Source organism: Agrobacterium sp. OT33 (assembly GCF_017313365.1).
In the GTDB taxonomy this organism is placed as follows: domain Bacteria; phylum Pseudomonadota; class Alphaproteobacteria; order Rhizobiales; family Rhizobiaceae; genus Agrobacterium; species Agrobacterium rhizogenes_A.
The window spans coordinates 565749-621923 of the sequence record NZ_JAFLMZ010000001.1 but is presented as its reverse complement, the minus strand read 5'-3'; the positions used below and the strand labels follow the sequence as shown (position 1 = coordinate 621923).

Genomic DNA, 56175 nt, shown 5'->3' with positions numbered 1-56175 from the left:
GCAGGCGCCATTGGGGGGCAAGAATGCTGGTTGCCGCAAGCGAGGCGGAAAAGGCGAAGGGTTTCCACGTCCATCTCGAGGATGGCGATATCGCAGCCTTGATGCGGGCTTTGCTTAAAAGCGAGCGCCGTGTGCAGAAACTCGAGCTTTCCGCCGCCACCGTCTGGATCAAGCGCCAGGGTACGGAAACGCTGTCCTGGTGGATAAAGCTGCAGGCCCTTCTCGCAAAGCTGCTTCCTTATACTTTCATGCGCCCATCGCCGCCGCTTGATGGCGCGGGCCTGATGCGCCGGGAACTCGAAACGCTGGAGGCCTTCAGGGCCCGCGGATTCCCCGTTCCGCCCATCATTTATTCCTCGCTGACGGCCGTTGTCCTGGGGGATGTCGGCCCCACCATCATGGAGCGCATGGACGCGATAAAGGCCGTAAAACCGGCGGAACACGACGCCTTGCTCGTGAAATCGGCGGAGGCGCTTGGCGAATTGCATGCGGCAGGTCTCTGCCACGGCCGTCCGCATGTGCGCGACTTCTTTCTCGAAGACGGTCGTGTCGGTTTCATGGATTTCGAGGAGCGTCCTCAGGAGGTCATGCCGCTGGAAACGGCGCAGGCCCGCGATATATGGCTGCTGTTTCTGCAGGTCGCGACACGCGCCTGCGATGCGCCGAAAACCTGTGATGCCGCCTTTTCCCGCTGGCGTGAAAACGCCCCGCCCCGGGCGCTGGAAGAATTGTGCCGCCTGACCGGCATTCTCGGGCGATTTTTACCGCTTGCCCGGTTGATCGGGCGCGTGCGGATGGGTAGTGATCTGCGACGCTTTATCATGGCGACCGACTATCTGATGAATGCTGTGAACCCCGAAGCCGCTGTTAAAAAGACCGGCAAGGCAGGAAAAGATGACTGAACTTGATACCTTGAAATCGCAATTGATGTCGGAGATCGCCGCTGCTGCCGATGAGCCGGCCATCGAAGCCGTGCGCGTTTCCGCGCTGGGCAAGAAGGGCTCGGTTTCGGAGCTTCTGAAGACGCTGGGCAGCATGACGCCGGAAGAGCGCCAGACCCGCGGTGCTGCCATCAACCAGCTCAAGACTGAGATCACCGATCTTATCGGCGAACGCAAGAACGCGCTGAAGGATGCCGCCATCGCCGCTCGCCTGAAGGCGGAAACGGTGGATGTCAGCCTGCCGGTCCGCCAGTCCCCGGCCGAGCGCGGCCGCATTCATCCCATCAGCCAGATCGTCGATGAAATCACCGCCATCTTCGCGGATATGGGTTTCTCGATCGCCGAAGGTCCCGATATCGAGACCGATTATTACAACTTCACGGCGCTGAATTTCCCCGAAGGCCACCCGGCCCGCGAAATGCACGACACCTTCTTCTTCCAGCCGGATGAAAACGGTGAGCGCAAGGTGCTGCGCACGCACACCTCGCCGGTGCAGATCCGCACCATGGAAAGCCAGAAGCCACCGATCCGCATCGTCATTCCCGGCAAGACCTATCGTCAGGATTCCGACGCCACCCATTCGCCGATGTTCCATCAGGTCGAAGGCCTTGTCATCGACAAGAAAGCGCATGTCGGCAATCTGCGCTGGGTGCTGGAAGAGTTCTGCAAGACCTTCTTCGAGGTCGACAGCGTCGTCATGCGCTTCCGCCCCTCCTTCTTCCCCTTCACGGAGCCGAGCTTCGAGGTGGATATCCAGTGCGACCGTTCCGGCCCGATCGTCAAGTTCGGCGAAGGTAACGACTGGATGGAAATTCTCGGCTGCGGCATGGTGCACCCGAACGTGCTGCGCGCCGGCGGGCTGGACCCGGACGAATATCAGGGCTTTGCCTGGGGCATGGGCCTCGACCGCATCGCCATGCTGAAATACGGCATGCCTGATCTGCGCGATTTCTTCAACGCCGATGTCCGCTGGATGAACCATTACGGCTTCCGCCCGCTCGACATGCCGACGCTGTTCGGCGGTTTGAGCGTTTAATCCGGTTAGCCAAGGAGCAAAGACATGAAATTCACTCTTTCCTGGCTGAAAGAGCATCTGGATACCGATGCGACGCTGGACGAGATTTGCGAGCGGCTGACGGCTATTGGCCTTGAAGTTGAGGACGTTGACGACAAGGCGGCCTACAAGCCTTTCGTCATTGCCAAGGTGGTGTCCGCTGAAAAACACCCCGAGGCCGACCGCCTCAAGGTGCTGATGGTCGATGCCGGTGATGGCAAGCCGGTGCAGATCGTCTGCGGTGCGCCGAATGCACGCGCCGGCCTTGTCGGTGCGCTGGCGCGTCCGGGCGTGTATGTCCCGGGTATCGATGTCACCCTTGCTGTCGGCAAAATTCGCGGCGTCGAAAGCCACGGCATGATGTGCTCCGAAAAGGAGCTCAACATTTCCGACGATCATGACGGCATCATCGATCTGCCGCAGGATGCCCCTGTCGGCACGTCCTTTGCCGCCTATGCCGGCCTGGACGATCCGGTCATCGAGATCAACCTGACGCCGAACCGCCCTGACTGCACCTCGATCTACGGCATTGCCCGTGACCTTGCGGCTTCCGGTCTCGGCAAGCTGAAGACAAGGCCTGCGCCGTCCTTCAAGGTGGAAGGCGCTACGCCCGTCGATGTGAAGCTGGAACTGGACGATGCGGCGCTCTGCCCCGGCTTTTCGCTGCGCATCGTGCGTGGCGTGAAGAACGGCCCGAGCCCGAAATGGATGCAGCAGCGTCTGATGGCAATCGGCCTGCGCCCCATCAACGCGCTTGTCGACATCACCAACTACATGACCTTCGATCAGGGCCGGCCGATGCACGTCTTCGACGCCGCCAAGGTCAAGGGCGATCTGACGGTTCGTCGTGCGAAAGAGGGTGAAACCATCCTCGCACTCGATCAGCGGGAATATAAGCTCGGCCCGAACAATGTCGTCATCGCCGATGAAAAGGGCCTAGAGTCCATCGGCGGCGTCATGGGCGGCGAACATTCCGGCTGCGATGACAATACCGTCGACGTGCTGATCGAGTCCGCACTCTGGGATCCGATCAACATCGCCAAGACCGGCCGTTCGCTCGGCATCATCACCGATGCGCGTTATCGTTTCGAGCGCGGCGTTGATCCGGACTATATGGTTCCGGGTCTGGAGCGCACCACCGAACTGGTTCTGGAACTCTGCGGCGGCGTCGCTGGCGAAGCTCGGGTCGTGGGTTATAAGGGCCATCAGCCCAAGGTCGTGGATTTCCCGCTCGCGGAAGTGAAACGCCTGACGGGTCTGGAGGTTTCGGCAGAAGAGAGCCTCACCATTCTCAAAGGCCTCGGTTTCGGTGTCGAGGGAACGGGCGAGCGCGTATCCGTTACCGTCCCGTCCTGGCGTCCTGATGTCGACGGCAAGGCCGATCTGGTGGAAGAAGTCATGCGTATCCACGGCGTCGACAATATCAAGCCGGAACCGCTGGAAAACTTCGGTGCCGTCAATGGTCGTATCCTGACCACATTGCAGATCCGCACGCGTACCGCGCGCCGTGCCCTGGCAAGCCGTGGCATGCTGGAAGCCGTCACGTGGTCCTTCATCCCGGAAGCGCAGGCGAAGCTCTTCGGTGGCGGTTCGCCGGCCCTGAAGCTCGCCAACCCGATTGCGGCCGATATGTCGGACATGCGGCCCTCGTTGCTGCCCGGCCTTTTGACCGCCGCCCAGCGCAATGCCGACAAGGGGCATAGTGATGTGGCGATCTTCGAGGTTTCCGGCACCTATGAGGGCGATACGCCTGAGAAGCAGCGCCGCGTTGCCGGCGGTGTCCACCGTGGCACGGCCTCGCTCGCAGGCAGCGGCCGCATGTGGTCCAATGCAGCCAAGGGCGGCGGCAAGCCGGTGGATGTCTATGATGCCAAGGCCGATGCGCTCTCAGTGCTGGAGGCCTGCGGCCTGCCCATGGCCAATGTGCAGATCGAAGCCGGTGCGCCTTCCTGGTATCACCCCGGCCGTTCCGGCACCATCAAGATGGGCCCGAAGGTCGTGCTCGGTTATTTCGGTGAATTCCATCCAAAGACCCTGTCCGAACTCGATGTCTCCGGCGCCTATTGCGGTTTCGAGATTTATCTCGATGCCATGCAGGAGCCGAAGAAGAAGGCGACCCGTACCAAGCCCGCACTTGAGCTTTCGCCTTTCCAGGCCGTCAAGCGCGACTTCGCCTTCGTGGTCGACAAGTCGGTCGAGGCAGGCGCCATCATCAAGGCTGCGACGAGCGCCGACCGCAAGCTGATCACCGGCGTCAATGTCTTCGATATCTTCGAGGGGGCGTCGCTCGGCGAAAACCGCAAGTCGGTCGCCATCGAAGTGCAAATCCAACCGGTCGACAAGACGCTGACGGATGAGGATTTCGAGGCGCTGACGGCCAAGATCGTCGGCAATGTCGAGAAGTCGACAGGCGGCGTTCTGCGCGCCTGAAAGCCGACGACGGAATGAAAAAAGCCGCGGCGGTTGCCGCGGCTTTTTTTGTTTTTAGCGGTTGGCCATCTGGGACATGCGCGCGGGATATCGTTCCCCCGCAACCTTTGCCGGCGAGAGGAGGGCGCCAAGGCTCGCAACTTCCTCCGCCGTCAGCGAAACATCCGCTGCAGCGACGTTTTTCTCCAGATTGGCAATTTTTGTGGTGCCGGGGATAGGAACGATGAAGTCGCCCTGTGCCAGCACCCAGGCGAGCGCCAGTTGCCCGGCGGTAACGCCCTTTTCAGCCGCCATGTCTTCCAGAAGCTGGATAAGCGCCAGATTGGCGTCGAAGTTTTCGCTTTGGAAGCGCGGCAGGCCGCGACGGAAATCATCGGCGGCGAGGCCGTCGAGTGACTTCAGCGCCCCCGTCAGAGCCCCGCGCCCAAGCGGGCTGAAGGGGACAAAACCAATGCCGAGCTCACGGCAGGTTTCCAGCACGCCGTTTTCCTCCACATCGCGGGTCCACAGCGAATATTCGCTCTGAATGGCGGCAATCGGATGGGTGGCGTGCGCTTTGCGAAGCGTTTCGGCACTGGCTTCGGAAAGGCCGAGATGTTTCACCTTGCCTTGCTTCACCAACTCCGCCATGGCCCCGACTGTCTCTTCGATCGGCACATCGGGATCGACGCGATGCTGGTAAAACAAGTCGATGACATCCACGCCAAGACGTTTGAGCGAGGCTTCGGCGACGGCACGCACATTTTCCGGCCGGCTGTCGGTGCCCACCATCATCTGGCCTGCGGGTTTGCTGCTGTCGATTTTGAAGCCGAACTTGGTGGCGATGACCACCTTGTCGCGATAGGGCTTCAGACCCTTGCCGACAAGAATCTCGTTATTGTAAGGCCCATAAACCTCTGCCGTATCAAAAAAGGTGACGCCGAGTTCGACGGCGCGATGCAGCGTCGCTATTGCGCTGCTTTCATCGCCGGTCGGGCTATAGGCATGGGTCATCCCCATGCAGCCGAGGCCAAGCGCCGAAACGGATAGGTTGTTTCCAAGGGTTCTTTGTTTCATCTGTTCGTCCTTCCATAAGGAACCGCCCGTCATCAGGGCGTGATCAGAAAATAGCGTCTCATGGCGATAAAAATAATCGCTGCAAATCTACTTGGGTTGTTCTATCATTTAGAACAATGAACCGTGTGCAACTCTCCCAGCTGGCCGTCCTCGCCGCCGTTGCCGAAGGCCGCAGCTTCCGCAAGGCTGCGGCTGAACTCGCCATTGCGCCCTCGGCCGTCAGCCATGCCGTCTCGTCACTGGAGGCAAGCCTTGGCCTGCGTCTGCTTCATCGTACCACCCGCAGCGTTTCGCCGACAGAGGAGGGGAGGCGGCTTCTCGAAACACTGGGTCCGGCGCTTGCAGATATCGATGCGGTCATTGAGACGCTTGCCGAACATGGCGGGAGACCGGCCGGCCCCCTGCGCATCACCCTGCCGAGACTGGCCGCCGAGGATCTCATCGTGCCGCGTTTGGGTGAGTTCCTGCGGCTCTATCCCGATATTTCACTCGAAATCTCAACCGACGACCGTTTTGAAGATATTGTCGCAAAGGGTTTCGATGCCGGGCTGCGGCTGGGGGAGCACCTCGATGCGGATATGATTGCGGTGAAAGCCAGCGGCGCATGGCGCGGCGCAATTGTTGGTTCTCCGTCCTATTTTGCAGAAAATCCACCGCCACACGATCCCAGGGATCTTATCCGGCACCGCTGTATTCGCCGCCGTTTCGCCAGTGGTCTTATCTATCGCTGGGAACTGGAGAAGAACGGCAAGCCGCTGGTGGTCGATGTTCAGGGACCTTTGATCCTATCGGACCAAAGCCTCATTCGCCGAGCGGCGATCGACGGGGCAGGGCTCGCCTTCGTTTTCGAGCAGCGCGTCGAGGATGATATCAGGGAGGGCAGGCTCATGCGCGTGCTGGAGGACTGGTGCGCACCCTTTGACGGCTTTTACATCTATTATCCCTCCCGCCGGCAGATGCGGCCGGCGTTGAGGGCTTTCGTGGATTTTTTCCGCTTCCGGGGCTGATCAGAAGGTGAGGCGATAGCGAATATGGCCGTCGCTTTTCACGTAGCTGTCGTAAAGTTTCTGGGCGCGGTGGTTGTCTTCACCCGTATTCCAGTAAAGCCGCGACCAGCCCTTTTCCTTGCAGATGGCGATGAGATCGTCCATCAACGCCCGGCCCGTTCCCTTGCCGCGGATTTCTCCATCGACGAACAAATCCTCCAGATAGCAATCCGGCGTCTTCACCCAGGTGGAATCATGGAAGTGGTGGATGGCGAAACCCGCCATCCTGTCACCCAGCACGGCCACACGCATGGAAACCCGCGATGCGGGATCAAGGATGCGCGCCCATGTATGGTCGGTGACGTCATCGGCAAGCTCGACCTCGTAAAAGGCAAGGTAATCGGTCCAGAGGCGCAGCCATTCCGCCCGGTCAGCCGGCTCAGCGTTACGAATTGCAAGTTCCATCTTATGCGCCCGCCTTGTCGAGAAGGGTCATCATTTCATCGGTCAGTTTCAACTCGACGGCGCGTTTGAAGCTCTCAAGCTGCGAAAGGCTGGTGGCGCTGGCAATCGGCGCGGTTATCGCCTTTTTCCGCAACAGCCACGCCAGCGCGATATCGGCGAGCTTGGCTCCGGTCTGTACCGCCACCGCATCCATCGCCCCCAGAACGGCAAGGCCACGCGTGTTGACATATTCGCCGACGCGATAGCTGCGGGCAACGCCTTCCGTATCGGCCTTGGCGCGGTATTTCCCGGTCAGGAAGCCGGCAGCGAGGCTGTAGTAGTTGATGACGCCAATCTCTTCCTTCACACAGAGATCAGCAAGCGGACCTTCGAAATCCGCGCGGTTGTAGAGATTATATTCCGGCTGCAGCACGTCGTAACGCGGAAGATTGTTTTTCGCAGCCGTATCCAGCGCCTCCTGAAGCTGGCTGGCGGAATAGTTGGAGCAGCCAATGGCGCGGATTTTCCCCTGTTCCTTCAGCTTTGCAAAGGCGGCAAGCGTCTCTTCCAGCGGCACCTCGGCATCCGGCTTGTGGGCGAGATAGAGGTCGATATAGTCGGTCTTCAGCCGTTTCAGCGAAGCATCGACAGCCTCTGCGATCCACTTGGCGCTGAGGCCGGTCTTCTGGCCGCGATTGTCAAAACCGACCTTGGTGACGATCACGGCATCCTCGCGCTTGATGCTCGATTGCTTCAGCCATTTGCCGATGATGGCTTCGGATTCGCCGCCCTCATGCCCATCCACCCAGGCGGAATAGACATCCGCCGTGTCGATGGCGTTGAACCCGGCGTCGAAAAATGCGTCGAGCAGGGCAAAGGAAGTCTTCTCATCCGCTGTCCAGCCGAACACGTTGCCGCCGAAGACGATCGGGGCGATGGAGAGGCCGGTGCGGCCGAGGTTTCGTTTTTCCACGCGAATGCTCCTGTTGCTGACTTTGTGGCAAGGTTAGCAACTGCTCATCCGCATAACCATTCAATTCCTTTGATGGCACTCATCAGGCAACAGACGGAAGCCGGCGAGATCAGCTCCGATAGCCGCGATAGTGGCTGGGCGGAAGGTGATTATGCTGTTGCCACACACGCCGCAAATGCCGGGCAGAGGCAAAACCCGCCCGTTCGGCAATGGACTCCATATCGAGGCGGCTATTGGCGAGAATGTCACGGGCCAAATTGACCCGCATCAGATTGACATAATCGATGACGCTGATGCCGGTATGTTCGCGAAACAGGCGTGACAGATGCCTTTCGCTGAGGGCTGCAATATCGGCCAGGCCTTCAAGTGACCAGTCCTGCGCTGGCTCTGCCATCACCCGGTCCTGCACGCGGTGAATGGCGGGGTGCATGTGGTTACGGCCTGTCAGCCAGGGCGAAATTTGTGGATCGCTGCCGTTGCGCCTGAGATAGACAACCATGGTTTTTGCAATACGCGCTGCAACGGCCGGGGATGTCAGCCGGGAAACCACATGCAGCATGAGATCGATGCCGGTGGAGATGCCCGCGCTTGAGAAGCGGTTTCCGTCCTCGACGAACAGTCGGTTTTCGGCCACCTGGGACAATGGCGCGATGCGTCGCAGCGCCTCGATGCAATCGGCATGCGTCGTGCAGCTTCGTCCGTCGAAAAGTCCGGCCTCACCCGCCAGCAACGCGCCGGAGCAGATGGAAATGACGGTGGTATCGACACGCGCGACGCGGCTCAGCCATGCCGTCAATGCCTGCCGCTCCCGCCGTGTATCCGGTTCGCTCTCGGAACGTGAAGTGCTGCCGGAGATCAAGAGAAAAGCATTTTCCGGAAGTGACGCCGGCAGAGCCTCCAGATCGCAAAGGTCAAGGCCGATCGAGGATTGTTGTCTGTCCCTTGCCGCAATGTAGCGGCAGTCGAAAAAAATGTCGCTTTGCTCGTCATTGGCATAACGGATCACCTGCAGGGGACCGGCAATATCGAGCAACAGCGCGTGCGGCGGCACAAGCGTATAAAACGGAATGATGCGTGTGCCGCCTTTATCCATCAGGCTGCTTCTTTCAAGGTTGCAAGCGCGTCGTTCACCGTGGCGATGCGTGCGAAGCGCCCCGCCAGCACCAGCTCGGTTCGTTTGCGGATATCGTCGGCGCTGAACACCGTGCCGGAGGCATGTGTCATCGGAAAGGTCAGCGTCGCCTCGGTGACGTAATCGACGCTGTAGCCGAGATCGGAAGCGTGCCGGGTGGTCGTTTCGCAGCATTGTTCAGTGCGGATGCCGGAGACGATCAACCGGTTGATACCTTTCTGCGTCAGCCAGATTTCAAGGCCGGTGCCGGCAAAAGCCGAATGACGGTTCTTGTGGAAGGTCACATCGGGCGCGATTTTCACACCCTCCAGCGCACGGACATAGCCGCTGTCTTTCGAGAAGGCGTTGTCGCCATCGACATGGAAGATTTGGACGACTGGGATCCCCGCGGCTTTGGCGCCGTCGATCAATGCCTGCTGTTTCTCCAGATAGGCGGCGAGCCCGCTTTCCTCGAAATAAGGGGTATGCCGAAACGATTCCTGAACGTCGATGACGAGCAGCGCGGTGTGAGAAGAGGACATTTCATGTTTCTCCGTTGGGGTTACTGATAGCATAATTGGCCTTTACACGTCTCGATAAAAGCAACCAGGCCGACAAAGGAAGGACATATCCAGCCATGCTTTATACTGATCGGACTTTGCCGGCTTGCCACACGGTGCCGGGATGCTAAGTTTCCGAAGAAATGGCAGAGTGGGAGAACGAAATGCTGCGCTTCGGAATAATCTCAACGGCGAAGATCGCTCAGGATCACGTCATTCCGGCAATACAGGATGCGCAAAACTGTGTGGTCAACGCCATCGCCAGCCGCGATCACGCCAAAGCGCGTGCAGTGGCCGAGCGTTTTTCCGTGCTGCATGCCTTCGGTTCCTATGAGGAGATGCTGGCATCGGATGTGGTCGATGCGGTCTATATCCCGCTTCCCACCTCCCAACATGTGGAATGGACCATCAAGGCCGCAGATACCGGCAAGCATGTTCTGTGCGAAAAGCCGATTGCGCTGAAAGCGGAAGAGATCGATACGCTTATCGCCGCACGCGACCGCAACGGCGTTATTGTGTCCGAGGCTTTCATGGTCACCTATGCGCCGGTCTGGGCCAAGGTGAAGGAGTTGCTGGGATCGGGCGCCATCGGCACGCTGAAACATGTGCAGGGCGCTTTCAGCTATTTCAATCGCGATCCCGGCAACATGCGCAATATTCCCGAACTGGGCGGCGGCGCCCTGCCGGATATCGGCGTCTACCCAACCATCGTGACCCGTTTTGCCACCGGCGCGGAGCCGAAGCGCGTGCAGGCCACAGTTGAGCGCGACAGGGAATTCGGTACGGATATCTATTCCAGCGTCAGGGCTGATTTCGGCGATTTCGAACTGAGCTTTTATCTGTCGACCCAGCTTGCGGCCCGTCAGCTCATGGTCTTCCACGGCACGGATGGTTACATCGAGGTCAAATCCCCTTTCAACGCCAATCGCTGGGGTGCGGAAGAGATCGAGCTGACCAATCAGGCCCATAACCAGTCGCAAATCTTCCGGTTTCAGGATAGCCGTCAATACAAGCTGGAGGCGGAGGCTTTTGCCCGGGCGGCAAAGGGCGAGGGCGAAGTCGTCACGCTGGAAAGCTCGCGGAAGAACCAGCTTTTTATCGACGCTATCTATCGGGCAGCTGAAAAGGACGGTTGGGAAACGGTTTAATCCCGGTCCAACTGCTGTTTTTGCAGCCGTCGGTAGCCGTAAAGCGCCAGCAGCAATGCCGCGAATGCTGAAAAGGCGAGCGGGATAAGCGGCTGGACCAGCGGGTTGCGCCACTGCAGCAGCATAAACAGCCCGACGCCGACGATGCGGGAGGTGAGCGTCACGGCATTCACGAGAAAAACGCTCAATGTGGCGGTTGCACCGCTGTTGGAGCGGTTCAGCCGCCAGCTCGTCGCAACGCCTGCCGCCGCACCGGGCAATCGGGCGGCCAGCGGATCGACACCGAGATAGAAAATGAGCAGGCAGGTGACGACAAGGTCAGCGGCCAATCCGCAAATCTCGGTCAACGCGAAGTGCGGAAGTCTCAAGGCCGTGAGCTTTTAAAGCGTCGGCTGCGTGGAGCGCGGGCGTTGCAGCACGAGAAGGCCGATGACGACACCGACGACGCCGAAATTATAGCCGGCGAGCGCCAGAAGCAGCGACATCAGCGGTACGGCGGTGGAAGAAAGCGCCATCGCGACCCCGTAAGCACCGATAATCATCATGCAGATGAAAACGATGCCGAAGACAGAACGCAATGCGACTGCGGTTACGCCGAGCACTGTGGCGGTAAGAAAAATCACGGATGCCGCCTCCTCTTTGGTTGCCGGGTCTGGGACAAGACCTAGCCTCTTCTTCCCTAACGAACCCTTGTTTTCCCCTCCAGTTCCTATTTTCCCAACTCGTTAGTTGAGGATATGGTTTCATCGACGTTAAAATCGGGCTGGCGAGCGCCGGCATTTCCGAATCGACGGCTTTTGGTTACAAACGGGCATGAGCGATATCTTCTCCCACGCCGCATTGAGCAATCTTGCCGAGTTCTCGGTGTCCGAACTGTCGGGTTCCATTAAGCGCACGGTGGAGACGGCTTTCGAGCAGGTGCGGGTGCGCGGCGAAATTTCCGGCTATCGCGGCCCGCATTCATCCGGCCACGCCTATTTCTCGCTGAAGGATGATCGCGCCCGCATCGATGCGGTGATCTGGAAGGGCACGTTTTCGCGGCTGAAGTTCCGCCCGGAGGAGGGCATGGAAGTCATCGCGACGGGCAAGGTCACCACCTTTCCCGGCTCCTCGAAATACCAGATCGTCATTGAAAGCCTCGAGCCGGCCGGTGCCGGCGCACTGATGGCGCTTTTGGAAGACCGCCGCCGGCGTCTGGCGGCGGAAGGGCTGTTCGATGCGGCCCGCAAGCGCCGCCTGCCGTTCATGCCGCATGTCATCGGCGTCGTTACTTCACCCACCGGCGCTGTCATTCGTGATATTCTTCACCGCATTTCGGATCGTTTTCCCGTCCATGTCGTCGTCTGGCCGGTCAAGGTGCAGGGCGAAGGCTCGGGCGAGGAAGTGGCGAACGCCATTCGCGGTTTCAACGCGCTTCGGCCCGGTGGTGAGATCGCCCGCCCGGATGTGCTGATTGTTGCCCGTGGTGGCGGCAGTCTGGAGGACCTCTGGAGCTTCAATGACGAAATCGTCGTGCGCGCCGCGGCTGAAAGTGAAATTCCGCTGATTTCCGCCGTCGGACACGAGACGGATACGACATTGATCGACTATGCCGCCGATGTGCGCGCACCGACGCCCACGGGAGCGGCTGAGATGGCCGTGCCGGTGCGCGCGGAACTGGAAGCGCAGCTTTCCGGCCTTGCTGCCCGTCTTTCCGGCTCGGTGTCACGGCAGATGGACAATCGCCGCCAGGGCTTGCGGGCGCTGGTGCGGGCGCTGCCGTCGCTCGACCAGCTTCTGGCCCTGCCGCGCCGCCGTTTTGACGAGGCCGCAAGCGGTCTCGGTCGTGGGCTGGAATTGACCACGCTGAACAAGCGCCGCGCCTTTGAGCGCTCCGCTTCGGGGCTTCGGCCGGAAACTCTTCTGAACGGTCTCAAACACCACAGGCAGAGGATCACCGAGCGTATGCACCGGGCCGAGACCCTGGTGGAACGCCGGCTCTTGCAGGGCAAAGGCCGCGTCGATGCCTTCGATTCCGCGTTGCGTTCGCTGCCAGCCCGCCTGCTTGGCCAGCTGGAGCGGCAGAAGGAACGCGTCGTCACCGCCGCGCGCCGGGCCGATACCGCCGTCCTGCATCGCATGGCGCAGAACCGCGCCGGCCTTGCCGCCCACAATCGCATCCTGCAATCGCTCTCTTATAAGAACGTGCTGAACCGCGGTTATGCCGTGATCCGTGATGAAGAGAACCGGCCGCTGACCCGTGCCGCGGCCATTGCCTCCGGCGCTGTCGTGTCTATGGAATTTGCCGACGGTCGCGTCTCCGCCATCACAACGGGAGAGGGGACGTCACCGCCGGATGCCGCCGCTGCACAAAAAAAGAAGCCGGCGAAACCGGCTTCTTCAGGCCCCGGCAATCAAGGCAGTTTGTTTTGATCAGATCGATGCCGCATCCGAAAAACGGCGGCTGACGGTGAAGGTCTTTTCGATATCCGGATGCAGCTCCATGCCAAGGCCGGCACCCGGCGGCACGGTGATCATGCCGTTTTTCACTTCAGGCAAAGCGGTCACCAGATCGCGATACCAGGTCTTGTAGAAGGCGCGCACGCTTTCCTGCACCAGCGCATTTGGCGCATTGAGCGACAGATGCGTGGAGGCGCAGAGCACCACCGGCCCGGTGCAATCATGTGGCGCGACGGGCAAATGCCAGGCCTCCGCCATGGAAGCGATTTTGCGTGCTTCCGAAAGCCCGCCGCACCAGCTGATATCAAGCATCACCACACCGGCAGCACCGGTTTCCAGCAGGTCGCGGAAGGCCCAGCGGGAACCCAGTGTTTCCGATGCGGAAATTGGTGCCGGCGAAACGGCGGCATACCGCGTCAGGCTGGAAAGGCTGTCCATCTTGATCGGGTCCTCATGCCAGAAGGTCTGGTATGGCGTGAGCGCCTTGGCGATCTGCATGGCGGGCAGAAGCTGCCACATGGAGTGAAACTCCACCATGATATCCATCTTGTCGCCGACCGCCTTGCGGATTTTTTCGAACGGCTCGAGCGCGCTTTTCAGGTCCGGCATCGAGATATATTGTCCGCGCGTCTTCTCCGCCGCCGCATCGAAAGGCCAGATCTTCATGGCCGTGATACCGTCTTCCAGCAGCGAATGGGCAAGCTCGTCCGCCCGGTGCAGGAAGCCGTTCAGATCGTCATAATCCCTGCCGTCGGCCATGCCGTAATTCGCCGTCTGCTGGCCGGTCGCCTTCTTGATATATTCCGTGCCTGCGCAGGTATTGTAGGTGCGGATTTCCCTGCGGCTGAAACCGCCGAGAAGCTGGGCGATGGGCTGGTTGGTGGCCTTGCCGAAAATATCCCAGAGCGCGATATCGAAGGCGGAATTGCCGCGCACTTCCGCACCCGACGAGCGGAAGCCGAGATAACCGACAAGGTCCTGAGCCAGAAGATCGATCTGCAACGGATCGCGGCCGATGACGCGAGGTGCGATATATTCATGCACATAGGTTTCAACCGTCTCCGCGCCGAAGAAGGTTTCGCCCAGCCCGGTAATACCCTCATCCGTGTGGACCAGAACCCAGAGCAGGTTTGCCCGTTCCGCCACGCGGACGGTCTCGAGTTTCGTGATTTTCATGAAGTTTCTCCTCCGGAGGCAGTCAGTCTTACGTCTGGGATCGTGTTGAAAAAATCAGGCGATGCCGGCGGCCAGAAGCGCATGCACGCTTTCATCGAAATGCCGTGCCATCAGCGTTGAGGCGGTTTGCGGGTCGCCTGCGGCAATGGCCTGTCCGATTGCGATGTGAAGCGTGACCGTGGCGCTGCGCTGTGCATCGGACGTGCGGCTTTTCCAGCCGATCGGCCATGTCTGGCGTGTTACATTCTGGAAGGCGCCGAGAATGAGCTCGAAAACAGCATTCTTGGAAGCTCTGGCGATGGCGAGATGAAACGCCAGATCATGTTCCATGACCTTGTCGTTGTCGCCGAAGTCCCGCTCCATGCTGTTGGCGTGGTCGAGAATGACGAGCGCCTCCGCATCCGTTCGCCTGAGCGCCGCGAGCGTCACGGTTCTGACCTCGATGGTGCGGCGTACGTCATAGATCTGCTGGATGTTGATCTGTTCGGTGTGGATGCCGTGCTCGAACATCAGCGACATCGCGCCATGATCCAGGGTCGCCACCGTGGCGCGCTTGCCGGCGCTGACGTCGATCAGCCGCATGGCTGACAGCGACCGGAAAGCCTCGCGAACGACGGTGCGCGAAACGCCGAGTTGCTGCGACAGCGAAAGCTCGCTGGGCAGCTTCGCACCGGGCGCAAGCTCGTTTTCGCGAATATGGCGGGTGATCGCACCGATCGTGCTGCTGACGAGGCCGGATTCATGCGAAATGGCGTTATACATTTTTCCTCCAACCTGTAGTACAGGTTTATAGAAAAGTGCTTACAGGATTTTTTGCGCCGAAACAAGCGCCATCTCGTGAGGTGATTGCGAGTTTGCCGGTTCGCAAACCTACTCTTCGAATTCCTTCAAAAACCGCTTCAGCAGCCGGTTCAGCACCTCACGCTCCTCTTCGCTGAGATGGGCGACCAGACGATGCTGGTTCTCGACGTGTGCGCCTACCGCTTCCTCGACAATGGTGAGGCCGCTTTTCGTCAGTGAGATCAGGACGCTGCGCCGGTCCTGCGGATTGTGAACGCGCTCCACCAGCCCCGCTTTTTCGAGCTGGTCGATCCGGTTGGTCATGGTGCCGGAGCTCACCATGGTCATGGCCAGCAGATCGCCGGGGGAAAGCCGGTAGGGCGGGCCGGAGCGCCGCAATGTCGCCAATACATCGAAAGCGGAGGAAGAAAGCCCGTGCTTCAGCAGCACCGCCTCCACCTCGCGGCCAAGATGTGTGCTGAGCCGGCTCAGGCGTCCGAGCAGGCCCATGGGGCCGACATCGAGATCGGGCCGCTCCTTGCGCCATTGCGCGAGAATTTGATCGACATGGTCCAGCGGTTCTTTGCTCATCACCAAGGCATAACAATTGATATCTTGACGTCAAGATAAAATCGACTAGTCTGGATTTATCTTGATATAGAGATTCTTGAAATGAAGAAAAATACCACCTATGCCACCGATGTGCTGGTGACCGCGCTTGCTCCCGCCATATGGGGAACCACCTATTTCGTCACGACGGAATTCCTGCCGCAGGGCTACCCTCTGCATGTCGCCATGCTGCGCGCATTGCCGGCCGGCATCCTGCTGATGCTTCTCGTCCGGAAGCTGCCGCAAGGCATCTGGTGGCCGCGCAGCTTCATTCTCGGCGCGCTGAATTTTTCGTTCTTCTGGGCGATGCTTTTCGTGTCGGCTTATCGGTTGCCGGGCGGTGTGGCGGCCACGGTGGGTGCGGTGCAACCCCTCATCGTCATTGGCCTGTCCCGGCTGTTTCTGGCCGCGCCCGTCAGGCCGCTTGCCATCGCCGCCGGTCTGCTGGGCATTGCGGGCGTCGCGCTTCTGGTGCTGACGCCCGGAGCGGCGCTGGATGGTATAGGTGTTGCCGCAGGCCTTGCCGGTGCCGTCTCCATGGCTTTCGGAACGGTGTTGACCCGCAAATGGCGACCGCCGGTCTCCAATCTCACCTTCACCGCCTGGCAATTGACGGCGGGCGGCATTCTGCTCCTGCCGGTTGCCTTTGTTCTGGAACCGGCCCTGCCAACACCAACCGCCGCCAATATCCTCGGCATGGCCTATCTCGGCCTTATCGGTGCGGCGCTGACCTATCTTCTGTGGTTTCGCGGGCTTGCCCGCATAGAGCCTTCGGCTGCGGCATCGCTCGGTTTTCTAAGCCCTGTCGTTGCAACTCTTCTGGGCTGGCTGGCGCTCGGCCAAAGCCTCACGCCAGCGCAGATCGCCGGGTTTGTTGCGGTGCTTTTCAGCATCTGGCTCAGTCAGCGCAGCCAGTTGCCGAGGTAAGCGCCCTCAGGCCCATTCGCCCTTGCGCATGACCGGAACCGTGGAGCCATCCGGCTTCACGCCATCAATATCCACCTTGTCGGAACCGATCATCCAGTCGATATGGATGAGGCTGGAATTGCCGCCCTGCGCCTTGATCTGATCCTGCGACAGCGAAGCACCGTCGAGGAAACATTTCGAATAGCATTGGCCAAGCGCGATGTGGCACGAGGCGTTTTCGTCAAACAGCGTGTTGTAGAACAGGATACCGCTTGCCGAGATCGGCGAGGAATGCGGCACCAGCGCCACTTCGCCGAGACGCCGCGCGCCTTCATCGGTGTCGAGCACCTTGTTCAGCACCGCCTCGCCCTTCGAAGCCTTGGCTTCGACGATCCGGCCACCTTCGAATTTCACCCGGATATCATCGATCAGCGTTCCCTGATGCGACAGCGGCTTGGTGCTGGAAACGTAACCATCCACGCGCAGCGCATGCGGCGTGGTGAATACTTCTTCGGTCGGAATATTCGGGTTGCAGGTTACGCCGTTCTTGGCGGTGGAAGCGCCGCCATGCCATTCATGGCCATCCGCCAGCCCGATCCTTACATCCGTGCCGGGGCCGGTGAAGTGCAGCGATGCGAAGCGCTCGCCATTCAGCCATGCCGAGCGCTTAGCGAGATTGGCGTTATGCTCTGCCCAGGCCGCCACCGGGTCGGCCAGGTCCACCCGCGAGGCGGCGAAGATGGCGTCCGCGAGCTTGCGGACCGCTTCGTCCTCGGAGACACCGGGGAAGACCTGCTTAGCCCAGGACGGGTTCGGATAGGAAATGATGTTCCAGTTGATGTCGAAATTGGAAATCTTCTCCAGCGCCGGCTTGTAGGCGGTGGAATTGGCCTTGTTGGCCCGCGCTACCTTGGCCGGGTCCTGCTCGGCCAGCAACATGGGGTTATCGCCGGCAATCGCCAACCGCGCCGCGCCGTTGGCATAGGCCTTCGCCATGCCTTCATAAAGCCAGTCGGAAGCCCGGTCGAAATTCGCGTCGCTGGCGTGGCGGTAGCGGGAAAGCGTGGTTTCCTCGTCGGAATAGAAGGTGGTGACCAAGCCGCCGCCGGCCATATAAGCGTGTTTGGTCAAAAGCCGCACCAGCGGCAGCGCCGCCAGCGGTGCAGTGATCACCAAATCCTGATCCTTCTGCAATTGCAGGCCGACCTTGACGGCGACTTCGGCCAGTTTTTCGAGTTTGACGGGATCGATGGGGGAAACGGTCATGATCTGCCTTCGTCTATTTCAATCGGAGCCGCCGACCATAGCCCATTCTTTTCGAAAGCCAAATGCTTTCAGGGCCGTCCGGGGCGCTCAATCAGCGATCAGCGACGCGACGGTGGCCTTCAGCGCCGTCTGGGCATCGCGGGGTGAAAGCCTCACCTGCAGGCCACGCTGCCCGCCATTCATGTAGACATGGTCATGCGCCATGGACCCGGCCTCGATGGCCGTCGGCACCTGCTTTTTCTGCCCGAAAGGGCTGATGCCGCCGACATGGTAACCGGTGGCCCGCTCCGCATCGGCAGGCTTCATCATGCTGGCGGATTTGCCTCCGAAGGCGGCGGCAAGCTTCTTCATGCTCACCTCACGGTCGGAAGGGACAACGACGCAGACCGGTTTGCCGTCCAGTTCCGCCATCAGCGTTTTCAGCACCAGATGCGGCGGTTCCCCAATCGCCTCGGCCGCCTGCAGGCCGATGCGGTCGGCATTAGGGTCGTAGTCGTAGGTAATGGTGGTGAAGGCAATGCCGGCCTTGGTCAGCATTTGTGTGGCGCGGGTCGTTTTGGACATGGCGGCTGCGTTCAGGCAAAAAGCGTCTGGTAGGTTTCCGGTTTGAAACCGACGGTTATCTTGCCCTTCGCCTCCAGCACGGGGCGCTTGATCATGGAGGGCTGCTCCAGCATCAATCCGATGGCTTTCTCACGGGTAAGATCGGCCTTCTGGCCATCGTCGAGTTTCTTGAAGGTGGTGCCGGCCCGGTTGAGAACCGTTTCCCAGCCTGCGGCATCGCACCATGTTTCCAGATGGGCGCGGTCGATGCCGGCGGTCTTGTAGTCATGGAAAGAATAATCGACGCCATTGGTGTCCAGCCAGCTTTTGGCCTTCTTCATCGTGTCGCAGTTCTTGATGCCGTAAATGGTGATCGTCATGCTGCCAGCCTCTTTGTCTTCAAGCTCTCCGGCATAACAAAATATCCGCCTTATTCAACCCGCCCGCTGAAGTGCTCTGCGCCGTTTGAGAGGTGCGGAGCCTGAGCCATGCAAAATCGCATGAGCTGATATCCAAACGAGCGCGAGCAAAGCTGCATGGCTTCCCTGCTACATCATGAGTTGTAGAACAGGGCGGAAATGCCCATTATCTGGGCATCAAAGATGGAGAGAAAAATGCGTCAGGTTGCAAAGACATCGCGTAACTTCTTCGGTGAAACTTTCGCCGTTCTCGGTGCAGCGCTCTCGGTTTCGGCCGCTGTTCGCGCACATCGCAAGCCCGCCCGCGCCGATCTCGAAGCCCTCGGCATCGACGGTAAGGCTTTCGACAAGGTACAGCTCTAAGCTGGTATCGTTTGTAGCGAGGCGAGATCGCCTCGCTTGCGCCCGGGATTGAAATCCGCATCGGTTTTCGACGGGCGCGGTGGATGTATGGATGGCGCGAAAGCGTCCCCTGTTCACACGGAAAGGTTCCCGCATCGCTCTTTAGCGGCGGATGCGGAATAGTTTCGGCACGGAATGCCATGCCATCAAGGGCGCAGGTTATTGCGCTGTTGCCCTTTGTTTCGGTCGCTTCGACGGACCGATCACTTTTCCCGGCAAATACAGCTGACTCTCGGGCTGCTCGTAGCGGTCCGCCTTCGCTGAAAGCGCGAAGCGCCCCAGAGACTCGTGTCGCGTCTCACCATTATGGCTGAAGATGAGTTCGAAACTGCCAGCCAGCCAGCTATATGGTTTTCCTGTCGGCATCGGTTCGATTTTGCCGCAGCCATAAATCATGGTGAGATGTGGCGTAAGCGACGGTGCCGCGACGCAGGGAAGGTTTGCCCGCCGGAGCGTCCGCTGAAATATCTTCGACAGGGCGTTTATCTCCGGCATGGCACGGCTGCTTCGCAGCACCAGACTGTTGCGGTTGCCGAAAAGCGATGTTCCATCGAACGTGACCGGAACGGGTCGCGCCTTGATTTCCCCAAGTGCTGCCTTCAGCCTGCCTGTCAGGGCATGTGGCACTGTTTCAAAACATCCGATACAGAGCAGGGTGATGTGCAGAAGCTCCGGCGGATAGGCCGCGCGCTTCGTCCGTCCTTGCGCATGGTGCGACGCATCGGCAAAGATTCTCTCCGCAAGCGCTGCTGGCGGTTTCAGCACGATCAGAATCTTGCTGCTGAAGCGCGGACTGGATCGGCGTATTCTGTGCGGCCCCAGCCCCTCAAGGAAAAGCTGCTTTAAAGCTCCTTCATCCGCCAACTCGAAACCCACGACGATGCTCCACGGCCTTTGCCAAGGTCGCGATATTATCACCGCCAGTAAAAAATAAAAGAACAAAAGAAGAACATAAACTGCTCGCTTTTACCATACGCCGGGGAACAGCCAATAGCGTCTTTCTCGCGCGTAATCGGCGTAACCGGGCAATTCCGCCTGAAGCAGCCGGTCTTCCAGACCGGTGCGCAGGATCAGCAGCGCGATGGCCAGGACAGCGGGAAACAGGGCCACCCAGGAGGCCAATGCGAGCGGTATGCCGGTAAACATGGCGATCGCTGCTGTGTAACCGGGATGGCGCACGATGCCATACGGTCCCGAGGTGATCACGTGTTGTTCGCGCTCGGTCTGGATACGGACACCCGGCTCGAAAAACGGATTGACCGCCTGAGCCCAGGCCGTGACGGCGATGCCGCCGACAAGCAGGATATAACCGACCGCGATGACCCAGGGCGGCATGATGGACCATTCCATCCGGGCGGCATCAAATGTCGCAACCGGAATTTCAGCGGCAAAAGCCAGCAGGATTGCGGTGACGAGGATCAGGTCCCATCTTTTGGTGCCGGGCTGAAACCGGCTGCGGGCGCGAAAGATGACCGGGTTTAAACGAGCCAGCACCAGCGCGGAAAGGCTGAAGGCTGCGACGAGAACTGCAATGAATATCCATCCGGGAAGCCAGTCCATGCGGCCCGCCGGCAGGAAGACGAGTGCGATCAGGCCAAGCGGCAGGCCGAAGCTGTAGAGGATTGCGACGGTGCGCGACATGGGTTGCGGATCAGCATCGGAAGCCATCGATGTGCTCTTCTCAATGTTTCCGGCAGGCGGACCAAATCCGCGTCTGTCGGGCTGCATTGTACCCGTCCAAAGTGGAACCGGGGATCAGAACTCCGTGAGAGACAGATGAAATTCTGTCGAAAAAGGCCGAAAAGTCAAATATGCGAGCGCCGCTTGGCCGCGATGACGGTGCGAATATCCGCAAAAATTGGATGGCGGCGGCTGCTCTGCGACCTTGTTATTGGCCCCCAGCGATCACCAAACCGCATCCGCACCGCATCGCCGACGTTGTTTCGATACCGCTTTTGGGCAGCAGAGATAACCGCCAGGCGCGGCAGGTTGACAATCTACCTACTAGTTGGTAGGTAATGAGTATGAAAAATCCACAGACCAAGGCTGATGATATTCTTCGTTGCGCGCGCACCCTGATTATCAGGGGCGGCTATAACAGTTTCAGCTACGCGGATATTTCCAGCGTTGTCGGCATTCGCAATGCGAGCATTCACCACCATTTCCCCAGCAAATCGGATCTGGTCCGCAAACTGGTCGAGCAATACAGGCAGGAGGCTGAAGCCGGTATCGCCGAGCTGGAGCGAAACATCTCCGATCCGCTTGAACAGCTTCGCGCCTATATCGGTTATTGGGAGGGTTGTATCGCCGAGGCGACCCATCCTTTCTGCGTCTGCGCTCTGCTCGCCGCTGAAATACCGGTCCTTCCCGAATCTGTTGTCCTTGAAGTGCGTGCGCATTTTCAAAGCCTCTCGGACTGGCTCACCGCCGTGCTGGAACGCGGGGCTGCCCAAGGGCGCCTCGTGCTGACCGGAACAGCGCGAGCCAACGCTGAAATGTTCATGGCCACCGTGCACGGCGCAATGCTTTCAGCCCGCGCGCACGGCGATACCGCAACCTTTGGCGCGATAACCCGGCCCATGCTGGAGCGCATCACCGCTTGAGGTGGAACGTCGCCGGGGAGGTGAATGATGACGTGAGCGACATCCCGATCCAGTAAACGGACAGCACTACGCTTCCAGATCAGTCTTCAACAGTCCGCTTCCCGGGCCGCCCGTCCTTGTGGAAGAGAAAGGCAATCTCTCATGTTCGGAATTTCTCCGCTTGGCTGGGTCCACACACTCGGCAGCCTGCCCGCCATTCCCGTGGCCGCCTACATGTTTGTCCGTTACGGTCGAATCGTTCCCCGATCCACGCCGGGTGTAATCTATTTTGTTTCCATGCTGATTGGCGCTGCAACGGCCTTCCTAGTGGCGCATCAGCCGGTCAGCTACGCCATTGGCGCGCTGACCATCCTGTTCCTGTTTGCAGGTTACGGAATTGAGCGCATTCTCGGCTCAACGCGCATCGCCAGATATGTTGAAACCATCTGTCTCAGTGTCAGCGCGTTTCTCCTGATGGTGCCGACGGCCACCGAGACCCTGCGCCGTGTTCCGGATGGTCATCCCTTTGTCACCGATTTGAAATCGCCGCTGCTTCTCGGCGTTCAGGCGGGATTGCTGGCGATCCTCGTGGTCGGCTTGGCTGCCCAGATGATCTACCTCGCGCGGCAAAACAGAAACGCCGCGAACTAGTCGCGGCGTCATCGCTTAAGCGGCGTCCGACACAGTGCCGTTGTCATGGCAACGGACTGTGTCGATCCAGCCTTTATTCCCACTCGATCGTGCCCGGCGGCTTGCTGGTTACGTCGTAGACGACACGGTTGATACCGCGCACTTCATTGATGATGCGGGTTGCCGCGCGGCCAAGGAAGTTCATGTCGTAGGGATAGAAATCCGCCGTCATGCCATCCACCGACGTCACCGCGCGCAGCGCGCAGACGAAGTCATAAGTGCGGTAGTCGCCCATGACGCCGACGGTCTGCACCGGCAGAAGCACGGCGAAAGCCTGCCAGATGGTGTCATAGAGACCGGCCTTGCGGATTTCGTCGAGATAGATCGCATCCGCCTTGCGCAGAATATCGAGCTTCTCGCGGGTGATCGCGCCGGGGCAGCGGATCGCGAGACCCGGGCCGGGGAAGGGGTGGCGGCCGATGAAGCTTTCCGGCAGGCCGAGTTCGCGGCCAAGCACACGGACCTCATCCTTGAAAAGCTCACGCAGCGGCTCGACGAGCTGCATGTTCATGCGCTCGGGAAGACCGCCGACATTGTGGTGGCTCTTGATGGTGACCGAAGGGCCGCCGGAGAAGGAAACGCTTTCGATGACGTCAGGGTAAAGCGTGCCCTGCGCCAGGAACTTCGGTGCGCCTTTGCCATCGGCGGCAATCTTGGCCGCTTCGGCCTCGAAGACTTCGATGAACAGACGACCGATGGTCTTGCGCTTTGCTTCCGGATCGGAAACGCCAGAGAGTTCGCCGAGGAACAGATCGGCGGCGTCAACGTGAACAAGCGGAATATTATAGTGGTCGCGGAACATGCCGACGACCTGCTCGCTTTCGCCAAGCCGCATCAGGCCATGGTCGACGTAAACGCAGGTCAGCTGGTCGCCGATCGCCTCATGGATGAGGATCGCCGCAACCGAGGAATCGACGCCGCCGGAGAGTGCGCAGAGCACGCGGCCGGTGCCGACCTGATCGCGGATCTTGCGGATCATCTCGGCGCGATAGGCGGCCATCGTCCAGTCGGATTTCAGCCCGACGATCTTGTGCACGAAGTTGGACAGCAGCTTGCCGCCGTCAGGCGTGTGCACCACTTCCGGGTGGAACATGGTGGTGTAATAGTGGCGCGCCTCGTCGGCTGCGATGGCGAAAGGTGCGTTCTCGGAGGTCGCTATGACCTCGAAACCTTCCGGCAGCTTCGTCACGCGGTCGCCGTGGCTCATCCAGACCGGATAGCTCTTGCCCTGTTCCCAGAAACCGTCGAACAGCGGGCTTGCCTTCTTGATGTCGATATCGGCCCGGCCGAATTCCGCCGCATGGCCGCCCTCGACCACGCCGCCGAGCTGCGTGCAGAGCGTTTGCTGGCCGTAGCAGATGCCGAGGATCGGAACCTTGCTGTCGAACACCGCCTGCGGTGCGCGCGGGCTGCCTTCCGCTGTCACGGATGCGGGGCCGCCGGAGAAGATCACGCCCTTGGGCTGCAGCTTCTCAAACGCCTCTGCGGCATTCTGGAACGGATGGATTTCGCAATAGACCCCGGCTTCGCGGATGCGGCGCGCAATGAGCTGCGTCACCTGGCTGCCGAAATCGATGATGAGAATGCTGTCGGGATGGGCTATCTGGGTCATGGCGAGCCTTTAAAGAAAATGGCGGCTTTAGGCAACCCGCAAGCGGGCATCGAACAGCGGAAATTTGCGAAAATCGCAAGGTTTCAAAGGGCGATCACGCCCTCCTCAATGGCGCGGCAAAGCCGGTCGATGGCATCTGCCAGCTTTTCGTCGATGATATGCAGATACTCCGTCCAGTCGTCCACGTGGTTCACATCCGCCTTGCCATCGGAAATACCGCGCAGGCCGATGAGCGGCACACCGAAGCGCTGGCAGGCCCTCAAAACGGCAAAGGTCTCCATTTCCACCATATCGGCATCGATCGAGCCATAGGCAGCGCCGGAAACCACGTTGCCGCCGGTGGAAAGTCGCGCCTCGGCAATATCGGGTATGCGGAAGGGCAAGGCCACTTCGGCCGGCAGGTCGAGAAACGGCGTGCGCCCCTTTTCAAAGCCGAAGGGCGAGGCGTCCATGTCGCGATAGGACACCGAAATCGCCTGATAGATGCCGGTCTGTTCCAGTGTGCGCGAGCCGGCTGAGCCGAGCGAAACGACGAGATCAGGCAGATGATCCGCCGCATCGAGACCGGCAAGAACCGCCGTCACCGAAATCGCCGCCTCAACCGGGCCGACGCCGATCATGAGGGGGGCAATTCTTGCCTGCAGGTGAGGACCATATTCGGCCGAGGCCGCCATGACGAAAAGAACGGATTTATCCGCAACATGCAAAAGCCGGTAGCTCATCCGGTAATATCCTCGCGACCCTTCACCACCATCATCGTACCCGTCATGGAGGCGATCAGTTTTGCCGGCCCGTCAGCCAGCGCATAGGCGCGGCCATCGGCGACGATCAGGTTGTTGCCGGGCTTGATGATCTCGCCGCGAAACAGGAACCGCTCACCGCGGCCGGGCGACATGAGATTGACCTTGAACTCGATGGTCAAAAGCGAAGCTTCCGGTTCGATGATCGTATAGGCGGCATAGGTACAGGCCGTATCCAGACCGGCGGCGATGACGCCGGCATGCAATATGCCATGCTGCTGCGTCAGCTTTTCATGGAAAGGGAGTTCGATTTCCACCAGCCGATGTTCGATACGGCTGATCTCTGCATCGATGGCCTGCACCACGCCCTGTCGCGCAAAGCTTCTTTCTATCCGCTGACGAAAATCGCCGGGATCCGTGATCTCCATGGCCTACCTGCCTGCTTTAAGTCCCATCGCAAACTGACATGGCGCGTGCCGGCAGGCAAGGCAAGGGCCGGGCAGGGAGAAATTAGTTCAGGATGCCGATGCTTGCATTGAGCACCGTGGCAAAGGCAACCCACAACGCATAGGGCACGAAAAGCCACATGGATATGCGGTCACGGCGATAGGTAAGGGCTATGAACGCCAAAATGCACACCAGCATCGGAATGATGATGATCAGGGCGCCCGCCGGGCTCTGCATGCCGAAAAAGATCGGCGACCACAGGAAATTCAGCACCATCTGGGTAAACCAGAGGCGCATGCGCGTTCCCATCCGCTTGCTGATCCATGTGCGTGCGCCGGCGATACCGATCAGCACGTAAAGCGTGGTCCAGACCGGGCCGAAGATCCAGTTGGGCGGATTGAAGAATGGTTTCTGCAGCGACTGATACCATTCACCCGGCACATTGTTGACGCCGATCAGCGCCCCGATTGCAACGACGACAACCACAAAAACAATATACATGGTCAGGTTTTTCATGACGCAACAAATGCGCGTGCCGGACTTTTGTTCCCGTGCCTTTTCAGTATTTTAGCTGGAGATACGCACGATATGCTGGTCCCATGCCACGTCGCTGCGCAGCGCCTCGAAAAATCCGTCATAGGAAGAAACCGCAATGCCCTTGGCGGCGGGGGCAACGCCCGCTGCTTCGCGCACGCTTACCTCTGAAACCACCCGCCCGGTTTTCGCATCCAGTGTCACGGCGGCATTGCCATTGGGCGAGGTCAGGCCCACCAGTCCCTCGCGCCGATTGACGGCGATGGCTCCAACATAGTTGGCAAGGCGCACCGTCGTTTCCTCCGGCAGATCGACGAAAGCCACATCCTCGCCCTTGCCGAAATGGCCGACCAGCGGCGGCAGATCGTTGCGCGGCCCCTCATACTGGCAGGCGAACCAGATGCGGCCGTCATCGCCAAGGTCGACATGGCGGGTGGAAAGCTGCCGCAGCCCGTCCGGCATCGTATGTTTCTGGATCAGCTGGCCGGTTGCGGCGTCCAGAAGCACGAGAGACGGCTGCATGCTGTCGATGTTGAGTTTGGTGCGGCCGAAATCCGGATGGGTTTCGATGCCGCCATTGGCGATCACGATCAGCCGCCCGTCATCGCTCACCGTCATGTCATGCGTACCGATGCCGTGCGCGTCATATTCACCGATGCGGGTAAATCCGTTTTTGGCGTCGTACAACCCGATAACACCGCGATTGCCGTCGAAGTCGTTTTCGCTGGCATAGAGGATCGCCCCATCAGGGGAAAATTGCCCATGGCCATAAAAATGGCGGTTCTCCGGCGTGTGCATCACGATCGGTTCGCGATGCCGCGCGGGATCGAAGGCCATGAAGAAGGTGCCGGGCCGGCGCGCGAAGGCCACCGTCATGCCAGTCGCGTGGCTCGTCGCCATTCCATGGGCGCGGGCGGGAAGCGCAACGCGGTCGATGATCTCGCCGCGTTCGCTCACCGTCGCAATGCCATAGGAGCCGTCACGGGCGCGGAAGGCGGAAGCAAAGACCGCGTCTGCCCGTTCCAGCGCATAAAGTGAACGGGGAGCCAGCGCGGCAAGAAAGGGAATACCCGCTGCCCTGATGAAGCTGCGGCGATCTATCAGCATCCGCTTGGCGCCTGATATCATCGGCTCAGTCCCCGTCGGCGAAGGAAAAGCCGGAGCTGAGGCCGATGGCGCCGCCATATTGGTCATTGAGGCGATAGATCAGGTCTTTGCCGTTGAGGAGCAGATAATCCACCTTGGCGCGCTGATCATCCTTATCCAGTGCCTTTTCGACATTCGTATCGATCGTTCCGGAAATGCGGATCATCGATTTGGCGATGAAGTCGATGGAATTGACGATGGAGCGCTGGTCGGGCGGCACGAGTTCGACCATATCGGCGGTGTGCAGCAGGGTCTGAACGGCCTTGATGTTTGCCGAGATGCTTTTCCACGTCAGGCCGGAGCGCCAGTAAATGGCGGTGCGGGGAAACCGCGCCTTGTCCGGCCCCTTGTAGAAGGTTTCGATCCGCTGGTCACGGATCGCCTCGGAGCCGTGCACGAGAATGCCGAGCAGGGCAACGAGCGCCTCGCGCTCGTCGCGAAAGACGGGATTGTCCGGCCCCGGCTGGGTCCAGTTTTTCTGCGCGCCGTCAGGGGCGTTCCAGCTGTCGGAAAGCTCGGCCGCCACATTGGCGATATTGCCGGCGATGGCTGCGCCGAAGCGGCAGCGGAAATCGCCCTTCTTCTCGAGCAATTCCTCCGCGCCAGTGCCGTAAAGCACGAATTCCAGCGCGCCAAGCCCCTGCGCCGCGACGCTCTTGCCCTTCAGGCCGTCGGCGCTGGTGACGCTTTCATCCTTTTCCGCGAGGTAACGCTGCACCTGTTTCAGACCGAGGCCCTTTTTGTCGGGGTAATAAAGCACCCTTTCGAAACGGTTCTGCTCGATGACAGGACCGACCCGCACGATCTCGATGGTCGACCAGTTCGCCACGGTATCGGCAAAGGCCGCTTTAGCCGCCTCATCCGTTGTTTTGGAGGGCGCGGCGCAGAAGGCCTTCATGCTGCCTTCCAGCCTGTCTGCGGATTGCCGGAAGTGGTCATAACCGGGGCGAATGAAGCCGTTCACCGCCTTTTCCATAACGCTGCGCACCTGTGCGGGGTCGAGCGGCGGCGGCGGCATCAGTTCCACATCCTGTGCCATCGCCGGCTGATTGGTCAAAAGCAACAGCACGGAAACGAGGCCGGATATTTTTCGCATGGCATTTTTCATCAAAGGGACTCCAGAAAAGCCAGCAAAGCCTGCCGGTCGGATTTTTGCAAGGCGGCAAAGGCATCGCGCGCTTTTTGCCCTTCACCACCGTGCCACAATATCGCTTCGGTCAGGCTGCGCGCCCGGCCGTCATGCAGGTAAAAACCGTTGCCATTGATGCTCTGCGTCAGGCCGATGCCCCAGAGCGGCTGGGTGCGCCACTGCCGCCCATTCGCCTCACCCACCTGCTGGCCATCGGCAAGCGCCTCTCCCATGTCATGCAAGAGGAAATCCGAATAGGGCCAGATCAGCTGGAAGGAGTGCATTGGGTCGCTGGCATCGCGGCGGGTGACGAATTTCGGCGTGTGGCAGGCCGTGCAGCCGGAGGTGTAAAACAGCTGCTTGCCCCGCAGAACGGTCGCATCACCGGCATTGCGCCGCTGCGGCACGGCGAGGTTTTCGGTGTAGAAAGTCACGAGATCGAGAACCGGGTCAGGGGCTTCCACCGGCCCCAGCCGCGCCTGCACGCCGGTCGGCATGGCAAGACAGTCCTTCTGGGCATCGGTGCAATCGCCATAGGCGTTCGGTGCATCCGGTGTGGAGATGCCGATATCGTGGGAGAAGGCGCTGGCGCTCTGATCGCGCACGCTTGCATTCTGGGCTTTCCAGCCGAACCGTCCGAGTTTCACCTCGCCGGTGCGATGATCCCTGACCCATGCCGGACGCCCGGCAATACCATCATCATTTTTGTCATCAGGGTCGGCTTTGGCCAGAATATCGGCCTCGCTGATCGCCTCGATCAGGCCAAGCCCGAGGGTGGGCATGGCGATCCGCGCCGAGAGTGTCGTATCGGCACCGAGTGGGCCATAATTGAGGTCCGCGACGGCATAGGTAGGCTTGCGCAGCATCACTACCTCTCCATCGGAGAGGCGCACCGGCGTTTCAGTGTAGGTGATGACCGGTGTGCCCTCGGCGGCAAGGCCGGGGATGGCAAGATTCTGCAATTGCCGGCCATAGGCCTCGTCTGGGAAATTCAATACCTCATGGCGCGCAATCGCGGCCCGTTCCGCTTCGTTTCGGGCCGGTCGCGCCAGCCGCAGAAACAGCGAGACGGCGTCTTCCCCGGCAAGAGGCGGGCGGCCCCTGCCGTCCTTCACATGGCAGGTCTGGCAGGACCGGGCATTATAAAGCGGCCCCAGCCCGTCCGATGCCTGGGTGGAGGAAGGAGAGGAGACCCAGAGCTTCTGGAACAGCGCATTGCCGAGCTTGAAATCCTGCTTCCGCTCGAAAGGCATGGTGGCGGAAGGATGCGAAAATGCGCCGCTGTCGGGTTTGTTGGTGCTGGTTGTCGCGCCACCGGACATGGCCTCGAAGGGCTCCGGTTTCGTAAAATCCGTCGTCGGCGCGGTCACGGCCTCAACACGGCTGCGGTCTTTCTCCGTCAGATCATCACGCAACGGCGCGGCAAGCGTTGCCGATGCCAGAAGACAGGCTGCCCCGGCGAAGAAAAACGGCTTGCGGATCGGCAGCAGTGACAATTCCATGGAAATCAGGAGCGCATGGGAGAAACGGGCCGCAGTGCATTGCGGCCCGTCTTGCCGCTTATTTGAAGACGGCGTTCGGGTTATCGAGGCTGTCAGAGCCCTCGAGATCGATCTTGCCGAGATCGAGTGCGGCGATGACGCGTTCAACGGTCTTCGTTTGGTCGATGAGGCCGTCGATGGCCGCCTGAACCACGGCATTGCCTTCCTTGTTGCCTTCGCCGATCATCTGGTCATAGGCTTCAACGGTCTGGGCGCGTTTTTCCATCGCATGCATGGCGTCGAGCGTCTTGTTCAGCTTCGCCGTCATTTCGTCGTTCAGCGCCTTGTCCTTGGCGCCGACCAGTTCCGCCAGCGAGGCGCCGGTCATCTTCGTGCCGTCCACGCGGGTATATTCGCCGGTATAGGCCGAAGCGATGCCGATGGCGTCGTTCAGATGCGAATTATAGGTGTTGTCGGAGAAGCAATCATGCTCCTCTTCCGGATCGTGCAGCAGAAGGCCGAGCTTCATGCGCTCGCCCGCCAGCTCACCATAGGAAAGCGAACCCATGCCGGTGAGAATGGCGGTGAGGCCCGCTTTCGGATCGGCTTCCACCGTCTTCGTGGCTTCACCTTCCGGCGCCCAGGCATCCACCATCTCCTGGAGATCCTTGATCAGCAGGGTGGAGGCGGATTTCAGGTAATCGGCGCGACGGTCGCAATTGCCGTTGGTGCATTTTGCCTTGTCGTAGTCGGTATAGGGACGGTTGCCCGCGCCCGGTCCGGTGCCGTTCAGATCCTGGCCCCAGAGCAGGAATTCGATGGCGTGGTAACCGGTGGTCACATTGGCTTCGACATCGCCCGCCTCGTGCAGGCTCTCGATCAGTTCAGGGGTGATCTTGGAGGCGTCGACCTCTTCACCACTGATCTTGATCTTCGGATTGGCGATGATGTTTGCGACATAAAGTTCGTTCTCGTCGCTTTCCGTGCCATAGGAGGCGTCGACGTAGTCAATCAGGCCCTCATCCAGAGGCCAGGCGTTCACCTTGCCCTCCCAATCGTCAACGATCGGGTTGCCGAAACGGTAGACTTCCGATTGCTGATAGGGAACACGCGCCTTGATCCAGGCCTCGCGGGCGGCCTTCAGAGTCTCTTCGCTCGGCGTTGCGATCAACGCATCGATCGCCTTGTCCAGCGCCTTCGCCGTGGTCAGCGAATCCTCGTATTTTGCATGCGCGACATCGGCGTAATGCTTGACGACGGCAGCCGCGTCGGTCGCGGCCTGTGCGGGAAGCGCGGTGAAAGCCGCCGATGCGGCAAGAAACGCGAAAGACGCGCTGAGAATGGTTTTGCGGATCATGATCCCTCTCCTTGGGCAGGCATGAAAAGACTTCACGCTGCGGCCAGCGAGTTCTGACCCAATCACAAACTTGTGTCAAACATTCTAGTTTAGAATGTTTTGAAACAAGCCCGTGCGGTGTTTCGCAAGTAAAATCGCTGCGTGCAAAACGGCTTTTATGCTTTGCGTTTCATCAAGCAGAAGAAGAAACCGTCCGTATCTGTGGTTGCAGGCGTCAGCGTCACTGTCTTTCCGTCAGAGGAATGCGGTTTGTTCGCATTTGCGCCGAAAATCGTCTGCCAGCGTTCGAGGGCGGAACCGATGGAGAATTCCGGATTGTCCTCGCAAAAACGCCTGACCTGCTGTTCGTTCTCCTCAGGCAGAACGGAACAGGTGACATAAAGCAGTTCGCCGCCTGGGCGCACGAAACCTTTGGCCTGTGAAAGCGCTTCGCCCTGCTGCTGCACGCGCTCTTCCAGATTGCGTGCCGTCAGCCGCCATTTGGTGTCGGGGCGCCGCCGCCATGTTCCGGTGCCGGTGCAGGGCGCGTCGACCAGAACGCGGTCGAATTTTTCCTGAAATGGCGTAAGGCCCGCTGCGCGGTCATGAACCTGCACATTGCGCGTACCGGCCCGCTTCAGCCGCTCGATGATCGGCGCGAGACGCTTGCGGTCGGCATCGAAGGCGTGGACCTGACCCTTGTTGTTCATGCTGGCGGCCATGGCCAGCGTCTTGCCGCCGCCACCGGCGCAATAATCGAGGATCTGCTCGCCCTCATGCGCGCCGGCGAGATCGGCAACGATCTGCGAACCCTCGTCCTGTACCTCGAACCAGCCCTTCTGGAAGGAGAGTTCGGCGGTCACATTCGGCAGGCGGGAAGGGCCTTCACCGGCGGGGATACGCACACCCTGCCGGGCGATCCGGGTGGCTTCCGCGCCGCTTTCCTCAAGCGCCTTCAAGACCTTTTCGCGGGTTGCCTTCAGCGTGTTGGCGCGCAGGTCGAGGGTTGGCCGCTCGTTCAGCGCCTGTGCCTCGGCGAGCCAACGCTCTCCGAATGCCGCTTCGAAGGAAGCCTGCACCCATTCGGGAATATCGCCCTGAATATGGGCCGGTGCATCACCGAGGGAACGGGAGAGAAAGGCCTGCTGCCTTTCCGCATCAGGTGCGGCGGGAGCGAACTTGTCGCCATCGAATTCCGCCGCCAGTTCCGAAAAGCTTTTGCCCCATTGCCGCAGCAGCACGGCATAACCAAGCGAGGCGGCGCTGTCATCATCCATCAGCCAGGCGTGCGACAGTTTCATGCGCAACGCGTCATAGACGATGTTGCCGATTGCGGCCCTGTCGCCGGAGCCCGCAAAACGATGGGCAAGGCCCCAATCCTTCAGAGCATCGGCGACGGGACGCCTGCGTCCCTCAATATCCGCCAATACTTCGATTGCTCCGGCCAAACGCCCGCCCAAACGCATTGTCTACCTCATTTTGCTGATAAGCCCGGTAGGTAGACGCGAATGGCGGCGAGGGCAAGGCTCAATCGGCCTTGACGACCTCGTAGCAAACCTTGGCGGTGCCGGAATTGATCATGCCGATGTTTTTGGCGGCAGCCTTGGAAAGATCGAGAACGCGGCCCTTGATGAACGGACCGCGGTCGTTGATGCGGACAATCACGGCCTTGCCGTTGCGCGCATTGGTGACCTTGACCTTGGTGCCGAACCGCAGTGAGCGGTGAGCGGCGGTCAGGTTGGCGGCGTTCATACGCTCGCCCGAAGCAGTCTTGGAGGTCAACGCATACCACGATGCGCCTCCGCAACCATTTGCCGCATTCGCCTGAAGAGGCGCAATGATGGAACAGGCGGCTATAGTTGCAGCGGTGAAAGTTATACGACGGATATTCAACAAACTGTGCTTCCCTGAAAATCGGCCCCGCGCCGATTGATTGTGCCCTTGCTAAACGACCATTGACTGGTCTGAACGCCTTTTGATGCGAGATTGTAGGGCGAGGGAAAAATGGCGAAAAAAAGCTGAGCTCAAATCACGAACTGTTACAGTCTGTAATATTCGTGATTATTAGCCGGAAAGACGTCCTTGTGGCGCCCCGCTGCGGAAATGGAAAAAATACCGCAGAATCAACGCGCAATCGGAATGTTGTTGCAAGTCACGGCTTCGTGAATCCACTTCACGAAATGTGAGTGAAATATTTTTCTAATCACTACGATTTTAGCCAATTTTGTTTGGTTAATAAAATCCTAATTGACCGAAATGCGACGAAAACCATCCTCGAAAACGGCTTTGGAAGGATTTTTCATCGCTTTCGGCTGGTTGGTTTTCAGCCTCGCCAGAGGCCGGTTTCCCACAGGTGTTTCAGGGAGGATCTGTACTCCGGAAAACGGAAATCGAAACCGAGGCCGCGTATCCTGGCATTGGAAACGCGCTTGTTCTCACCGTAGAAGGAGCGTGCCATCGGCGTCAGGTCGGCGGTTTCGAATGCCTGTTCGGGCGGCGGTTCCACGTCCATCAGCGTGGCGGCGAAGCTCACCACATCCTGCGGCGGGCAGGGTTGGTCATCGGTCACGTTGAAGATGCCGCGTTCATTCTTCCGTGCCAGAAAAGCAAGTGCGGCACCGATATCCTCGACGCGGATGCGATTGAAGACCTGGTCCTTCTTCACCAGCCGCCGTGCCGTTCCCTTCTCGAAATTCATGAAGGCGTTGCGTCCAGGGCCATAAATTCCCGACAGGCGCAGGATGGAAAGCGGCACATTTGCTTTTTCGGCAATGGCGGACCAGGCAGTTTCAGCGGCGACCCGCTCCACGGAACGGGCGGAGACCGGACGGCAGGGGCTTTTTTCATCCACCCACGCGCCGTTATGGTCGCCATAAACGCCGACGGTGGAGAGATAAGCCATCCATTCCAGCTTCGGCAGGAAGCGTTTCGGATCGTCGCCCAGCAGCGCCAGCAACGGATCGCCTTGCCTGCCGGGCGCGATGGACTGGACGAGATGTGTGACATTGCCCATCGCTGCGATGAGATCGTCATTGAGATGTACGCCGTCGAAAAGGAACGGTGCCATGCCTGCGGCAGTGAGGTCCGGGAACTTGTCTTCACTGCGCGTTGTACCGGAAATAGTACCAGCCTCGGTTTTCAGCGCGTTGGCGATGGCTTTACCCGAATATCCCGCGCCAAAAATCATCACCTGCATGTTTCACGCCACTGCCTGTTGCCATTCCATTTCCACCTCCGGATCATGTTCCGGGGCGCGGCCGGCAGAGTATGTACGGAATTCTTCCCTGTCCATAAGCCGTGACAAAGCCCATGCCGCCATGCCACGCACTTCCGGCGAAGGGTCGGTTTCGGCAAGCGTCTTGCATTGTTCCATAAATTGGCGGTCTGCGGAGTTGCCCGCCGCGATCAGCACGTTGCGGACAAAACGATTGCGGCCGATGCGTTTGACGGGCGAGCCGCTGAAGAAGCTGCGAAAGGCGGTGTCGTCCAGCGTCAGCAGGAAGGCGATGGCGGGCTCCTTCAAATCCTCACGCGCCTGCAACTTCATCTCGGAGGCGCTGGCCGCGAATTTGTTCCAGGGACAGGCGGCAAGGCAATCATCGCAGCCATAGATGCGGTTGCCGATCATCGGCCGGAATTCGTGCGGGATCGGTCCCTTGTGTTCGATGGTGAGATAGGAGATGCAGCGGCGCGCATCCAGCTGATAGGGCGCGGGAAAAGCCGCGGTGGGACAGGCATCGAGACAGGCGCGGCAGGAGCCGCAATGGTCCTTCTCCGCCTCATCGAGACAGAGCTCGGCGGTGGTGAACATGCTGCCGAGAAACAGCCAGGAGCCATGTGTGCGGCTGACGAGATTGGTATGCTTGCCCTGCCAGCCAAGCCCTGCGGCGGCGGCGAGCGGCTTTTCCATCACCGGTGCGGTATCGACAAAGACCTTCACGTCCTCGCCGGCACGTGCCGCAAAACGGGTGGCGATTTCCTTCAGCCGCCCCTTGATAATGTCGTGATAATCGCGATTGCGGGCATAGACCGAAATGGCCGCCTTGTCCGGTTTGGAAAGCAGGGCGCGCGGGTCTTCCTCCGGGCCATAATTGAGGCCGAACATGACGATGGAGCGCACATCGCCCCACAGCGTTTTCGGCTCCGCCCGGCGGGCTTCCGTTTCCTCCATCCACGCCATTGTGCCGTGGTAACCGCTGTCGAGAAACAGTCTCAGCCGCTCCGGCGCCAGCGGAATACTGTCCGGTGCGGTGATGCGGCAAAGATCGAAGCCAAGCGAAAGCGCTTCCTGGCGGACGAAATCCGTCAGCTTGCGCGCGCGTATCCGCTGCTTGTCGGTGGCGACGTCGATGGTCGTTTCTCCCGAGGATTATTCTGCGACATATATAGGCGCAGCCGCAGGCTGCAGCAAACAACCGGGAGATGGGGGCTTAAAAATCCAGATCGGCGTAGTGGGAGGAGGGGGCGAGGCGCGGAATGCGCTCGCTCAGGAAGGGCCGGAAGGAGGGGCGGGATTTCACCCGCTGATACCATTCCTTGACGATCGGTGCTTCAAGCCAGTTGATCTCACCGAGGTAGTCCAACACCGAAACAGCCGAAGCGGCGGCAAGGTCGGCATAGCTCAGCCGGTCACCGGCCAGCCATGTGCGCGAACCCGCCAGCCATTCCAGATATTTGATGTGCTGGCGGATATTGTTGCGGGCAGTGCGCAGCAGCTTGGAATCCGGCGGCCCGCCACCCTGCGCTGTTGTCATCTGCAATTTGTAAACCCGCTCCCGCACCAGCGGCCGGGTCACGTCATTTTCCATCTTCTGCAGAAACCATTCCGTCAGACGGCGGATTTCCGCCCGCTGAAACGGGTCTTCCGCCAGAAGCCGCCTGTCGCGCTTTAAAACCCCATGCGTTTCGTCAAGAAACTCCGCAAGCACGTAAGGTCCGCTCAGGGAGCGCATATTGTCATCCAGATAGACCGGCAGGGTGCCGGCCGGATTGAGCGCCAGAAACTCCCGTCGTCTTTCCCACGGCTGCTCTTCCACGAGATCGGTCTGGAACCCGTATTCTGCGAGGATCAGACGAACGAACCGGGATGCGGTCGACATCGGAGAATGGTAGAGAGTGGGCATAGGTACTCAATTTTTACGATTGGTTGCCATGATCGGCATTTGCCGGAAAACTTTTTCAGTTTCGCTTCATCAAGACGCTATAAGAGCTTGGCTACTTTAAAACAAGTTTAACGCAATTGCTTTCCATTGCCGCTTCCCCCTGAAAAGAAGGATACCTCATGGGTGACCAATCGATCATCAGCGCGCTTCTGCTGGGCATTATCGAGGGTCTGACGGAGTTCATCCCCGTTTCCTCAACAGCGCATGTGCTGCTGGCCGGGCACTTCCTCGGCTTCAAATCGCCCGGCAACACCTTTGCCGTCCTCATTCAGCTCGGTGCGATCCTCGCAATCTTTCTTGTTTATTTTCAAAAGCTTGTATCGATCGCGCTCGCCCTGCCAAACAGCGCCAGGGCGCGCCGCTTCGTGCTGGCCGTCGCGCTCGCCTTCCTGCCGGCGGCGGTTATCGGCGCACTGGCGCATGATTTCATCAAGACGGTGCTGTTCGAAACGCCGATGCTCATTTGTGTGGTGCTGATTATTGGCGGCGTCATATTGCTCGCGGTCGACCGCATGCCGCTGAAGCCGAAATATACCGACATCATGGACTATCCGCCGTCGCTCGCCTTCAAGATCGGCCTCTTCCAGTGCCTTGCGATGATTCCTGGCACCTCGCGCTCGGGCGCCACCATCGTCGGTTCGCTGCTGATGGGCACGGACAAGCGCTCCGCCGCCGAGTTCTCGTTTTTCCTGGCGATGCCGACCATGCTCGGCGCTTTCACGCTGGATCTCTACAAGAACCGCGATGCCCTCAGTTTCGATGATGGTGCGCTGATTGCCGTGGGTTTCATCGCCGCTTTCGTCTCCGGCCTCTTCGTCGTGCGCTCCCTGCTGGACTTCGTTTCGCGGCGCGGTTTTGCGCCCTTCGCATGGTGGCGCATCGTCATCGGTTCGCTTGGCCTGATTGCGCTTCTGGTCTTCGGTTGAACGGGACCCGGAAGTAACCATCCGTTTTGACAGTGGACGAAAAGAAAAAAGCGCCTCGGGAAACCCGCAGGCGCTTTTTATTTGAAGGCTGTAAAGCCGATCAGTTGGTGCTGATCGAAGCCGTTGCGCAGGGATCAACGCCATAGGCGGGAGCGCAACCGCTCTTGCCTGCTGCAACCGTTCCCGGTGCCATGAAAGAACCCGCCAGAACCACCAAAGCCGCACACGCAAAAAAGAGTGCGATAGATCTGCCCATTTTATGATTGCCTTTCAGACGTTCGTTCGTGCGGATCATGCCGCCGTGTGTGAATTGAGGGTCCGGGATATGTTTGGAATGTGGCCAATATCAATAAAGGAGCTTGCTGAATACCGGGTTAATGCGAAGTCTTTTCCACAGTTGCGCTTGTGCCACGCTTGCGTGCTGCGGCCAGATGCCCGTTAACTTTTACCCGGCTTTCCAACGCTGCCTTGGTTGATGCTGCACCTCCCGTTCAGTTGAGGGGAAAATGCGCGAATAGCGGTTTGGTTGCAATTGAATCGTGCAAAAACGAAAAGCGGGAATGGCTCCCGCTTCCGTTAAAGACGACGAGGCCCGAAGCGAGGTTTCAGGCGGCCTTTCCGGCGTTGGAGAACTGGCCGTGCGGGCGATACTGCACCATGTAGGACGGCAGAACCGAAGCGACGCGAACGGGAGTGATGCCGATACCTTCCAGCGTCAGGCCGTTCTTCTCCGCCTCGGCGGAAACGACGTTGTCTTTCTTGAGCATGGTTACCTGATCGGCCGTCAGCGGCGGCGTAATCAGCGGCACCAGCGAGGCGATCTTGCCGATCGTCGAGGCAATGCCGAAGGGCAGGTTGACGAAAGGACGCTCCCGGTAGGTCGCGGCAAGAACTGCCTCAAGACAGTCACGGAATGTCATGACATCCTGGCCGCCGAGTTCATAGATGGAGCCGGGCTTCAGCTTGCCATCGACGCTGCGGGCGACAGCTTCGGCGACATCCTCGACATAAACCGGCTGGAACCTGGTTTTTCCGCCGCCGATCAGCGGCAGGAACGGCAGGCTGCGGGCCATCTTGGCGAATTTGTTGAAGAAATCGTCTTCCGGTCCGAAAATGATCGACGGACGCAGGATAACGGCACCGGGCAAAACGGAATGAATGGCGGCTTCGGCGCGGCCCTTGGTGCGGCCGTAACCGGTCTGCGAATTGGCGTCTGCGCCGATGGCGGAGATATGCGTCAGCGTCGCGCCGGCGTTACGGGCCGCCTCGGCAATGGCTTTTGCGCCGAACTCCTGCACGGCGTCAAAGGTGTTGCGGCCGCTTTCGGTCAGGATGCCGACACAATTGACCACATGGTCGGCGTCTTCCACGGCTTTGACGATGGAGTCGCGATAACGCAGGTTCGCCTGGGCGAAGGAAATCTGGCCGACATTGCCGAGTGGCTGCAGGAAGCCGGCAAGGTCGGGGCGGCGCACGGCGACGCGAATGCGGTAACCGCGCTTGGCGAGCATTCTCACGACATGCCGCCCGACAAAACCCGAACCGCCGAAAACGGTGACGAGGGGTGGAAGGTTGGCCAAGGTCATGGGAGGCTCCTCAGAAGCTGTCGATAAAGCGTTTTTCAGTCTCTTAGCCCAAAGCCGCGCGCGCGTGAAGAGACGTTGTCGCGAGACCAGAAGCCGGTTTGGGAAATGCGGTTGACGGTCGTCAAATTCCTTCGACGATTATCATCTCCGCATCGGCGACTTCCTGACGGATTCTTGCCGCCGCCTGGTATTCGGGGGAATTATAGCAATCGATTGCGTGCTGGACTGACGGGAACTCGATGACAACATTGCGTGCACGCGCCGTGCCTTCCAGCTCGGTCAATGCACCGCCACGGGCCAGAAAATTGGCGCCGAAACGCTCGAATGCGGGCTTTGCCGTCGTGACATAATCCTTGTAGCGCTCACTGTCGTTTACATCGACGCGGGCAATCCAATATCCCTTTGCCATTTCGTCCCCCTCCTGTTTTTACTGATTGGCCGGAAAGCTGGCGCGCAGCATGTCGTCCAGAATGGCGCGGGCCGCCGCCTTCGGGTCTTCCGCCCGTACGATGGGGCGGGCGACCACCAGATGGCTCGAACCGGCCTTGATGGCGTCATATGGCGTCATCACCCGCTTCTGATCACCGAGATCCGCGCCGGCGGGGCGAATGCCGGGTGTGACGACGGCAAGGTCGGGGCCGAGGATTTCGCGCACGGCTTTCGATTCCTCCGCCGAACAGACGATGCCACCCATGCCCGCTTCGCGCGCCTGTTCCGCCCGGCGCAGCACCAGCGAACGGGCATCCGAGGCGTAACCGGCTTCCGCCAGATCGCTGTCGTCCATGGAAGTCAGCACGGTGACGCCCAGCAGGCAGAGCCCGGAGCCTTCGGCGGCCTTGACGGCAGCACGCATTGCTTTCGGGTAGGCATGCAGGGTCAGCATCGACATGCCCATGCGGGCGATGTTCTCGACACCGGAGGCGACGGTGTTGTCAATGTCGAGCAGCTTCATGTCGAGAAAGACCTTCTTGCCGCTCTGGACAAGGTCACGCGCGAATTCGAGACCGCCTACGAATACCAGCTGATAGCCGATCTTGTAGAACAGAACCTCGTCGCCGATTTTCGAAACGATGTCTTCGGCCTGCTGCACAGTCGGAACATCCAGCCCGACGATGAGTTTTTCGCGCGCGGTCATTGTCTTATCCCTGCCATGTTTCCATTGCCGTCCAGTCGCATGTGGGGGACGCGGCTGCAAGCGAAAAGTCGGCGATGGAAAAGCGGAAGAGATTACCGCCACCCGGCGGCTGGTCCTTGCTGCGGCTGATCCCGCGGCCTTCGATATGGCATTTCAGAAGTGTGCCCACGCCACCATGGCCGACAAAGGCAATAGGCTGCTGTGGGTCGTGCCGGTCGAGAACGGCTTTGACGGCCCCGACGATCCGCGCCTGCGCGTCGATTGCGCGCTCCCAGCCGTGAAAACTCTCCTCGGGGTGGGCGAAGAACCAGTCTGCGGCCTTTTCAAATTCCGGCGGTGGCAGAAAGCCGGTGGCGGACCGGTCGTTTTCATGCATCGCCTCGATGATCTCTATTTTCGCACCGGATGTTTCGGCAAGGATGCGGGCGGTTTCGACCGCCTTGGTTTCGGCGCTGGAAACGATGCGCCGCAATGCCTGCGCCCAGGGAAGGCGGCTCGCCTCCCGCACCCGTTCGGCACCCCTGTCCGAAAGCCCCCATTCAGGGACGGGGATAGTCGGGTCGATCTTGACCTGGGGATGGGTAATGTAGAGCGCATGCATGAAAATCGGTCCTCAGGGCGATGGAAAGGGTAATTCGACACCCTAACCATGCGTCGCGACCGTGAAATGACGGTCTCGCCCATTCTGCCGGGTGATCAGGCGCGCGTATAGGTCCACAATTGCGCCGGCGGAATATTGCGCACGATGAAATCGAAATGGCGGATATGGTAGAGATGCGGCTGCGCGACGATCGGGGAAATCGGACCGTAGGATATCTGCACCACGGGGCGACCGTGCGGCACGCGCTTCAGCAATTCGTCAAGCAGCTTGATACGGGCGGCCATGGGGAAATTCAGCATCGGCACGGCGGAAACGACACTGTCGAACATCTGGCCCTTGTGTTCGCCAAGCGTCGCATCGAGGTCGAAGGCGTCGCCATTGACGAAGTTGACGCCGGGATAGCTTCTGAGCAGCTGGTTGTAGAAATCGGTCGAATACTCGATGGCCGTCAGGTTCTCGGGCTTGATGCCGCGTGCCAGAATGGCCTTGGTGATGACGCCGGTGCCGGGGCCGAGTTCGAGAACCGGCAGGCCGGAATGGGGGTTGATGACACTCGCCATTTTTTTCGCCGTGATCGACGATGTCGGCACGATGGCGCCGACTTTTTTCGGCTGGCTGACCATGCCCTTGAAAAAGCGGATTTCTTCCTCAAATTTTTGTTCAAGGCGTTGCTTCAGGTTGAGTGCCATAGTTCCCTCAGATGCTTTTGGTCATTGTCAAAAAACGGTTACGCAATGTTGATCCCATTTGGCGCAAAAACAAGGCAAAATGTCGTAACTGGAAAAATTCGCTGATGGCGTTAGATACGCCATCGCCGAATCAAAAAAGCCGGTGAAGCGCTTCACCGGCTTTTTTGATGAAATTTGCGGAAAATTCCCGTTTCAGACGCGCATCGGCATCAAAACATAGAGCGCATCATCACCGGCAGTGTCGCGAACAAGCGTTGGCGAGCCGGCGTCGGCCAGCAGGAAAATCGCGTCGTCGCCGGAAAGCTGCGAGGTGATATCGAGGAGATATTTGGCGTTGAAGCCGATTTCCATCGAATCATTATCATAACCGACGGCCACTTCTTCCGTGGCACTTCCCGAATCCGGGTTGTTGACGGTCAGCGTCAGCTGGCCGTTGGTAAGCGCCAGCTTCACGGCACGGCCACGCTCGGAAGAAATGGTCGAAACGCGGTCGACGGCCTGTGCGAAGGTCTGGCAATCGACACGCATTTCCTTGTCGTTGCCGGTCGGGATCACGCGCTGGTAATCCGGGAAGGTGCCGTCGATCAGCTTCGAGGTCAGGACGACCGAGCCGATGGTGAGGCGGATTTTCGCATCCGAGACTTCAACCGTGACTTCCAGTTCCGGATTGTCCATCAGCTTCTGCAATTCACCGACGGTCTTGCGGGGGATGATGATGCCCGGCATGCCTTCTGAACCGGACGGCGCATCCACATCGGCGCGCGCCAGGCGGTGGCCATCGGTGGCGACGGCGCGCAGCTTCAGTTCGCCATTGCTTTCGATGGTGTGGAAGAAAATGCCGTTGAGGTAATAACGCGTCTCTTCCGTCGAAATCGCAAACTGCGTCCGGTCGATCAGCATCTTCAGATCGGTTGCCTTCAGTTTGAAGGTGTGGCTGAAGGTGCCGGCGGTCAGGTCGGGGAAGTCCGTTTCGGGCAGGCATTGCAGCGAGAACTTCGAACGGCCGGAGGCAACCGTCATCGAGGAGCCGTCCGGGTTGGTCGCCAGAAGCACCTCGGAACCATCCGGCAGCTTGCGCACGATTTCATAAAGCAGGTGCGCCGGCACGGTGGTGGCGCCCGCCTGCTCCACCATGGCCGGTGTCGCTTCGGTGATTTCGAGGTCGAGGTCGGTCGCCTTCATGTCCAGATTGGCGCCGGAGGCGCGCAGGAGGACGTTGGACAGGATCGGGATCGTGTTGCGACGCTCGACGACCCGGTGGACGTGGTTCAGCGATTTCAGAAGGTTCGACCGCTCAAGAGTAATACGCATGGACGCTACCGCTTTCAACCGTTGCGAACCGGCCACCGCCGGATCGGCAAGAAGAGTCTTGACCGGCAAAAAGCCGGATAATGTGGACGGGCAAAATGGCAGAGTTATTGCAGAAAATGCAAGAGCCGAGTGCATCTGCTTCCGCTCATTTTGCTGCTATACAGCATGATCCACAGGCTGGGGCCGCCCATGGACCTTGTTCGCGGGTTTTCTATTGCCCATAAAGGGGAAAAAAACGGAGTGACCGGCCGGCGATGATCGGCCAGAATGATTGGAAGCCGTGTGACGCAGGAAACATCGAACAGCGATGCCAGACAGGCAGCGAAGGAATTCAGGATCGGCACGGCCACCATTCCGGCACGGCCGCTGGAGCCGGCGCTTTATCTTGTGGCCACTCCCATCGGCAATCTCGGTGACATCACCATCCGCGCGCTGGAAACGCTGGCCTCGGCCGATGTTCTCGCCTGCGAGGATACCCGCGTCACCCGCATCCTGCTCGAACGTTACGGCATTCGCACGCGCCCGCTCGCCTATCACGAACACAATGCCAATGAAGCGGGGCCGAAGCTCATTGCCGCACTGGAGGCCGGAAAGTCCGTGGCGCTGGTATCGGACGCCGGAACGCCGCTCGTTTCCGACCCGGGTTATCGTCTCGGTCAGCTGGCGCTTGAGGCCGGCCACCGTGTTGTGCCGGTGCCGGGTGCCTCCGCGCCGCTTGCCGCCCTCGTCGGGTCTGGCATGCCGAGTGACGCCTTTTTGTTTGCCGGTTTCCTGCCGGTGAAGGATCGTGGCAAGCGCGACCGTTTGGCCGAGCTGGCGAAAATCCCCGCAACCCTGATCTTTTTTGAATCGCCACATCGCATCGGCGCTTCCGTCAGGGTAGCATCGGAAGTGCTCGGCCGTGACCGCCGGGCGGTGGTCTGCCGTGAACTGACAAAGACCTTCGAGGAGTTCCGGCGCGGCACGCTCGGTGAGCTTGCGGATTATTACGATGGCGACCGTGTGGTGAAGGGTGAGATCGTGCTTCTGGTGGAGCCGCCCTCCTATGACGAGATTCCCGATATCGAGGATGTCGAGAAGCTTCTGAAGGATCTCGTCGCCACCATGCCCGCCGCCAGGGCCGCGGGCGAAGCGGCGAAGCTGACGGGCTTGCCGCGCAAGGAGCTTTATCAAAGGCTGCTGGATATGAAGGAAACGGATGGCCGCTGACGGGCGAAGGGATAAAAGGCGGAAAGCCGAACGGCGCGGTCATGCCGCGGAATATTGGGCAGCGCTTTATCTGATGCTGAAGGGATATCGCATCCTTGCCATTCGCTATCGCACCCGGCTGGGAGAAATCGATCTCATCGCCCGCAAGAAGGACCTCGTCGCCATCATCGAGGTGAAGGCGCGGCCATCGGGCGTCAGCGCGGTCGATGCCGTCGGCTTCCATTCGCAGCGGCGTATCCGGGCGGCTGCCGATCTCTGGCTCTCCCGCCGCAAGGATGCCGCGCGGTTTTCGCTGCGCTTCGATATCATCGCCATTCTGCCGCGACGTCTGCCGCAGCATTTCATCGACGCGTTTTGAGGGGAAGAGGAAGGCAATGTCCACCGAGCGGGAAAAAATGGCTGCGGGCGAATGGTACAGCTGCATGGATGCCGAGCTGGATGTGCTGCGCTGGCGCGCGCGCGGGGCGGTTCACCAGCACAATACCGCGCCGCCGGATGAGCGCGGAACTATCGCGCCGCTGCTGCGGGGGCTCTTCTCTTCCGTCGGAGAAGGCGCATTTATCGAAGCGCCGTTTCATTGCGCCTATGGTTTCAACATCACGCTGGGCACCAATGTTTATCTCAATACCGGCTGCGTCATTCTCGATTCCGCGAAGGTAATGATAGGGGACGGCGCAATGCTCGGTCCTGCCGTGCAGATCTATTGTGCGGAACACCATCTCGACCCCGTTCCGCGCGCGCAAGGTATTGAAATCGCAAAGCCGGTGACGATTGGCCGGGATGTCTGGATCGGCGGCGGGGCGATCCTGCTGGCGGGCGTGACCGTGGGCGATGGCGCGATTGTCGGCGCCGGTTCGGTGGTGACACGCAATGTGCCGCCGGGCGCGACGGTGGTTGGAAACCCGGCCCGTCCGATAAAACGCGGCGGCGTCTGAGATATGCGTTTTTGAGGCAACGCAGTCTATTAGCAGGTGCTGTAACAAATCTGACATGAAACTGTTAAAGAGGCGTCACGGAACGTCTCTATTCGCATCCTCATCCCAATAAATGGTGGAGAGGAATTAGTAATGTTGAAGAAGATTTCCATGGCCGCGGTGGCCGTCAGCATTTCCGCGACGTCTTCCATGGCTGCGACCAACATCACCTGGTGGCACGGCATGGGTGGCCGTAACGGCGAAGTCATCAACGAAGTTTCCCAGAAGTTCAACGAAGCCCAGAAGGAATGCGCACTGACGCCGGTTTCCAAGGGCTCCTACGAAGAAGCCCTGGCCAGCGGCATCGCCGCGTTCCGCTCCGGCGAACAGCCGAACATCCTCCAGGTTTTCGATGCCGGCGCCGCCACCATCATCAATGCCAAGGGCGCGGTCATTCCTGCGGAAGACCTCATCAACAAGGCCGGCTACAAGTTCGACCGCGAAGCCTTCATCAACGGCGTGCGTTATTTCTACGCTGCCGCTGACGGCAAGTTCGTCGGCATGCCGTTCAACTCCTCCGCTCCGATCATGTATATCAATGACGAAGCGCTGAAGAAGGCCGGCGTCGAGGCGCCGAAGACCTGGGAAGAGTTCGAGCAGGTCGCGCCGAAGCTGAAGGAAGCCGGTTACATTCCGCTCGTCCAGTCGCAGCTTACCTGGCAGTTCACGGAGAACTTCTTCTCCCGCAACAACATCCAGTTCGCCACCAACAACAATGGCTACGACAGCGTCAGCGACACCAAGCTGAAGGTCACCGACCCGAACCTCGTCATGATGTTCGACAAGCTGAAGGACTGGAAGGACAAGGGCCTGTTCGCCTATTACGGCGCTGGCTGGAACGACAACCAGAAGCCTTTCGAAGAAGGCAAGGTTGCTCTCTGGATCGGCTCTTCGGGTTCGTTCGGCGGCCTGCAGAAGACGGCGACCATGCCGTTCTCGGCAACCTTCCTTCCCTACTGGGGCTCCATCAAGGGCGCAGGCACCAACTCCTTCATCGGTGGCGCCGCTCTCTTTGCAATGTCGGGCAAGTCCGAAGCTGAAAACAAGTGCGTGGCTGACTTCTTCCAGTTCCTGACCTCGCCGGAAATCCAGGTCTTCTACCACAAGGCAACCGGTTACGTCGCCATCACCAAGGCTGCTTACGAGAAGGCCAAGGCTGAAGGCTTCTACAAGGAAAAGCCGGTCGCCGAAGTTGGCATCCAGCAGCTGTCGCTGCCGGGTGGCGAATGGTCCAAGGGTTACCGCCTCGGCTTCTACCCGCAGATCCGCGCCGTCATGGAACGCGAATATAACCGCATCTTCTCCGGCGAAGTCACGCCGAAGGACGCCTTCGACATCATCGAGAAGGAAGGCAACGACCTTCTGGCCCGTTTCGCCAAGACGGCCGGCTGATCGATCTTTTCGAAACCAATGATCGTTGTCGAGCCTCCTTTCCGATGGAAGGGAGGCTCGCTTCTGGATAAGGAGGCGCAAGCGTGGCCTATACATCGTCTCAACCGCGCCGGTTTTTATCCGGCTGGTCCGCAAAGGCTGGAAAGCCCGCCAAGCCCGCTGAAGCCGGCATGAAGCGTGTGCAGTTCTCCTCGTCCTTCGTGCCCTATCTGTTTCTGGCGCCGCAGCTTGCGGTGATTTTCATCTTCTTTTACTGGCCCTCCGTTCAGGCCATCCAGTCTTCGTTCTATCTGGAAGACCCTTTCGGGTTCGGGGCCTCGTTCGTGGGCCTGGCCAATTATTCGGATGCGATATTCAATCCGGAATATCTCAACATCGCCAAATTCACTGTTGTTTTCACCGTGCTGGTGACCTTCTTTTCGCTGGCTCTCGGCCTTTTGCTGGCGGTCAAGGCGGATGCGGTCATTCGCGGCAGCTCGGCATACAAGACATTGCTGATTTCCGTCTACGCCATCGCGCCGCCGGTCGCAGGCCTCATCGGCATGATGTTTTTCGACCAGCACATCGGCCCCTTCGTCAAAATGGCCGCATTCCTCGGCTGGGACATGAAGGTCGGCCTCAATTATTTCGATACGGCCTTTGCCATGGTCGTGGTCGCGGTCTGGAAGCAGATTCCGTATAATTTCATCTTCTTCCTCTCCGGTCTGCAGGGCGTGCCCGTTTCCGTCCGGGAGGCTGCCGCCATCGACTGCCGCTCGGGCTTCCGCCGGTTCTGGACGGTCATCATGCCGCTTCTGGCGCCCACGGCCTTCTTCCTTTTGATCATCAACATCACCTATGCGCTGTTCGACACCTTCGGTGTCATCGACGTGATGGTGAAGGATAAGGCGGCCAACAACCCGATCACACTGGTCTACAAGGTGTTTCTCGACGGTTTCCGCGGCAATGACATCGGCGGTTCTTCGGCCCAGTCCGTCATTCTGATGCTGGTCGTCTTCGTCCTCACCATCATCCAGTTCCGCTTCATCGAGAAGCGCATCCATTACAATTGAGGGAAAAGACGATGTACAAGACAAAACCCCTCGATCATCTGGTGCTGATAGCAGGCGCGCTGTTCCTGATATTGCCGGTTGTCGTGGCTTTCATGACTTCCACGCATACGGCGGCGGAAATTCACCGCAGCGGCTTGGCGATCGTTCCCGGCGACAATTTCGTCGAAACCTATGAAAAGGTCCTGACCCAGAAGGGCGGCTTTACCGGGCAGATCACCGGCCTCAACATGGTGATCAACTCGCTGATCCTCGGCATTGGTTTTGCCGTCGGCAAGATCGTCCTGTCGATGACGGCGGCCTATGCGATCGTCTATTTCCGCTTCCGCTTTGCGACGCTTGCCTTCTGGATCATTTTCACGACGCTGCTGTTGCCGCTTGAAGTGCGCATCATGCCGTCCTACGAGGTGATGAGCAAACTCGGCCTGTTGAACTCCTATACCGGCTTGATCGTGCCGCTTCTCGCCTCGGCGACGGGCACCTTCTATTTCCGGCAGTTCTTCAAATCCATTCCGGAAGAATTGCTGGAGGCCGCCCGTATCGACGGGGCAGGGCCGTTCAAGTTCTTCATCGACGTGATTATCCCGCTGTCGCGCACCATGATGGCGGCGATCTTCATCATCATGTTCGTTTATGGCTGGAACCAGTATCTCTGGCCCATGCTGATGACGACGGATGAGAGTTTCTTCACCCTGATGCGTGGCATCAAGTCGATCCTGCAGGTCTGGGTCGGTTCGCAAATTCCCGATTACAACGAAGCTTTCGCACTTGCCGTTCTGGCCATGCTGCCGCCGGTGCTGATCGTCGTGATTTTCCAGCGCTGGTTCATCAAGGGCCTCACCGAGAGCGATAAATAAGGAGACCGAAATGGCCGCGATCGAAATCAGTCAGGTCTGCAAGGATTATCATGGCGGCGTGCGCGCCGTGCATCACGTCGATATCGATATCCGGGACGGCGAGTTCATCGTTCTGGTCGGCCCGTCCGGCTGCGGCAAGTCCACGCTTCTGCGCATGGTCGCCGGCCTTGAGGACATTTCCGAAGGCACGGTGAAGATCGGCGACCGGGTGGTCAATCAGGCCGATCCCGCCGACCGCGATATCGCCATGGTGTTCCAGAATTACGCGCTTTACCCGCATATGTCGGTACGCCAGAACCTCGAATACGGGCTGAAGAACCGCAAGACGCCAAAGGCGGAGATCGATGCGCGCGTGGCTGAAGCCGCGCGTATGCTGCAGCTCGAACCCTATCTGGATCGCAAGCCGCGCGCCCTTTCCGGCGGTCAGCGGCAGCGTGTCGCCATGGGCCGCGCCATCGTGCGCAAACCGGCGGCCTTCCTGTTCGATGAGCCTTTGTCCAACCTCGATGCCAAGCTGCGCGTCTCGATGCGCGGCGAGATCAAGCGCCTGCAAAAACGCCTCGGCACCACCTCGATCTACGTCACCCACGATCAGCTGGAAGCGATGACGCTGGCCGATCGTCTTGTTGTACTGAATGGCGGCCGCATTGAACAGATCGGCGCGCCGCTCGATGTCTATCACACGCCCGCCTCCACCTTCGTTGCCAGCTTCATCGGCTCTCCCGCCATGAACCTGCTGGATGGCGAATTGCATGGTGACAGCCTCGCTATCGGTCCTTCGCTGTTTGCGCTGAATGGTTTTGCGCCTGCCTCCGGGCCGGTGAGGGTAGGCATGCGCGCGGAGGATTTCCGCCTCGCCGCGGCGGGTGAGCAGGGCTTCGCACTCCGCGTCGATTATATCGAAGAGTTGGGTTCACAGCGCCTGGTGCACGGCGCGATCGGCGACCAGAGCCTGACGGTGGCTTTCCCGCCGGATGTCGATGTTCCCGCCGCTCTGTCGGTCACGATCGCGCCGGAGAAGCTGCACTTCTTTTCCAGCGAAACCGGCAAGCGTATCGCCGGCAAGGCGGAACAGGTTGGCACACAGTCCGCTCAGCTGGCTACGGCCTGAGCGTATCGCAGGAAATCGGCGCGATGGCTAAAATTGCGCCGATTGTCAAAACCGCTTTGTTACGATCCCGATGATAGAAGACCTCCAATATTTCACGGGGGTTTTCTCATATGTCGTTCAAAATGATGTTCGCGGCGGCTGCAACCATGGCAATCCGCACAGTGCCGATATTGCCGGCCTATCTGCGCAGACAAAAAGACGAAGCCGTTGTCAGCGCGTCCTGCACCGATCTGCGGCTTCAGCCGGCCCCCATCAATCCGGACTGGATCATCTCCGGCAACCCTGAGGCGCGCGCGGCGGATCACTCCCGAAGCGGTGACCGTGCTTCCAGCACCGCCATGTGGGATTGCACCGCGGGCGAATTCCGCTGGTTCTTCGGCTGGGACGAAACCGTCTATATTCTGGAAGGCGAAGTACATGTGACGGCCGAAGACGGTTCGGTCAGCATCCTGCGTGTTGGTGATGTCGCCTATTTCCGGGCTGGAACATGGGCCACATGGCGGGTCGATGACTATGTCCGCAAGGTTGCCTTCATGCGCCGTCCGTTCCCCAAGGCGCTTGCCCTGGCCTATCGTGTCAAGAACAAGCTGTTTTCCGGTAGTTCCTACAAGCTGGCGGCCTGAGCCGGTGACGATTTTGCTGCCGATGAGAGCCCGCGTGGCTCCCTCGGCAGAATTGTGAAGGTTCAATAAAACTCACACACGGCACCACTTGCAGCAGTTGCCTTTGAATGGCCGCTGCCCTACATCTTCAGGGTTTTCTGAAGCATTTCCGGGTCTCGCCCGGTCCTGCCGGGAAGCTTGAAAAGACGAGGCAATGGGCACGGCGGGCCGGCGAAGCGTCCGTATGCTGCAAGAGGAACATGCGCATGGCGAAGATCAAGAACGTCGCGATCCAGATGGATCATGTCTCCGGCATCAATATCGCCGGTGACTCCACCTTCGCCATGAGCCTTGAGGCGCAGGCGCGCGGATACCGGCTGTTCCACTATACGCCAGAGCGTCTTTCCATGCGTGACGGCAAGATCTACGCCACCGTCGAGCAGATGGAACTGCGCGACATCAAGGGCGATCATTTTTCGCTGTCTGAGCCGGAACGTGTCGATCTCTCGACCATGGATGTCATCCATCTGCGTCAGGATCCGCCCTTCGACATGGCTTACATCACCTCGACCCATCTGCTGGAACGCATTCATCCCAAAACGCTTGTCGTCAACGACCCAGCCTGGGTGCGCAACTCGCCGGAAAAGATCTTCGTCACCGAATTCGCCGACCTGATGCCGCAGACGCTGATCACCAAGGATGTGGCGGAAATCGCCCGCTTCCGCAATGAAATGGGCGATATCATCCTCAAGCCGCTTTATGGCAATGGCGGCGCAGGCGTCTTCCATTCGGCGCGCGACGACCGCAATTTCTCCTCGCTGCTGGAGATGTTCGGCCAGATGTTCCGCGAGCCTTACATCGCGCAGCAATACCTGCCTGACGTCCGCAAGGGCGACAAGCGCATTCTCCTGGTGGATGGCGAGCCGGTGGGCGCGATCAACCGCGTGCCGGCGGAAAATGACGCCCGTTCCAACATGCATGCCGGCGGCCGGCCGGAACCGACGGAGCTGACGCCGCGCGAAAAGGAAATCTGCCGCCGCATCGGTCCGGCCTTGCGCGAGCGTGGTTTCCTCTTTGTCGGCATCGATGTGATCGGCGACTACATGACGGAAATCAACGTCACCTCGCCCACTGGCATTCGCGAAGTGCGGAAATTCGGTGGCGCCGATGTCGCAAGCCTGTTGTGGGACGCGATCGAGAAAAAGCGCGAATCTCAGGATCTCTGACGCGCCCCTTGCCGATCCAGTTTTGTTCCGCGAGTACAACTAGATACAACTAAAATACATCGCCAGCGAGAAATTGTTCGCTGGATGTTCTTGTTTTATTCTTTGTCCTGTGGCACGTTGCTTGTGGGTGGCCGCCGGGGCATGAAGCTTTGATGGTGCGGCCGGTTTGCGGGGGCAGGCCATGGTGGCACGGGTCAATACGGTTGCATTTCAGGGCATGGAGGGTGTGCCCGTCGAGGTGCAGGTCATGGTCGCGCCCGGAAAGGTCGGCATCCAGATTGTCGGCCTGCCGGACAAGGCGGTGGCTGAAAGCCGGGAGCGGGTGCAGGCCGCCCTGCACGCCTCGGGACTGGCCTTGCCGGCGAAAAAAGTCACCGTCAATCTCGCACCCGCCGATCTGCCAAAGGAAGGATCGCATTTCGATCTTCCCATTGCTCTGGGCCTCATGGCCGCTTTGGGCGCCATACCGGCGGAAGCGCTTGGCCAATATGTGGTTCTCGGCGAACTCAATCTCGATGGCACCATCGGCATGGTTTCAGGCGTTCTGCCGGCCGCCATGGGTGCCAATGCTCTCGGCAAGGGACTGATCTGTCCGGCTGAAAGCGGGCCGGAGGCGGCCTGGGCCGGTGCCGGTATCGATATTCTCGCCCCGCGCAGCCTCATAGCGCTTGCCAATCATTTTCGCGGCACCCAGCTCCTGTCGCGCCCGACACCCGCCATCCGCGCCAATCCGGTCAATTTGCCGGATCTGGCGGATATCAAAGGACAGGAGAGCGCCCGCCGCGCGCTGGAGGTGGCGGCGGCCGGCGGTCACAATCTGCTGATGGTCGGTCCGCCCGGTTCCGGCAAATCCATGCTCGCCGCCCGTCTGCCCTCCATCCTGCCGCCACTTGAGGCGGCGGAACTGCTGGAAGTGTCGATGGTTCATTCCATCGCCGGCCAATTATCGGGTGGCAAGCTTTCGGACCGCAGGCCGTTTCGCACACCGCACCATTCCGCCACCATGGCGGCACTGATCGGCGGTGGGTTGCGCGCCAAGCCGGGCGAGGCCTCGCTTGCCCATCACGGTGTTCTTTTTCTCGATGAATTCCCGGAATTTTCACCGCAGGTGCTGGATGCGCTGCGTCAGCCGCTGGAAACCGGAGAATGCATCATCGCACGCGCCAATCACCGCGTCAGCTATCCGGCAGAAATCCAGCTCGTGGCAGCCATGAACCCCTGCCGCTGCGGCATGGCCGGAGAGCCGGGTCTCACCTGCGCCAGAGGACCGCGCTGTGTGACCGACTATCAGGCCCGTATTTCCGGTCCGCTGCTGGATCGTATTGATATCCGCATCGACGTTCCCGCCGTTTCCGCTACCGATCTTATCCGCCCCGTTGCATCTGAGCCGAGTGCGGCGGTCGCGGCCCGTGTGGCCCGGGCGCGCCTTGCCCAGCAGGAGCGTTATGCGTCGGCGGGATTTCCTGCCATCCGCACCAATGCCCGCTGTACAACGACTTTGATCGAAAAATACGCCGAACCGGATACATCCGGACTGCAATTGCTGCGCGATGCCGCCGAACGGCTGAAATTTTCCGCACGCGGTTATCACCGTATTCTCAAGGTCGCGCGCACATTGGCCGATCTGGATGGAAAACAGACGGTCGGCCGCATCCACGTAGCGGAAGCTGTCTCGTACCGTATCGCGGGTGAGAGGCTGCGGACAGCGGCTTAGAGCCGTGATGCTTGCACGCTCTGCTGGAAGAGTTTGGAGACATGCTCCCGAAAGCTCTCCCTTTTTTGCGATAAGCAGATGCGAAAGCAGGGTTTGAAGGGCATCGCGCGAATTCGGCCGAATGCGAGGCGGCCTTAAAACTAATATGCCGCCAGCGGTGCCGGCGGCATATTGAAGTATTGGTTCCTTTGGTTCGCCATTGCGCGTACCGACTGGAGTGGTTAGAGCCCAAGACCCTCGAAAAGCGCGGTCGAAAGGTAACGTTCCGCAAAGGAAGGAACGATGACGACGATATTCTTGCCGGCATTTTCTTCGCGCGCGCCGACCTTGATCGCCGCCGCCAGTGCCGCGCCGGAGGAGATGCCGACCGGCACACCTTCGAGTCTTGCCGCCAGACGTGCGATTTCGAAAGCCTCGTCATTGGTCACGGTGACGATCTCGTCATAAATGCCCGTGTCGAGGATCGCAGGCGCAAAACCGGCGCCGATGCCCTGAATCTTGTGCGGGCCGGGGTTGCCGCCGGAAAGAACCGGGCTGTCTGCGGGCTCGACCGCAATGACCTTCACATCCGGTTTGCGGGATTTAAGCACCTGGCCCGTGCCGGTGATCGTCCCACCCGTACCGATGCCGGAAACGAGAATATCGACCGTGCCGTCGGTATCGTTCCAGATTTCTTCCGCGGTCGTCTTGCGGTGAATTTCCGGATTGGCGGGGTTTTCGAATTGCTGCGGAATGATCGCGTCAGGCAGGGTCTCGGCCAGTTCCTGCGCCTTGGCGATTGCGCCCTTCATGCCCTTCGGGCCTTCGGTCAGCACCAGTTCCGCGCCGAGCAGGGCCAGCATCTTCCGGCGCTCGACCGACATGGTTTCAGGCATGGTCAGGATCAGCTTGTAACCCTTGGCGGCGGCGGCGAAGGCAAGCGCAATGCCGGTATTTCCTGATGTCGGTTCCACCAGCGTCGTTTTGCCGGGGGTGATCTTGCCCTGCGCTTCCAGCGCTTCGATCATGGCGACGCCGATGCGGTCCTTCACGGAAGCGATGGGGTTGAAAAACTCCAGCTTGGCAAGCAGGTTGGCCTTCACGCCCTTTTCTTTCGCCAGCTTGTCCAGCCGCACGATCGGCGTATCGCCGATAGTTTCCGTAATCGAGGAATAGACGCGTCCGCGTCCGGGCTTTCTGGCTTCAGGCATGATGCTCTCCCGTATGAAGGCCACAGAATAGTGACCGCAATATTTGAGCGGCAGAATAGGAGCAATCGCCCTGTCAGGCTAGCGAACGTTCATCCTTATATGGCGGGTTCACCGGAAAAATTTCCCGATAAACCAGATAAATGCACGAAATTATTTTAGGTGCTGCGGATGGCGATCATGGTCGCCGTTCCGGCCAGAATGCCTGCCGCCGTGCGGTTGAGGATTGTCAAGGCGCTCGGCCGCTTCAGCAGGTTGCGTGCCTTGGCCGCAAGCAGGATGTAAGGCAGGAGAACGGCCATCAGCACGACGAAAGTAAGCGCGAGAAGGGTCGCATATTCAGATGGCCCGATCATGCGGATGTCGATCAGCGTTGGCACCAGCGCCACATAAAACAGCATGGTTTTCGGATTGCCGAGGGTGATCAGCAGGCCGGACAGGAAGGACATGGGCATGCTGGTGCTCTTTTTTGCCTTCAGGTCCTGCGGCAGCAGGCCGGCGGTCCACAGCTTCCAGGCGATATAAAGGAGATAGGCCGCGCCGGCGAATTTCAGGACCATGAAGGCCTCCTGAAAGGTTTGTGCGACGAAGGCCAGTCCCAATATCACGCCGGTCAGGTAGATCATGTCGCCCAGCACCAGTCCGAGGCCCATGAAGAAGGTTTCCCGAAAGCCCGAACCCAGCGCCCGCGCCACGATCGCCGTCATGCCGGGGCCGGGAATGGCGGCGGCGATGAAGAGGGCGGTGGCATAGGCAAAAAGGGTCGTCAGTGTCATGATCGTGTTTCCCGGAAAAGCTGCCAGATCCATAGCGAAATTGCCGGGCAAAAACAATCGGCTCTCCCGTCCATCCGGGCGGACGGGCAGAAACCTGGCCTCACGTAAAAGCGGTCTGAGGGTTCTGACGGGCAGGCGGGTGTGGTTAGACCCCGGTGGAGCCGAAACCGCCGGTGCCGCGCACCGTTGCGGAGGTTTCCGTCACTTCGCTTACGACAACCTGCGTCACCGGTGCGATCACCATCTGCGCGATACGCATGCCGCGCTCGACAACGAAATCGCTGTCACCGAGATTGGCGAGAATGACCTTCACCTCGCCGCGATAATCGCTGTCCACGGTGCCGGGGGAATTGAGGCAGGTAATGCCGTTCTTGATGGCAAGCCCGGAGCGGGGGCGGATTTGCGCCTCGTAACCGGCCGGAACCTCGAAAACGAAACCGGTCGGCACCAGCGTGCGTTCGCCGGGCTTCAGGGTCAGCGGCGCATCCGCGGGCACCGCTGCACGCAGGTCCATGCCGGCAGCGCCGCCGGTTTCATAAGAGGGCAAGTCGAGGCCCGCGCCATGGGCAAGGCGGACGAGACGGAGAGGGGGGCGATTGTCGTTTTGAACGGTCATGCGGCATTAGTTTGCCGAGATCGCGGCAAGGTCAATTGCAAATGCGGGCCTGAAACGCTAGATAGCCCGCAATTCCACAGGATTTGTCAGATGGCCGAAACACTTGCCGAGGCGGTCTCCCGCCGCCGCACCTTTGCTATTATCGCGCACCCGGACGCGGGTAAGACGACGCTTACCGAAAAACTGCTGCTGTTCGGCGGAGCGATCCAGCTTGCCGGTGAGGTGAAGGCGAAGAAGGACCGCATCCAGACCCGTTCGGACTGGATGAAGATCGAGCGCGAGCGCGGCATTTCGGTCGTTACCTCGGTCATGACCTTCGAATATAATGATCGGGTCTTCAATATTCTCGATACGCCCGGCCACGAGGACTTCGCTGATGATACCTACCGCACGCTGACGGCGGTGGATGCGGCGATCATGGTTATCGACGCCGCCAAGGGTATCGAGCCGCGCACGCTGAAGCTCTTCGAAGTCTGCCGCATGCGCGATATTCCGATCATCACCTTCATCAACAAGATGGACCGCGAAAGCCGCGACCCCTTCGAGATTCTGGATGAGGTCGAGGAGAAGCTGGCGCTCGATACCGCGCCGATCACCTGGCCGGTCGGGCGTGCGAAAACCTTCTGCGGCGCCTATAATCTTGCCGACAACACCTTCCGTGGCGTCGATACGCAGGTGGAGGCCATGCCCGTCAATGGCCCGCAGGCGGTTGCCGATCGCCTGCCGGAAAATGAACGCAAGCTTTTTGTCGAGGAAACGGAACTGGCGCTGGAAGCCTGCCGCCCCTTCGACCGCGAAGCCTTTCTTGAGGGCCATATGACGCCGGTGTTCTTCGGTTCGGCGCTGCGCAATTTCGGTGTGCGTGACCTCATCAACGCGCTCGGCGACTTCGCGCCGCCGCCGCGCGATCAGGTGGCGGATACCCGCACCGTCCATGCGGCTGAAGAAAAAATGACGGCCTTCGTCTTCAAGATTCAGGCCAATATGGACCCGAACCATCGTGACCGCATCGCTTTCGCCCGCATCTGCTCCGGCAAGCTGGAGCGCGGAATGAAGGCACGGCTTGCCCGCACCGGCAAGCAGATGGGCCTCACCGCGCCGCAGTTCTTCTT

At 59.8% G+C, this 56175-nt stretch carries 58 protein-coding genes and 2 pseudogenes (1 of these 60 cut by a window edge); 23 read left to right on the top strand and 37 right to left on the bottom strand.

Annotated elements, in window-relative coordinates; translation table 11 throughout:
* The first annotated feature begins 23 nt into the window (after positions 1–23).
* The 3 genes from JZX88_RS03050 to pheT are packed head-to-tail and all read left to right on the top strand — an operon-like array spanning position 24 to position 4425.
* Positions 24–902 (top strand): phosphotransferase, encoded by an 879-nt coding sequence (locus tag JZX88_RS03050; protein WP_206912487.1) that lies wholly within the window; start codon positions 24–26, stop codon positions 900–902.
* Complete coding sequence (gene pheS / locus JZX88_RS03045; protein WP_110755727.1) at positions 895–1977, top strand: phenylalanine--tRNA ligase subunit alpha; 1083 nt, start codon at positions 895–897, stop codon at positions 1975–1977. Before JZX88_RS03050 ends, pheS begins: the two co-directional genes overlap by 8 nt.
* A 24-nt stretch (positions 1978–2001) precedes the next feature.
* A complete protein-coding gene (gene pheT, locus JZX88_RS03040) occupies positions 2002–4425 on the top strand; it encodes a phenylalanine--tRNA ligase subunit beta (RefSeq protein WP_206912486.1) in 2424 nt (807 codons plus the stop codon).
* A gap of 54 nt (positions 4426–4479) precedes the next feature.
* Here the strand turns inward: pheT and JZX88_RS03035 are convergent, their stop codons facing one another.
* Positions 4480–5481, bottom strand: a complete 1002-nt coding sequence (locus JZX88_RS03035) for an aldo/keto reductase (protein WP_206912485.1) — start codon at positions 5479–5481, stop codon at positions 4480–4482.
* 116 nt (positions 5482–5597) lie between these two features.
* Between JZX88_RS03035 and JZX88_RS03030 the strand changes: the two genes are divergently transcribed.
* Positions 5598–6488, top strand: coding sequence for a LysR family transcriptional regulator (locus JZX88_RS03030; RefSeq protein WP_206912484.1), 891 nt, complete (start codon positions 5598–5600; stop codon positions 6486–6488).
* On the opposite strand, the gene JZX88_RS03025 is transcribed toward JZX88_RS03030, so the two are convergent.
* From JZX88_RS03025 to JZX88_RS03010, 4 genes are all read right to left on the bottom strand, one after another.
* Positions 6489–6932, bottom strand: a complete 444-nt coding sequence (locus JZX88_RS03025; protein WP_206912483.1) for a GNAT family N-acetyltransferase — start codon at positions 6930–6932, stop codon at positions 6489–6491. It abuts the gene before it with no gap.
* A 1-nt stretch (position 6933) separates the two neighbouring features.
* Positions 6934–7884, bottom strand: a complete 951-nt coding sequence (locus JZX88_RS03020) for an aldo/keto reductase (RefSeq protein WP_206912482.1) — start codon at positions 7882–7884, stop codon at positions 6934–6936.
* A gap of 109 nt (positions 7885–7993) precedes the next feature.
* Positions 7994–8977 carry a GlxA family transcriptional regulator gene (locus JZX88_RS03015; protein WP_206912481.1) on the bottom strand — a complete coding sequence of 328 codons (984 nt, stop codon included), beginning with the start codon at positions 8975–8977 and terminating at the stop codon, positions 7994–7996.
* Positions 8977–9537, bottom strand: coding sequence for an isochorismatase family protein (locus JZX88_RS03010; protein ID WP_206912479.1), 561 nt, complete (start codon positions 9535–9537; stop codon positions 8977–8979). The genes JZX88_RS03015 and JZX88_RS03010 overlap by 1 nt, the downstream gene beginning before the upstream one ends.
* Positions 9538–9719: 182 nt before the next feature.
* On the opposite strand from JZX88_RS03010, the gene JZX88_RS03005 reads away from it, so the two are divergent.
* Positions 9720–10703 (top strand): Gfo/Idh/MocA family protein, encoded by a 984-nt coding sequence (locus tag JZX88_RS03005; RefSeq protein WP_206912477.1) that lies wholly within the window; start codon positions 9720–9722, stop codon positions 10701–10703.
* Here JZX88_RS03005 and JZX88_RS03000 read toward each other — a convergent pair.
* A complete protein-coding gene (locus JZX88_RS03000; protein ID WP_206912475.1) occupies positions 10700–11071 on the bottom strand; it encodes a hypothetical protein in 372 nt (123 codons plus the stop codon). The two genes, JZX88_RS03005 and JZX88_RS03000, sit on opposite strands and share 4 nt — an antisense overlap.
* 12 nt (positions 11072–11083) lie before the next feature.
* Entirely contained in the window at positions 11084–11326 is a 243-nt protein-coding gene (locus JZX88_RS02995) for a hypothetical protein (RefSeq protein ID WP_142855202.1), read from the bottom strand.
* A 190-nt stretch (positions 11327–11516) separates the two neighbouring features.
* On the opposite strand from JZX88_RS02995, the gene xseA reads away from it, so the two are divergent.
* Positions 11517–13115: an exodeoxyribonuclease VII large subunit gene (gene xseA, locus JZX88_RS02990; RefSeq protein WP_206912473.1), complete on the top strand. Its 1599-nt coding sequence runs from the start codon at positions 11517–11519 to the stop codon at positions 13113–13115.
* Here the strand turns inward: xseA and JZX88_RS02985 are convergent, their stop codons facing one another.
* From JZX88_RS02985 to JZX88_RS02975, 3 genes are all read right to left on the bottom strand, one after another.
* Positions 13116–14318 (bottom strand): mandelate racemase/muconate lactonizing enzyme family protein, encoded by a 1203-nt coding sequence (locus JZX88_RS02985; RefSeq protein ID WP_142855204.1) that lies wholly within the window; start codon positions 14316–14318, stop codon positions 13116–13118. It lies immediately after the preceding gene.
* A gap of 54 nt (positions 14319–14372) precedes the next feature.
* Entirely contained in the window at positions 14373–15080 is a 708-nt protein-coding gene (locus JZX88_RS02980) for a FadR/GntR family transcriptional regulator (RefSeq protein ID WP_110755708.1), read from the bottom strand.
* Positions 15081–15188: 108 nt separating this feature from the next.
* Positions 15189–15689: a MarR family winged helix-turn-helix transcriptional regulator gene (locus JZX88_RS02975; protein ID WP_174028755.1), complete on the bottom strand. Its 501-nt coding sequence runs from the start codon at positions 15687–15689 to the stop codon at positions 15189–15191.
* 81 nt (positions 15690–15770) lie between these two features.
* Between JZX88_RS02975 and JZX88_RS02970 the strand changes: the two genes are divergently transcribed.
* On the top strand, positions 15771–16634 hold the full coding sequence (locus tag JZX88_RS02970) for an EamA family transporter (RefSeq protein WP_174028756.1): 864 nt from the start codon (positions 15771–15773) through the stop codon (positions 16632–16634).
* A gap of 6 nt (positions 16635–16640) precedes the next feature.
* Here JZX88_RS02970 and JZX88_RS02965 read toward each other — a convergent pair whose 3' ends face one another.
* From JZX88_RS02965 to JZX88_RS02955, 3 genes are all read right to left on the bottom strand, one after another.
* On the bottom strand, positions 16641–17879 hold the full coding sequence (locus JZX88_RS02965) for an aminopeptidase (RefSeq protein ID WP_206912471.1): 1239 nt from the start codon (positions 17877–17879) through the stop codon (positions 16641–16643).
* Positions 17880–17966: 87 nt separating this feature from the next.
* Positions 17967–18443 (bottom strand): Cys-tRNA(Pro) deacylase, encoded by a 477-nt coding sequence (gene ybaK / locus JZX88_RS02960; RefSeq protein ID WP_206912470.1) that lies wholly within the window; start codon positions 18441–18443, stop codon positions 17967–17969.
* Between the two features lie 11 nt (positions 18444–18454).
* Complete coding sequence (locus JZX88_RS02955) at positions 18455–18802, bottom strand: ArsC family reductase (RefSeq protein WP_206912469.1); 348 nt, start codon at positions 18800–18802, stop codon at positions 18455–18457.
* A 234-nt stretch (positions 18803–19036) separates the two neighbouring features.
* On the opposite strand from JZX88_RS02955, the gene JZX88_RS02950 reads away from it, so the two are divergent.
* Entirely contained in the window at positions 19037–19204 is a 168-nt protein-coding gene (locus JZX88_RS02950) for a hypothetical protein (protein ID WP_003503889.1), read from the top strand.
* A gap of 198 nt (positions 19205–19402) precedes the next feature.
* On the opposite strand, the gene JZX88_RS02945 is transcribed toward JZX88_RS02950, so the two are convergent.
* Entirely contained in the window at positions 19403–20119 is a 717-nt protein-coding gene (locus JZX88_RS02945) for a 2'-5' RNA ligase family protein (RefSeq protein WP_206912468.1), read from the bottom strand.
* Between the two features lie 90 nt (positions 20120–20209).
* Positions 20210–20911, bottom strand: a complete 702-nt coding sequence (locus tag JZX88_RS02940) for an isoprenylcysteine carboxylmethyltransferase family protein (protein WP_206912467.1) — start codon at positions 20909–20911, stop codon at positions 20210–20212.
* A gap of 356 nt (positions 20912–21267) precedes the next feature.
* On the opposite strand from JZX88_RS02940, the gene JZX88_RS02935 reads away from it, so the two are divergent.
* Complete coding sequence (locus tag JZX88_RS02935) at positions 21268–21846, top strand: TetR/AcrR family transcriptional regulator (RefSeq protein WP_206912466.1); 579 nt, start codon at positions 21268–21270, stop codon at positions 21844–21846.
* A 141-nt stretch (positions 21847–21987) separates the two neighbouring features.
* A complete protein-coding gene (locus JZX88_RS02930; RefSeq protein WP_206912465.1) occupies positions 21988–22476 on the top strand; it encodes a hypothetical protein in 489 nt (162 codons plus the stop codon).
* 73 nt (positions 22477–22549) lie between these two features.
* Here the strand turns inward: JZX88_RS02930 and guaA are convergent, their stop codons facing one another.
* The 13 genes from guaA to JZX88_RS02865 form a co-directional block, all read right to left on the bottom strand.
* Positions 22550–24127: a glutamine-hydrolyzing GMP synthase gene (guaA, locus tag JZX88_RS02925; RefSeq protein ID WP_206912463.1), complete on the bottom strand. Its 1578-nt coding sequence runs from the start codon at positions 24125–24127 to the stop codon at positions 22550–22552.
* Positions 24128–24210: 83 nt separating this feature from the next.
* The gene (locus JZX88_RS02920) at positions 24211–24849 is read right to left on the bottom strand and encodes a 5'-methylthioadenosine/S-adenosylhomocysteine nucleosidase (RefSeq protein ID WP_110755691.1); all 639 of its coding nucleotides are present in this window, start codon (positions 24847–24849) and stop codon (positions 24211–24213) included.
* Positions 24846–25295, bottom strand: coding sequence for a PaaI family thioesterase (locus tag JZX88_RS02915; protein WP_065114661.1), 450 nt, complete (start codon positions 25293–25295; stop codon positions 24846–24848). The genes JZX88_RS02920 and JZX88_RS02915 overlap by 4 nt, the downstream gene beginning before the upstream one ends.
* An 82-nt stretch (positions 25296–25377) precedes the next feature.
* On the bottom strand, positions 25378–25830 hold the full coding sequence (locus JZX88_RS02910) for a TspO/MBR family protein (protein WP_206912460.1): 453 nt from the start codon (positions 25828–25830) through the stop codon (positions 25378–25380).
* A gap of 51 nt (positions 25831–25881) precedes the next feature.
* Complete coding sequence (locus tag JZX88_RS02905) at positions 25882–26976, bottom strand: DUF1513 domain-containing protein (RefSeq protein ID WP_206912459.1); 1095 nt, start codon at positions 26974–26976, stop codon at positions 25882–25884.
* 4 nt (positions 26977–26980) lie between these two features.
* A complete protein-coding gene (locus JZX88_RS02900) occupies positions 26981–28102 on the bottom strand; it encodes an imelysin family protein (protein ID WP_206912458.1) in 1122 nt (373 codons plus the stop codon).
* The gene (locus tag JZX88_RS02895) at positions 28102–29625 is read right to left on the bottom strand and encodes a di-heme oxidoredictase family protein (RefSeq protein ID WP_206912457.1); all 1524 of its coding nucleotides are present in this window, start codon (positions 29623–29625) and stop codon (positions 28102–28104) included. The genes JZX88_RS02900 and JZX88_RS02895 overlap by 1 nt, the downstream gene beginning before the upstream one ends.
* A 58-nt stretch (positions 29626–29683) precedes the next feature.
* Entirely contained in the window at positions 29684–30961 is a 1278-nt protein-coding gene (locus JZX88_RS02890) for an imelysin family protein (RefSeq protein WP_206912456.1), read from the bottom strand.
* Between the two features lie 155 nt (positions 30962–31116).
* Positions 31117–32406, bottom strand: a complete 1290-nt coding sequence (locus JZX88_RS02885; RefSeq protein WP_174030382.1) for an RsmB/NOP family class I SAM-dependent RNA methyltransferase — start codon at positions 32404–32406, stop codon at positions 31117–31119.
* 61 nt (positions 32407–32467) lie between these two features.
* Complete coding sequence (locus JZX88_RS02880; RefSeq protein WP_065114667.1) at positions 32468–32836, bottom strand: septal ring lytic transglycosylase RlpA family protein; 369 nt, start codon at positions 32834–32836, stop codon at positions 32468–32470.
* Positions 32837–33263: 427 nt separating this feature from the next.
* Positions 33264–34136, bottom strand: coding sequence for an SDR family oxidoreductase (locus JZX88_RS02875; protein WP_174030384.1), 873 nt, complete (start codon positions 34134–34136; stop codon positions 33264–33266).
* 3 nt (positions 34137–34139) lie between these two features.
* Positions 34140–35291, bottom strand: coding sequence for a tRNA epoxyqueuosine(34) reductase QueG (gene queG / locus JZX88_RS02870; protein ID WP_206912614.1), 1152 nt, complete (start codon positions 35289–35291; stop codon positions 34140–34142).
* A gap of 79 nt (positions 35292–35370) precedes the next feature.
* Positions 35371–36063: a glutathione S-transferase family protein gene (locus tag JZX88_RS02865; RefSeq protein WP_065114670.1), complete on the bottom strand. Its 693-nt coding sequence runs from the start codon at positions 36061–36063 to the stop codon at positions 35371–35373.
* Between the two features lie 158 nt (positions 36064–36221).
* Here JZX88_RS02865 and JZX88_RS02860 point away from each other — a divergent pair, with 158 nt between their 5' ends.
* Positions 36222–37028 carry an undecaprenyl-diphosphate phosphatase gene (locus tag JZX88_RS02860; RefSeq protein WP_206912455.1) on the top strand — a complete coding sequence of 269 codons (807 nt, stop codon included), beginning with the start codon at positions 36222–36224 and terminating at the stop codon, positions 37026–37028.
* A gap of 605 nt (positions 37029–37633) precedes the next feature.
* Here JZX88_RS02860 and JZX88_RS02855 read toward each other — a convergent pair.
* From JZX88_RS02855 to dnaN, 6 genes are all read right to left on the bottom strand, one after another.
* A complete protein-coding gene (locus JZX88_RS02855) occupies positions 37634–38614 on the bottom strand; it encodes a complex I NDUFA9 subunit family protein (RefSeq protein WP_110755680.1) in 981 nt (326 codons plus the stop codon).
* 121 nt (positions 38615–38735) lie between these two features.
* Positions 38736–39023, bottom strand: a complete 288-nt coding sequence (locus tag JZX88_RS02850) for a DUF1330 domain-containing protein (RefSeq protein ID WP_065114673.1) — start codon at positions 39021–39023, stop codon at positions 38736–38738.
* 18 nt (positions 39024–39041) lie between these two features.
* The gene (pyrF, locus tag JZX88_RS02845; protein WP_206912454.1) at positions 39042–39749 is read right to left on the bottom strand and encodes an orotidine-5'-phosphate decarboxylase; all 708 of its coding nucleotides are present in this window, start codon (positions 39747–39749) and stop codon (positions 39042–39044) included.
* A 4-nt stretch (positions 39750–39753) separates the two neighbouring features.
* Positions 39754–40350: a histidine phosphatase family protein gene (locus JZX88_RS02840; RefSeq protein WP_065114675.1), complete on the bottom strand. Its 597-nt coding sequence runs from the start codon at positions 40348–40350 to the stop codon at positions 39754–39756.
* A 95-nt stretch (positions 40351–40445) separates the two neighbouring features.
* Positions 40446–41039 (bottom strand): phospholipid N-methyltransferase PmtA, encoded by a 594-nt coding sequence (gene pmtA / locus JZX88_RS02835; RefSeq protein WP_003520115.1) that lies wholly within the window; start codon positions 41037–41039, stop codon positions 40446–40448.
* Between the two features lie 192 nt (positions 41040–41231).
* Positions 41232–42350 carry a DNA polymerase III subunit beta gene (gene dnaN, locus JZX88_RS02830; RefSeq protein ID WP_026363807.1) on the bottom strand — a complete coding sequence of 373 codons (1119 nt, stop codon included), beginning with the start codon at positions 42348–42350 and terminating at the stop codon, positions 41232–41234.
* Positions 42351–42617: 267 nt separating this feature from the next.
* Here dnaN and rsmI point away from each other — a divergent pair, with 267 nt between their 5' ends.
* From rsmI to JZX88_RS02780, 11 genes and pseudogenes are all read left to right on the top strand, one after another.
* Positions 42618–43559 carry a 16S rRNA (cytidine(1402)-2'-O)-methyltransferase gene (gene rsmI, locus JZX88_RS02825; protein ID WP_142855223.1) on the top strand — a complete coding sequence of 314 codons (942 nt, stop codon included), beginning with the start codon at positions 42618–42620 and terminating at the stop codon, positions 43557–43559.
* The gene (locus JZX88_RS02820) at positions 43549–43917 is read left to right on the top strand and encodes a YraN family protein (protein WP_206912453.1); all 369 of its coding nucleotides are present in this window, start codon (positions 43549–43551) and stop codon (positions 43915–43917) included. The genes rsmI and JZX88_RS02820 overlap by 11 nt, the downstream gene beginning before the upstream one ends.
* Positions 43835–44095, top strand: a pseudogene (locus JZX88_RS26410) (maltose acetyltransferase domain-containing protein); the annotation flags it as partial. The gene JZX88_RS02820 and the pseudogene JZX88_RS26410, both read left to right, overlap by 83 nt.
* Positions 44096–44317: 222 nt before the next feature.
* Positions 44318–44482: pseudogene (locus tag JZX88_RS26405) on the top strand (DapH/DapD/GlmU-related protein); the annotation flags it as partial.
* A 144-nt stretch (positions 44483–44626) separates the two neighbouring features.
* The gene (locus JZX88_RS02810) at positions 44627–45925 is read left to right on the top strand and encodes an extracellular solute-binding protein (RefSeq protein ID WP_065114679.1); all 1299 of its coding nucleotides are present in this window, start codon (positions 44627–44629) and stop codon (positions 45923–45925) included.
* Positions 45926–46008: 83 nt separating this feature from the next.
* Positions 46009–46977, top strand: coding sequence for an ABC transporter permease subunit (locus JZX88_RS02805; protein ID WP_174028772.1), 969 nt, complete (start codon positions 46009–46011; stop codon positions 46975–46977).
* Positions 46978–46988: 11 nt separating this feature from the next.
* A complete protein-coding gene (ugpE, locus tag JZX88_RS02800) occupies positions 46989–47831 on the top strand; it encodes a sn-glycerol-3-phosphate ABC transporter permease UgpE (RefSeq protein ID WP_206912450.1) in 843 nt (280 codons plus the stop codon).
* 10 nt (positions 47832–47841) lie between these two features.
* Complete coding sequence (locus JZX88_RS02795; protein WP_206912449.1) at positions 47842–48942, top strand: sn-glycerol-3-phosphate import ATP-binding protein UgpC; 1101 nt, start codon at positions 47842–47844, stop codon at positions 48940–48942.
* A 110-nt stretch (positions 48943–49052) separates the two neighbouring features.
* Positions 49053–49565 (top strand): cupin domain-containing protein, encoded by a 513-nt coding sequence (locus JZX88_RS02790; RefSeq protein ID WP_065114683.1) that lies wholly within the window; start codon positions 49053–49055, stop codon positions 49563–49565.
* A 245-nt stretch (positions 49566–49810) separates the two neighbouring features.
* The gene (gene gshB / locus JZX88_RS02785) at positions 49811–50770 is read left to right on the top strand and encodes a glutathione synthase (RefSeq protein WP_206912448.1); all 960 of its coding nucleotides are present in this window, start codon (positions 49811–49813) and stop codon (positions 50768–50770) included.
* Between the two features lie 181 nt (positions 50771–50951).
* The gene (locus JZX88_RS02780; protein WP_206912447.1) at positions 50952–52484 is read left to right on the top strand and encodes a YifB family Mg chelatase-like AAA ATPase; all 1533 of its coding nucleotides are present in this window, start codon (positions 50952–50954) and stop codon (positions 52482–52484) included.
* 221 nt (positions 52485–52705) lie between these two features.
* Here JZX88_RS02780 and cysK read toward each other — a convergent pair whose 3' ends face one another.
* From cysK to dut, 3 genes are all read right to left on the bottom strand, one after another.
* Positions 52706–53674, bottom strand: a complete 969-nt coding sequence (cysK, locus tag JZX88_RS02775) for a cysteine synthase A (RefSeq protein ID WP_065114685.1) — start codon at positions 53672–53674, stop codon at positions 52706–52708.
* A 155-nt stretch (positions 53675–53829) separates the two neighbouring features.
* Complete coding sequence (locus tag JZX88_RS02770; protein WP_065116107.1) at positions 53830–54447, bottom strand: LysE family translocator; 618 nt, start codon at positions 54445–54447, stop codon at positions 53830–53832.
* Positions 54448–54592: 145 nt separating this feature from the next.
* The gene (gene dut / locus JZX88_RS02765) at positions 54593–55063 is read right to left on the bottom strand and encodes a dUTP diphosphatase (RefSeq protein WP_065114686.1); all 471 of its coding nucleotides are present in this window, start codon (positions 55061–55063) and stop codon (positions 54593–54595) included.
* Positions 55064–55153: 90 nt separating this feature from the next.
* Here dut and JZX88_RS02760 point away from each other — a divergent pair, with 90 nt between their 5' ends.
* Positions 55154–56175: the 5' portion of a peptide chain release factor 3 gene (locus JZX88_RS02760; RefSeq protein ID WP_065114687.1), read on the top strand. It continues 562 nt past the right edge of the window; the window shows 1022 of its 1584 coding nt (coding positions 1–1022); the start codon lies at positions 55154–55156; its stop codon lies beyond the right edge, outside the window.

Coding starts and splice junctions, on each gene's coding strand:
- JZX88_RS02770 (WP_065116107.1), bottom strand. CDS start 54,447: ATGACACTGACGACCCTTTTTGCCTATGCCACCGCCCTCTTCATCGCC.
- JZX88_RS02860 (WP_206912455.1), top strand. CDS start 36,222: ATGGGTGACCAATCGATCATCAGCGCGCTTCTGCTGGGCATTATCGAG.
- JZX88_RS02915 (WP_065114661.1), bottom strand. CDS start 25,295: ATGGAGATCACGGATCCCGGCGATTTTCGTCAGCGGATAGAAAGAAGC.
- JZX88_RS02780 (WP_206912447.1), top strand. CDS start 50,952: ATGGTGGCACGGGTCAATACGGTTGCATTTCAGGGCATGGAGGGTGTG.
- JZX88_RS02820 (WP_206912453.1), top strand. CDS start 43,549: ATGGCCGCTGACGGGCGAAGGGATAAAAGGCGGAAAGCCGAACGGCGC.
- guaA (WP_206912463.1), bottom strand. CDS start 24,127: ATGACCCAGATAGCCCATCCCGACAGCATTCTCATCATCGATTTCGGC.
- xseA (WP_206912473.1), top strand. CDS start 11,517: ATGAGCGATATCTTCTCCCACGCCGCATTGAGCAATCTTGCCGAGTTC.
- JZX88_RS03035 (WP_206912485.1), bottom strand. CDS start 5,481: ATGAAACAAAGAACCCTTGGAAACAACCTATCCGTTTCGGCGCTTGGC.
- ugpE (WP_206912450.1), top strand. CDS start 46,989: ATGTACAAGACAAAACCCCTCGATCATCTGGTGCTGATAGCAGGCGCG.
- JZX88_RS02905 (WP_206912459.1), bottom strand. CDS start 26,976: ATGATATCAGGCGCCAAGCGGATGCTGATAGATCGCCGCAGCTTCATC.
- JZX88_RS02975 (WP_174028755.1), bottom strand. CDS start 15,689: ATGAGCAAAGAACCGCTGGACCATGTCGATCAAATTCTCGCGCAATGG.
- JZX88_RS03005 (WP_206912477.1), top strand. CDS start 9,720: ATGCTGCGCTTCGGAATAATCTCAACGGCGAAGATCGCTCAGGATCAC.
- JZX88_RS02940 (WP_206912467.1), bottom strand. CDS start 20,911: ATGGCTTCCGATGCTGATCCGCAACCCATGTCGCGCACCGTCGCAATC.
- pheT (WP_206912486.1), top strand. CDS start 2,002: ATGAAATTCACTCTTTCCTGGCTGAAAGAGCATCTGGATACCGATGCG.
- JZX88_RS02840 (WP_065114675.1), bottom strand. CDS start 40,350: ATGCATGCGCTCTACATTACCCATCCCCAGGTCAAGATCGACCCGACT.
- JZX88_RS02950 (WP_003503889.1), top strand. CDS start 19,037: ATGCGTCAGGTTGCAAAGACATCGCGTAACTTCTTCGGTGAAACTTTC.
- JZX88_RS02885 (WP_174030382.1), bottom strand. CDS start 32,406: ATGCGTTTGGGCGGGCGTTTGGCCGGAGCAATCGAAGTATTGGCGGAT.
- pheS (WP_110755727.1), top strand. CDS start 895: ATGACTGAACTTGATACCTTGAAATCGCAATTGATGTCGGAGATCGCC.
- JZX88_RS03025 (WP_206912483.1), bottom strand. CDS start 6,932: ATGGAACTTGCAATTCGTAACGCTGAGCCGGCTGACCGGGCGGAATGG.
- JZX88_RS02985 (WP_142855204.1), bottom strand. CDS start 14,318: ATGAAAATCACGAAACTCGAGACCGTCCGCGTGGCGGAACGGGCAAAC.
- JZX88_RS03015 (WP_206912481.1), bottom strand. CDS start 8,977: ATGGATAAAGGCGGCACACGCATCATTCCGTTTTATACGCTTGTGCCG.
- JZX88_RS02790 (WP_065114683.1), top strand. CDS start 49,053: ATGTCGTTCAAAATGATGTTCGCGGCGGCTGCAACCATGGCAATCCGC.
- ybaK (WP_206912470.1), bottom strand. CDS start 18,443: ATGTCCAAAACGACCCGCGCCACACAAATGCTGACCAAGGCCGGCATT.
- JZX88_RS02895 (WP_206912457.1), bottom strand. CDS start 29,625: ATGGAATTGTCACTGCTGCCGATCCGCAAGCCGTTTTTCTTCGCCGGG.
- JZX88_RS02900 (WP_206912458.1), bottom strand. CDS start 28,102: ATGAAAAATGCCATGCGAAAAATATCCGGCCTCGTTTCCGTGCTGTTG.
- JZX88_RS02965 (WP_206912471.1), bottom strand. CDS start 17,879: ATGACCGTTTCCCCCATCGATCCCGTCAAACTCGAAAAACTGGCCGAA.
- JZX88_RS03050 (WP_206912487.1), top strand. CDS start 24: ATGCTGGTTGCCGCAAGCGAGGCGGAAAAGGCGAAGGGTTTCCACGTC.
- JZX88_RS02935 (WP_206912466.1), top strand. CDS start 21,268: ATGAAAAATCCACAGACCAAGGCTGATGATATTCTTCGTTGCGCGCGC.
- JZX88_RS02920 (WP_110755691.1), bottom strand. CDS start 24,849: ATGAGCTACCGGCTTTTGCATGTTGCGGATAAATCCGTTCTTTTCGTC.
- JZX88_RS02910 (WP_206912460.1), bottom strand. CDS start 25,830: ATGAAAAACCTGACCATGTATATTGTTTTTGTGGTTGTCGTCGTTGCA.
- JZX88_RS02955 (WP_206912469.1), bottom strand. CDS start 18,802: ATGACGATCACCATTTACGGCATCAAGAACTGCGACACGATGAAGAAG.
- JZX88_RS03030 (WP_206912484.1), top strand. CDS start 5,598: ATGAACCGTGTGCAACTCTCCCAGCTGGCCGTCCTCGCCGCCGTTGCC.
- JZX88_RS02810 (WP_065114679.1), top strand. CDS start 44,627: ATGTTGAAGAAGATTTCCATGGCCGCGGTGGCCGTCAGCATTTCCGCG.
- JZX88_RS02930 (WP_206912465.1), top strand. CDS start 21,988: ATGTTCGGAATTTCTCCGCTTGGCTGGGTCCACACACTCGGCAGCCTG.
- rsmI (WP_142855223.1), top strand. CDS start 42,618: ATGATTGGAAGCCGTGTGACGCAGGAAACATCGAACAGCGATGCCAGA.
- JZX88_RS02795 (WP_206912449.1), top strand. CDS start 47,842: ATGGCCGCGATCGAAATCAGTCAGGTCTGCAAGGATTATCATGGCGGC.
- cysK (WP_065114685.1), bottom strand. CDS start 53,674: ATGCCTGAAGCCAGAAAGCCCGGACGCGGACGCGTCTATTCCTCGATT.
- JZX88_RS02970 (WP_174028756.1), top strand. CDS start 15,771: ATGAAGAAAAATACCACCTATGCCACCGATGTGCTGGTGACCGCGCTT.
- pyrF (WP_206912454.1), bottom strand. CDS start 39,749: ATGACCGCGCGCGAAAAACTCATCGTCGGGCTGGATGTTCCGACTGTG.
- JZX88_RS02850 (WP_065114673.1), bottom strand. CDS start 39,023: ATGGCAAAGGGATATTGGATTGCCCGCGTCGATGTAAACGACAGTGAG.
- JZX88_RS02875 (WP_174030384.1), bottom strand. CDS start 34,136: ATGCAGGTGATGATTTTTGGCGCGGGATATTCGGGTAAAGCCATCGCC.
- JZX88_RS02865 (WP_065114670.1), bottom strand. CDS start 36,063: ATGCCCACTCTCTACCATTCTCCGATGTCGACCGCATCCCGGTTCGTT.
- JZX88_RS02855 (WP_110755680.1), bottom strand. CDS start 38,614: ATGACCTTGGCCAACCTTCCACCCCTCGTCACCGTTTTCGGCGGTTCG.
- JZX88_RS02890 (WP_206912456.1), bottom strand. CDS start 30,961: ATGATCCGCAAAACCATTCTCAGCGCGTCTTTCGCGTTTCTTGCCGCA.
- dnaN (WP_026363807.1), bottom strand. CDS start 42,350: ATGCGTATTACTCTTGAGCGGTCGAACCTTCTGAAATCGCTGAACCAC.
- JZX88_RS03010 (WP_206912479.1), bottom strand. CDS start 9,537: ATGTCCTCTTCTCACACCGCGCTGCTCGTCATCGACGTTCAGGAATCG.
- JZX88_RS02980 (WP_110755708.1), bottom strand. CDS start 15,080: ATGTATAACGCCATTTCGCATGAATCCGGCCTCGTCAGCAGCACGATC.
- dut (WP_065114686.1), bottom strand. CDS start 55,063: ATGACCGTTCAAAACGACAATCGCCCCCCTCTCCGTCTCGTCCGCCTT.
- pmtA (WP_003520115.1), bottom strand. CDS start 41,039: ATGGCACTCAACCTGAAGCAACGCCTTGAACAAAAATTTGAGGAAGAA.
- gshB (WP_206912448.1), top strand. CDS start 49,811: ATGGCGAAGATCAAGAACGTCGCGATCCAGATGGATCATGTCTCCGGC.